Raw genomic sequence first — 57,671 nt, forward strand, 5'->3', positions numbered from 1 at the left:
GGAGCGACACACGAGGTTCGAACTCGTGACCTCAACCTTGGCAAGGTTGCGCTCTACCAACTGAGCTAGTGTCGCATCAACAACGTTTCCGCTGTTTAGGGCTGCGAATTATAAGAGCATTTTTTTGTGATGCAAGTCCTTCCTTCAAAAAAACTTTATTTTTTTACTGAACGACGAAAAAGCAATCAAAAGCGATATAAATTACAACAATTTGGATCGCAACCTTAACAGTTAAATCTTGAAAATAGTACCTCGATAGTACTTAAGTTCTGCGATGGACTCACGAATGTCGTCCAAGGCCAAATGTGTTCCCTGTTTTGTGAACCCATTTAGCACCTCAGGTTGCCAGCGACGTGCTAGTTCTTTAAGAGTACTAACGTCAACATATCGGTAATGGAAGAACTCTTCCAACTCAGGCATATGCTTGTATAAAAAGCGGCGATCCTGCCCAATGCTGTTACCACATATTGGCGAAGCTCCTTTCGGCACCCATTTTTCTAAAAATTCAATGGTTTGTGCGACTGCGTCTTGTTCTGAGATTTGACTGTTTCGAACGCGCTCCACCAAACCGCTTGCCGTATGCGTATTAGTGCACCAGTCGTCCATTTTCACCAGTTCTTCTTCCGGCTGATGAATCGCTAACACTGGACCTTCAGCCAAAATATTTAGTTCGCTATCTGTGACAATAGAAGCAATTTCGATGATTTTGTGCGTTTCAGGATCAAGCCCTGTCATCTCTAAATCAACCCAAATTAGGTTTTGATCGCTAAAGGACATGGTTACGCCGCCTATTTGTTTATCGATAAAAGAGGTACTATACCTCAAAATACGAGAAACACGATACTCATACACGGAGCCAAGAGTACGGCTCAACCATTTGAGTAAATTCACATAAAGTACAGAATTGTGGCAAAGAAGAAAAAGTTAACCAAAGGTCAGGTGCGACGCGTACGTAGCAACCAACAAAAGCGTTTGAAGAAGCAAGAAGATTCCATCCAGTGGGATGAAAACATGCTAGGCGCCAGCAAGCAAGGTCTCGTGATCACTCGTTTTGGTCAGCACGCGGACATTGAAGACCTTGAAACAGGCGAAATTCAACGCTGTAACCTCCGCCGTGGTATTGAGTCTCTAGTATCTGGCGATCGTGTTTTATGGCGCGAAGGATTGGAGTCTATGGCGGGCATCTCTGGTGTTGTTGAAGCGGTAGAACCTCGCTCTTCAGTGCTCACTCGTCCAGATTATTACGATGGTCTAAAACCCGTTGCAGCCAATATTGATCAAATGGTCATTGTCTCTTCGGTATTACCAGAGCTATCGCTAAATATTATTGACCGCTATCTCGTTGCATCAGAAACACTGAATATTGCGCCATTGTTGGTCTTAAATAAGGTCGACCTTCTAGAAGCCGATGACCGTGCAATGTATGAAGAATGGCTCAAAGAATATGAACGTATTGGCTATAAAGTGCTTCTGGTCAGCAAGAAGTCTGGAGAAGGCATTGCTGAACTAGAAACCCTACTGCGTGATCGAATTAATATCTTTGTTGGTCAATCAGGCGTAGGGAAATCCAGCTTAGTCAATGCGTTAATGCCGGAACTAGAGAGCGAAGTGGAAGAAGGCGAAGTCTCTGAGAACTCTGGCTTGGGCCAACACACCACGACGGCTGCACGTTTATACCACATTCCAACGGGTGGCGATTTGATCGACTCACCTGGAGTACGTGAATTTGGTCTTTGGCATTTGGAAGCAGAAGAAGTAACAAAAGCATTCGTTGAATTTCGACCATATTTAGGCGGTTGCAAGTTCCGAGATTGTAAACACAATGATGACCCAGGCTGCCTTCTACGCGAAGCTGTCGAGAACGGGGAAATTAACGAAACTCGCTTTGAAAACTATCATCGCATTTTGGAAAGCATGGTTGAAAACAAAGCAAATCGTCAGTATTCACGTAATAAAAAAGCCGATCTGTAATTGAGTTAAGGCTGTAACTGTGTAAAAAGTCTTCACCTAATACTGACAAGCAAATTAAATTTCAGTAACATCACGCGCCCTAAAGCGCGAATCTAACAGAAGTATCGGAATTAAAGATGGACAAGTTTAAAGTTGGACTGCAGTACTGGATCCCACAACACGGCCTCACTCGCCTAATGGGTAAACTGGCTTCAGCAAAAGCTGGCGGTCTAACAACAGCAGTTATTCGTTGGTTTATCAAACAATACAATGTGAATATGGATGAGGCAAAGCACTCAGATCCTAAGCATTTTAAAACGTTCAACGAGTTTTTCGTTCGTGAGCTAAAAGAAGGCGCACGCCCAATTTCTGAAGGCGAAAACGTCATCACTCATCCAGCCGACGCTTGTGTTAGCCAGTTTGGCCCTATTGAAGCTGGTCAACTTATCCAAGCAAAAGGTCATCACTTCTCAGCACAAGAATTGCTGGGCGGTGACGCGAATTTAGCGGACGAATTTAAAGATGGTTCTTTTGCCACATTGTATCTATCTCCGCGCGATTACCACCGTGTACACATGCCATGTGACGGCACTCTGCGCCAAATGATTTACGTACCAGGTGACCTGTTCTCAGTAAACCCTCTGACAGCAGAAAACGTACCGAACCTATTTGCTCGTAACGAGCGTGTGGTGTGTATCTTCGATACTGAGTTTGGTCCAATGGCACAGGTGCTTGTTGGTGCGACAATTGTTGGTAGCATTGAGCAAGTATGGGCTGGCACTATCACTCCGCCTCGTGGAAACACTGTCTACAAATGGGATTACCCAGCAGAGGGTGACAAGGCCGTGATCTTGAAAAAAGGCGAAGAGATGGGCCGCTTCAAACTGGGTTCTACTGTTATTAACCTGTTTGCCAAAGACGCGATTGAGTTTGACGCAAGCATGGAAAACGGTAAGCCAACCGTTATGGGCACACCTTACGCCTTGAAAAAATAAGTAAAACACCGTTAAAGAGCCCTTTATTAAGGGCTCTTTTTATTGATAAAAAGCAAAACTCCGTTCGAAATTTAGCCTCTATTTCTCAAACTCATACCTGCCTCTAAGACCCTCATTCCACAATCAATTATCCTGCGCTTAGAATGAATATTTAGAGGGGCAGCCAATGCCAAAGATGAGTGTAAACACGTTGGCGAAATTGCTGGTGTGCTTTTTAATTCCGCTCGGTGTTTTGATGATGCCGATTGATGCTATTCCTATTGACGATCTCACTTTAATTCAGCATCGCCTGTTGGCTATTTTTCTTCTTGCTGCCCTACTTTGGGTTCTCGAGCCGGTTCCCGTTTTTGCTACGTCCATTCTTATTATCGCTCTTGAACTGATCATGATATCGGATAAAGGTTTGCATCTATTTCGCAATCCACCAGCGGGGCATGATTTAGGAGAGTTAATTGCTTACACCGATATTTTCTCGGCCTTCTCTTCACCGATCATTATTCTTTTTATGGGTGGTTTTGCTCTTGCGATTGCGGCTTCCAAATACGAGCTCGACAACAACCTCGCCCGAGTTCTATTAAAACCATTCGGCACCCAACCTAAGTTCATCATGCTGGGCTTGATGTTAATTACCGCCGTTTTTTCAATGTTTATGTCCAATACTGCCACGACCGTGATGATGCTAGCCCTGCTTGGCCCCATCGTCGCTTCAGCACCTAAAGGGGATTTAGGCATTAAAGCACTGGTGTTGTGTATTCCAATTGCCGCGAATACAGGCGGCATTGCGACTCCGATAGGCACGCCACCTAATGCGATAGCGCTTCAATATCTCACTGGAGAAAACGCGATAGACTTCCTATCGTGGATGACAATGGGTCTACCCTTTGTGTTGGTACAACTCACTGTAGCTTGGTTCTTGTTGCAAAAGCTGTTTCCGTCTAGCGAACCAGAAATGAAACTAAAGCTAGATGGTACATTCAAAAGGAGCTGGCGTGCGATCGTCGTCTACATCACTTTTGCACTAACCATTGTGCTTTGGATGACAACGAAAGTGCATGGCATGAATACATACGTTGTCGCGATTATCCCACTAGCAGTGTTCACGTTAACGGGCATTATGGGAAAAGAAGAGCTCAAGCTGATTAACTGGGATGTTTTATGGCTGGTTGCCGGTGGTATAGCAATTGGTATTGCCTTAGACAAAACGGGCTTAGCCGAAGCATTAGCGCACGCCATTGATTACAGCCTGCTATCACCATTTGCCGTTGTTTTAGCCCTGTCAGTAGTGTGTTGGTTAATGGCGAACTTTATGTCTAATACCGCAACAGCAAACTTATTGATGCCTATTGCTGCCGCTATTGGTACATCAATGCCAAGCCTTATTGCGGTTGGTGGCCTACAAGGTTTACTGGTTGTCGTCGCCTTCTCCGCATCACTTGGCATGATCTTACCGGTTTCCACACCACCAAACTCTTTGGCTTATTCAACAGGCCTCATCGAGAGCAAAGACATGGCGAAAGTGGGGCTGATTCTTGGTTTGATTGGTCTATTTATCGTGTATGGCGCAGTTCTGGTGCTGTTTTAATCGATAAGCTCCGTGACAGAGCTTGTTGTCATGGAGCTGTTCGCCAACTATTGCCCTTGCAGAGCCGCTTTTACATCCATTAAATTTCGTGCATATTAAGACTCCTCTACTCTACAAGGACGTCGACACATCATGGGTTACGAATGGCTTGCTTTATGCGCCGCTTTTCTGTGGGCAGTTTCTAGCCTAATTTCGGTCATTCCTGCACAACACCTAGGCGCATTTTCTTACAGCCGCTGGCGTATGGGCTGCACAGCCGTGATCTTATCAACAATGGCCTGGATAACTGGCGGCTGGTTAACGGTTTCTTGGGAACATGTAACGCCAATGATGGCCTCAGGACTGATTGGTATTTTTATTGGTGATACCGCTCTATTCGCGTGTTTGAATCGTATGGGGCCAAGACAGGCCGGGTTACTATTCTCTTGCCACGCCGTGTTCTCTGCCATCTTGGGCTACTTCTTATTTAGCGAAGTCATGACCACAATAGAACTACTGGGCGCATCATTGGTATTTAGCGGCGTGGTGATGGCGATATTCTTTGGCCGAAGAGGTCAAGTGAATAACGTCTTGGAAGACATTAAAGGTAACATCTGGGTGGGTATTGGACTTGGCTTAACCGCAGCAATGTGCCAAGCATTGGGCGGCATCATCGCCAAGCCAGTAATGCAAACCAGTATTGACCCAGTTGCGGCTTCTGCTATTCGAATGATCAGTGCCTTTTTCGCCCACAGCATGTTGTTAATTCTAGGGGTCAAAGTCGCTCACTCGACGCAACACATTACTTGGCGCGTATTTGGTATTACTGCACTTAATGGTTTCTTGGCGATGGCCGTCGGCATGACGCTAATCTTATACGCACTGCAAGAAGGAAATGTAGGTATGGTTGCACTGCTATCTTCAACCACGCCAATTATGTTGCTACCACTGCTCTGGATTTACACGAAACGCCGACCAAACCGATTTGCATGGTTGGGCGCAGCCCTAGCTGTGATTGGTGCGGGCATATTGGTTCAGTAACCTTACAGACCAGCCCTTACTGCCAGATACAAAAAAGCCCGAGTTTAAACTCGGGCTTTTGTCATTCGGAGCCGTTAGTTAATCATTTAACTAGTACTTCACCCGTCATTTCTGCTGGGATTTCTAGACCAGCTAGAGAAAGCATGGTTGGTGCAAGGTCAGACAGTTTACCGCCTTCTTTGAATTCAACCGCTTTGTCACCTACATAGATTAGAGGTACTGGTAGGTTAGTGTGAGCAGTGTGGATGCCGCCAGTTTCAGGGTCGATCATCATTTCTGCGTTACCGTGGTCCGCAGTGATCAATAGTTGACCGCCAACTTCTTTGATTGCTTCAACCACTTTACCCACACTTTCATCTAGAGCTTCGATTGCTTTCTCAGCCGCTTCATAAACGCCAGTGTGACCAACCATATCTGCGTTCGGGTAGTTACAGATGATGGTATCGAACTTACCTGACTTGATAGCCGCAACCATCTTATCTGTTAGTTCTGGAGAGCTCATTTCAGGCTGCATGTCGTACGTTGCAACTTTTGGAGAAGCAACCAATTGACGCTCTTCGCCTTCAAATTCGTTCTCAACACCACCGTTGAAGAAGAAAGTCACGTGTGCGTATTTCTCTGTTTCAGAGATACGTAGCTGAGTTTGACCTTGTTTAGATAGCCACTCACCGTAAGTGTTTTCTAGAGACGCAGGTGGGAATGCGATAGCTAGAGGGATATCAGCCGCGTATTGAGTCAGCATCACAAAGTTGATTGCTGGGAATACTGCACGCTCAAAGCCGTCAAACGCAGGAACGAATGCACGAGTGATTTGACGTGCACGGTCAGCACGGTAGTTCATGAAGATAACCGCATCACCATCTTGCATGATTGCGTCTTCTTGACCTTCCGCTTTGATAGCTGTTGCTTTAACGAATTCGTCGTTTTCTTCACGAGCGTAAGCCGCTTCTAGACCTGCAACTGCCGTTTCTGCTGTGAACTCAGCTTTAGCTTGAGTTAGAAGATCGTAAGCAACTTGGACGCGATCCCAGTTGTTGTCACGGTCCATTGCGTAGTAACGACCTACTAGAGAAGCAACGCGGCCTTTACCTAGTTTCGCAAATAGGTCTTGGAAACGTTGTAGTGAGTTTTCAGCACTACGTGGTGGTGTGTCACGGCCGTCTAGGAAGCAGTGTAGGTAGATTTTCTCTGCGCCACGCGCCGCTGCCATTTCAACTGCTGCGTAAATGTGGTCTTCGTGAGAGTGAACACCGCCTGGAGACATCAGGCCCATGATGTGTACTGCTTTTTCAGCTTTCACAGCAGAGTCGATTGCTTCAACTAGCGCAGGCGTTTGTTCGAACTCACCATCAGCAATTGATTTAGTGATACGAGTCAGGTCTTGGTATACAACGCGGCCTGCACCAATGTTAGTGTGACCAACTTCAGAGTTACCCATTTGACCATCAGGAAGGCCAACATCCATGCCTGAAGCAGAGATTAATGTGTGTGGGTTATTCGCAATCAGAGCATCCATTACTGGTGTTTTCGCATTCGCAATTGCGTTACTTGCTGTGTCTTCACGGTAACCGTAACCGTCAAGGATAACTAGAGCCAATGGCTTCTTAGCTGACATAGTGATGACCTCATCAAATTTAAGTAACTTTTGGCGTAGGGCCTCGCTGCCCTATCTAACCTTGAAACAAAACTAGCGTAATTTTACTACACTTTTTAACCAAAACTGTAGGTTAAGATCAAATAATGTTTGCGATTTATTGTTGCTATCTTACAAGTTAAGCGAACAACGAGTCAGTGCCGACAATCGTGTTCCACAAGCATAGTCATTTCTAATACGCTTTGTACACCCCAGTCTAAGTTCGGTTTTCTTACGCTTCTCATTCTTATTTTTGCACTTGAAACAGCGCTAATTTAAAGCAACATCAAACAAGATGGGTTAATACCTATTGTTCTCTTTTCTCAGTAAAACAGAAGTCACTTAAACCGATAAGTCCAATAGGCAAAAACAATCAAGCTACCAGAGCAAAATGTACGGATAGTAAGGGCATAACGGGTTTATAGAGATCTCAATTATTCGTTAGAAAATTTTAACCCTCTCGCCTAAGAGCCGTAACCTCGCTATACTCCTGCTTTATTTTTCCGCCAACAGCGTAAGAGCTCAAGACATGCAAGAGTACATTGAATTTTTCCAACAGAACATGATTCTATCTTTGGTTTGGGTAGGTCTTCTTGTCGCCTTTATCATGAACATCGTGAAGTCAGCGACAGCCGCATACAAAGAAATCAACGTAAACCAACTGACTCATCTTATGAACCGTGAAAACGGCGTTGTAGTGGATATCCGTACCAAAGACGAGTTCAAAAAAGGTCATATCACCGACTCACTTCACATTTTACCGTCAGACATCAAAGCGGGTAACTTGGGTAGCCTTGAAAACCACAAATCAGACCCAATCATTGTGGTATGTAAGACAGGACAGACCGCTCAAGAAAGCGCAAACCTACTAGTAAAAGCAGGCTTCGAAAACGTGAGCCTACTAAAAAATGGTTTGATTGCGTGGAACGAAGCGAACCTGCCGTTAGTTCGCGGTAAGAAGTAGGAACGTGGCAAGAACGAAAGTTCGCGTTTAAACGCGCTTTTACCAAGCCTCGCGGACAAAAAACTGAGCAAATTGAAAGCAGTTGGAGCACTAAGTTGTGACGCTTTGCACGTAATACACGCTTCATCTAGTCAAGGTAGATTGGCTCAGTTAGTCTCAGGACATACCAGTTTTCTGAGCTTAGACGTTTCTAAGCTCAACAAATATTGATTTAAGGATTAAAAAATGGCTGAAGCAGCACCTCAAGACGCACAACAAAACTTCGCAATTCAACGCATCTTCCTAAAAGACGTTTCTTTTGAAGCGCCGAACTCTCCAGTAATTTTCCAGAAAGAGTGGAACCCAGACGTTAAACTAGACCTAGACACTCAAAGCCGTGAGCTTGGTGAAGGCGTTTACGAAGTTGTTCTACGCCTAACCGTTACTGTGAAGAACGAAGAAGAGACTGCGTTCCTATGTGAAGTTCAACAAGGTGGTATCTTCACTGCTGAACAAATGGAAGCTGGTCAACTTGCACATTGCCTAGGCGCATTCTGCCCGAACATCCTATTCCCATACGCTCGTGAAACTATCTCAAGCCTAGTCGTTAAAGGTACGTTCCCTCAACTGAACCTAGCGCCAGTAAACTTTGACGCGCTATTCATGAACTACCTACAACAGCAAGCTCAACAAGGCGAAGCTGAAGCGTAATTCACGTTTTATAAGTGACGAATAGCCACAGTGCTGACGTCACCGAATCAAATAAAATGCACAGAGCGTCTACCATCCGATGCAATGTGCATTTTTTATTTCTGACAAAAGTTCCTAGTTCCTAATCGCCAGAAGGCGTAAAATTTGACGATTAGGAACTAGATTCTACTAGTAGCAAGACAATTAGGCGGTAGCATGACACAAGCAAATACAAACAATGCTTACGGTAAAGACATCGCAATGACTGTGATTGGCGCAGGCTCATACGGCACCTCTTTGGCAATCTCACTCGCTCGTAACGGCGCGAACGTTGTTCTTTGGGGACACGAGCCAGAGCACATGGCTCGCCTAGAAGCAGACCGAGCTAACCATGCCTTCTTACCAGGTGTTGATTTCCCTGAAAGCTTGATCATTGAATCGGATTTAGAAAAAGCCGTTCAAGCAAGCCGAGATTTGTTGGTTGTGGTTCCAAGCCATGTCTTTGGCATCGTGCTAAACAGCTGTAAACCATTCTTGCGCGAAGACTCTCGCATCTGTTGGGCAACCAAAGGGCTTGAACCTGAAACGGGGCGCCTGCTGAAAGACGTCGCTTATGACATTATCGGTGAAAACTACTCACTAGCAGTATTGTCTGGCCCAACGTTTGCGAAAGAGCTCGCAATGGGTATGCCGACTGCAATTTCAGTTGCGTCTCCAGATTCTGAATTTGTTGCGGATCTACAAGAAAAAATCCACTGTAGCAAAACCTTCCGCGTATATGCCAATAGTGACTTTATTGGTATGCAATTGGGCGGTGCTGTGAAAAACGTTATTGCGATTGGTGCAGGTATGTCTGATGGTATCGGTTTTGGCGCCAACGCCCGTACTGCATTAATTACTCGTGGCTTGGCTGAAATGAGTCGCCTTGGTGCTGCGCTGGGTGCACAGCCAGAAACCTTTATGGGCATGGCAGGTTTAGGCGATCTTGTCCTGACATGTACCGATAACCAATCACGTAACCGACGCTTTGGCTTGGCATTAGGCCAAGGTAAAGACGTTGATACGGCTCAAGAAGAAATTGGCCAAGTGGTTGAGGGTTACCGCAATACAAAAGAAGTATGGCTACTTTCTCAACGTATGGGTGTTGAGATGCCGATAGTTGATCAAATTTATCAAGTATTGTATCAAGGAAAAGATGCGCGCTTAGCAGCGCAAGATTTACTTGCTCGTGACAAAAAAGCCGAAGGAAAGTAGCAATCTACCGCCCTTTGCAGCTCATCTGAGAAAAATTGAAGTTGTCGGGTCACGGAAGAACCACTCTGGATATTGAGAATGAAACACTGCGAAAAACAAAAAGTCTGGAACAAAATTGTCTCAGAAGCCCGTGAAATGTCAGAACAAGAGCCTATGCTGGCGAGCTTCTATCATGCCACCATTATCAAGCATGAAAGTTTGTGTGCCGCTCTGAGTTATATTCTGGCTAACAAATTGAACACCGCTTCCATGCCAGCGATGGCTGTGCGTGAAGTGGTTGAAGAAGCCTTTGCGGCTGATCCAACCATCACTGACGGCGCGGCTTGTGATATTTGTGCCACGGTCAATCGCGACCCTGCTGTTTCAATGTACTCAATGCCATTGCTGTACCTAAAAGGCTATCACGCACTGCAAGGCTACCGAGTAGCAAACTGGCTATGGAAGCAAGGTCGTCACGCTCTTGCGACTTACCTACAAAATCAGATTTCGGTAGCATGTCAGGTCGATATCCACCCTGCAGCGCGCATTGGTAGTGGCATCATGCTCGACCATGCAACAGGCATCGTGATTGGTGAAACTGCCGTGGTCGAAAACGACGTGTCTATACTGCAAGATGTCACCCTTGGTGGTACTGGTAAAGAATGCGGTGATCGTCACCCGAAAATTCGCGAGGGTGTGATGATCGGAGCTGGTGCAAAGATTCTTGGCAATATCGAAGTCGGTGAAGGCGCGAAAATCGGATCTTGCTCTGTGGTATTGCAAGCCGTGCCTCCTCACACAACGGTGGCTGGCGTGCCTGCAAAAATCGTCGGACGTCCAAAAACGGACAAACCCTCTCTCGATATGGATCAAGGCTTTAACGGCAAGTCGCAAAGCTTTATCCATGGAGATGGTATTTAATCGTCAACAAACCTTTTTGACAACAACGTGGTAGGTAACTCTCAAGTGCGAAAACAAAATCACCCTGTTCTACGCTCGGCTATTTTATTAACTTGTGCTTTATCTGCCACTTATCCCATTACCTCCTCTGCTGTGAGTCAGCAAGAGCTCAAAGGCGTATCCAGTGAGATAAGCCGTCAGCGCAAATCGCTCTCTTCCCAAGAAAAGCAGCTCAATGAGTTACAGAAATCACTAAAAGATCAAGAGCTTGGTATTTCTAAGCTTGAGCGTGAAATACGACAAACCAAGTCTAACCTCGCACAAGCAGACAAAAACATAGAAAACCTGGAAGAGAAAATTGCCTTGCAAGAAGCACAGCGTCAAGAGCAAGAAGAAGAACTCAAACAGCTGCTGCAAACGTATTACGTAACCGAGCGAGCGAAGGCCAATGGTCACTTGTTAAATCAAGGTGTGGAAGAAGACCGCATGAGCCAATACTTCCAGCATTTAGCTAAAGCACGTGCTGAAGTGATTGATGCGATCACCAAAATAACCCAAGAATTAGCGCACAACAAAAACCAGCTCGAGCTAGAAAAAGAGCAAATCGAGACTCTGCTCAAGCAGCAATCCGAAAAACGTACAGCGCTAGCGAGTACACAATCCAAGCGTAAACAAACCCTGACTAAAATTCAGAGCAGTATCAAGAATGACAAACGCTACTTAGCCGAGCTGCAACGCAACGAAACCCGTTTAAAAGCAGAGATAGCCAAAGCAGCGAAGCGTAATGCGGTGCCAATGGACGGACTCGGCAAACAGCGCGGTAAGTTGCCTTGGCCACTCAAAGGCAGTGTGTTACACAACTTTGGTACGCGACAAACCGGGCAGGTAAACTGGAAGGGCATGGTGCTGTCTGCCAACTATGGTCAACAAGTGAAAGCCGTTTATCCTGGTACTGTCGTATTTGCGGAGTATCTGCGCGGATACGGTTTAGTGGTACTGCTCGACCACGGCAAAGGTGACATGACCCTCTATGGTTACAACCAAGCCTTAACTAAAAAAGAAGGCGACCGAGTCACCGCCGGCGAAGTGATTGCTCTCGCGGGTGATACAGGTGGTCAAGACAGGCCATCGCTGTACTTTGAAATTCGTCGTAATAGTGAAGCGCAGAATCCGAAATCTTGGTTAAAGCGCTGATTATCTGACTTATTGACTTGTCATAAAAAAGGAGCCACTCGGCTCCTTTGTTGTATTCATGTTTTGGAAAATGCTATGCGTAGTAGGTTTCTACCGCATCAATAAAAGCATTCACATCATCTTTGCTTAACGCGTTGATTCCTGCCGCCGCCTCTCGCCCCCCACCTGTCGGGAACTGACCACACACGGCCACGGCACCTTGTTTATTGTTTAACGGGGCACGGAGTGAAACCGTATAAGTACCATCTGCATTTTCAGTAAGTACCGCATGCGCAGAGTCAGGGGTTTGGTTTGCTAGCCAGTTGCCATAAACACCACTGATTCGGCGTGATGCCGCCGTGTTTGGTAACTCAAACAACTTCAGCTTACCGCTCTCATGCATGGCAGGCACTGCGAGAGCCGCCTCCATGTCTTGTTGGTAAGCCGATTGCAATTGGTAGTATGGCGAGGCCGTATCTTCAATAGCTTCAAATGGTGACATGTACTTCAGCAAAGCTCGGTACAGCTCCGCAGGATGAAAGTGTAAATCTTCGACTTTCGAGCCGTAGCCGTTGTAGTTAATTAAAGTACCCAGCTCTTTTAGCTGCTCTTTCTGTTGCTGCGACAAGCCCGCGTTATTCGCTAACTCATTGGCTTTAGCAATCATGTTATCGCCATAAGCCGCCGTAATCGCCCAGTCATGAAAACGCCCATCAAGCAACTTATCGACAATCAACGCCGTGCACATGTTGGCATCGAGATCGATGTGCGCATCCAAATTACCATGCTGAGGAATGTCACCAGCTTTGTGATGGTCGGCGTAAAAGACGTGCGCGCCTTGAGCCAAAGCTTGCTCTAGACCTGCCATGTTCTTTTCCATCGAAATGTCTAACACAGTCAGCTCATCACCCGCTTGCACGTCTACTTTTTCCACCAGTTTGATGTCGCGCTTTACACCGGTTATTAACTGGGCATCGACAGGATCAGCCAAACGTAATTGCAGAAGAGCAATGATGCCATCAGCATCACCATTAAAAATGTCGTAATTCATGGGGCGATAGTTCCTTTATCGAGAATCTTATCCCTGCAAGGGTTTTTAGCGTATGGGACTATTGTGCGTGGCATATTTGACAAGTCAACTCGAGCCACGACTCGAAAATGAGAGTGACTCTCGAAATATTAAGCAGTTTGACGTTTAACTGTGTAGATTGCTAACCGCATCTTCTAATAACAGTAGCTGCTCTAAGCCCTGCTCAGTTGCTAATGGCTTAACGACATTAAGCATCTGCAACATCCCTTGCTTCACCATTTGCTCGGTAATGTTGGTTTTTGAAGCCATCGCGGATTGATACGCCAACCAACTACACGCAATCAAGTGTAATGTACATACCAATGACTTCAACTGTTGTTGATCGACATTCAACAGCTTCATCGTTACGAACTCTTGCATAATAGCAATGAGGTTGGCTTGCAGCTTCTCTTGCACATCGATGTACTGCTCGTGCAGCTGTTCATCTCGTGACAAGATTTCTGGTAGGTTTGCGTAGAAAAAGCGGTATTTCCACATCAAGGTAAAAATAGAGTCTAGGTAGCTCTTCAGCATAGTCAGGCTCTCTTGTGAGCCTTGAATAGGGGTAAATCTTTCTAAAAGTTCTGCTGAATAAAGCGCAAAGATCTCACGAACGATTTCTTGCTTATTGCGGAAGTGGTAATACAGATTACCAGGGCTAATTTCGATGTGATCGGCAATGTGATTGGTGGTGATGTTGCGCTCACCATGTTGGTTGAACAACTCCAGTGCCGCGTAGACGATTTTGTCGCGCGTTTTCATTGTTATCGTATTCCCTCTTCATTAACGAATCGAGTATAGCGACTTCACCAACCTAGGTCGATAGAGGCTCCAAATACGGTAACATAACAGACCAGTTAAGATGCCAGTCGAGTTGGCGACAAGGTCTAACCAAGAGGTTTGTCTGCCGACATAGCCTTGTAGCCACTCAATGACGGCGCTAAATAGCAAAATACCCATCGCCACCGCCCAACGTTGACGCCAACGCCACACGCAAAAGCAACCTAAAAACGCAAAGCCGCTGTACGCCATGGCGTGCTGCATTTTGTCGAGGTACGCGATATTGCCCCAGTCTTGTAGTTCACCTGAACTCAGAGATAAAAAAGCGATCAATATGGCGTAGCTCAAGATGACGAAACGTGCAGCCGTCAAGTTCATTGGATATCCTTATGCGATTGGAAATGGAAAGGCCGTGACTTGATCAATGTGGTCACAGCCTAGCGCCAGCATGATCAAACGATCGATACCCAGCGCAACCCCTGCACAGTCTGGCAATCCTGCTTCCAGTGCAGAAATCAGATGATAATCGATCGGCTGCGGTTTTAAACCCATTTCGATACGCTTTGCGTTATCTTGTTCAAAGCGCGCTAATTGCTCTTTCGGGTTGTCCAGTTCATGGAATCCGTTCGCCAGCTCTATCCCCTTAAAGTACACTTCAAAACGATCCGCGACGCGATGATCTTGAGGATTGATTTTTGCGAGCGCCGCCTGTGACGCCGGGAAGTCGTACACAAAAGCCGGCACATCCTGACCAATTTTGTTTTCTACTCCCACGCTAAATAACAGTTGCAGCAACGTATCGCGATCTTCTTCTGGCTCAGCAATGTCACTCAAACCCAGCTTGCTTGCCGCCGCTTTCAGCTCAGTCATCGAGCCTTCCAGTGGACACACACCCAACACATCAATGAAGGCTTGCTGATACGTCATGCGCTGCGCTGCGCCACACTTCAATACCAGCTGCAACAGGTCATCCATTTCATCCATCAATTTATGATGGTCAAAGTCAACGCGATACCACTCCAACATCGTAAACTCGGGGTTGTGGTATCGACCATTTTCTTCGTTACGAAACGCTTTATTGATTTGATAAATACAACCACTGCCCGCTGCCAAAAGGCGCTTCATATGGAATTCTGGACTGGTCACAAAGAACAGCTTACTGCCATCAGCGTAACCAGGGCCAACAAACTCGGTTTGGAAAGTATGCAAATGAATGTCAGTCACGGTCGCGTGGCTCATCGCTGGCGTGTCCACTTCCATCACCTGTCGCTCTGCAAAGAATTGACGAATGGCGGCGATTAACGTCGCACGTTGACGAAGTTGCTCAATGGAAGCGGTAGGTTGCCAGTTGGTTTGCATAATAAGTCTCTCAAAACTCTAATTTAGCGCGTAAAAACCCCATTCTACATGCTTTTCACGGTTCGACGAGAGGGGAATTTCCCTTCTCTATTTTCCCGCCACATTGTTTAAATTTGAAGCAAGCATTACTCGTGCTGCAGTACAAAAAACATTCGAAATAAAACCTGTTATCAATGACAGCAATGTCGGGCAACACTCATTTAACATTCATGGATATGACGTTTGAGTTTCAAATGTTTCGTGCCGTGATAGCAGTCACATAACCTATAAATTCTATGCCCTTAAGTGCATTACCGAAGCAAAAACCCAATTACATCAATTTTTCTGCCATGTGGCTCATCTACACTAACCCTACTACTTTTGGGGAGTTCTTTTAAAAGAGCGCCTCGCAATCACAATAACAAGCGGATTTCCGCAATCACACACTGGAGGATAACTGTGCAAATTATCACCACAGATATCGCAGTCATCGGCGCAGGCGGCGCTGGTCTTCGTACTGCTATTGCAGCGGCTGAAGCAAACCCTGACTTAGAAGTCGCTCTGATTTCTAAAGTTTATCCAATGCGCTCCCACACGGTCGCTGCAGAGGGTGGCTCAGCAGCAGTTATCAAGGATGAAGATAGCTTAGACAACCACTTCAACGACACTGTTGGCGGTGGTGACTGGCTATGTGAACAGGATGTTGTTGAATACTTTGTAGAGAACGCGACTCGCGAAATGATCCAAATGGAGCAATGGGGTTGCCCATGGAGTCGTAAAGAGAACGGTGAAGTCAACGTACGCCGCTTTGGTGGTATGAAGGTTGAACGTACTTGGTTCGCTGCAGACAAAACTGGCTTCCACATGCTTCATACGCTATTCCAGACATCAATGAAGTACAGCAACATCAAACGTTTTGATGAGTACTTTGTGTTGGATCTGCTTGTTGATGAAGGCGAAGTTCAAGGTCTGATTGCTATTCACATGTCTGAAGGCGAGCTTGTTACTATCAAAGCAAAATCTGTTGTTCTAGCAACAGGTGGCGCGGGCCGTGTTTACCACTGTAACACCAACGGCGGTATCGTAACGGGCGATGGTATGGCAATGGCGTACCGTCACGGCGTTCCTCTACGTGATATGGAATTCGTTCAATACCACCCAACCGGTCTTCCTGGCACAGGTATCCTGATGACGGAAGGTTGTCGTGGTGAAGGCGGTATCATCGTTAACAAGAACGGCTATCGTTACCTACAAGATTACGGCATGGGCCCTGAAACTCCAGTTGGCCAACCGAAGAACAAATACATGGAACTGGGTCCTCGTGACAAAGTTTCTCAAGCTTTCTGGCACGAACAACAGAAAGGCAACACCATCAAACACCCACTGGGTGACGTGGTGCACCTAGACCTTCGCCATCTTGGTGAAGAGTACCTACAAGAACGTCTACCGTTCATCTGTGAGCTAGCAAAAGCTTACGTAAACGTGGACCCTGCAAAAGAGCCAATTCCAATTCGTCCAACCGTTCACTACACCATGGGTGGTATTGAAACGGACGGCGGATGTGAAACTCGCATTAAAGGCCTATTCGCGGTGGGTGAATGTGCGTCTGTTGGTCTTCACGGTGCAAACCGTTTAGGGTCTAACTCACTGGCTGAGTTCGTGGTATTTGGCCGCGTAGCGGGTGAAAACGCAGTGAAACGCGCAGCAGAATTCAAAGGTTGGAACGACGCGGCAATTGACGCGCAAGTCAAAGCCGTTGAAGAGCGCATCGCGAAACTGATGAACCAAGAAGGCGACGAAAACTGGGCAGAAATACGCACAGAAATGGGCCACACCATGGAAGCGGGCTGTGGTATATACCGCCAAGAAGATTTGATGCAAGCGACTATCGACAAAATCACTGAGTTGAAAGAACGCTACAAACGCATCAGCATCAAAGACAAAGGTAAAGTGTTCAACACAGACCTTCTATACGCAATCGAAGTGGGTTATGGCCTAGAAGTCGCAGAAGCGATGGTTCACTCTGCGATTCTACGTAAAGAATCTCGCGGTGCGCACCAACGTCTAGACGACGGTTGTACAGAACGTGATGACGTGAACTTCCTAAAACACTCACTTGCTTTCTACAAGCCAGAGTCAGCACCAAGTATCGATTACAGCAATGTGACCATCACTAAGTCACAACCAAAAGCTCGTCTATACGGTGAAGCAGCAGAAAAAGCCGCGGCTGAAGAGAAGAACGCAGAGGAGCAAGCATAATGTCAGCAAATCGCATTCAAAAAGTAGACATCCTGCGTTACGACCCAGAAAAAGATGCAGAACCATACAAGCAAACATTCGAAGTCCCATTCGATGAAACCATGTCTGTACTTGACGCACTTGGTTACATCAAAGACCACCTAGACAAAGATCTGTCTTACCGTTGGTCTTGCCGTATGGCGATCTGTGGTTCTTGCGGCATCATGGTGAACAACGTACCGAAACTTGCTTGTAAGAGCTTCCTACGTGACTACCCAGACGGTGTGACTATCGAGCCTCTAGCGAACTTCCCAATCGAGAAAGACTTGATTGTTGATATGACGCCATTCATCGAGCGCCTAGAAGCAATCAAACCATACATCATTGGTAACGATCGTAAACCAGAAGACGGTACGAACTTGCAAACGCCAGAACAGATGGCGAAATACAAGCAGTTCGCTGGCTGTATCAACTGTGGTCTGTGCTATGCAGCATGTCCTCAGTTTGGTCTTAACCCAGAGTTCATCGGTCCTGCTGCACTAACGCTAGCCCACCGCTACAACCTAGACAGCCGTGACAACGGTAAAGATGAGCGCATGAAGCTTATCAACGGTGAAAACGGTGCTTGGGGTTGTACGTTTGTTGGTTACTGTTCTGAAGTTTGTCCGAAGAACGTTGACCCAGCAGCGGCAGTAAACCAAGGCAAAGTGGAGTCTTCTATGGACTTCGTGATTGCTATGTTGAAACCTGATGGTTCACCAAAGAAAGTGGAGGCATAAGGATGAGCAATCGTAAACCTTACGTTCGTGAAGTAAAACGCACTTGGTGGAAGAACCATCCTTTCTACCGCTTCTACATGCTACGTGAAGCGACGGTGCTTCCGTTAATCCTATTCACTCTGTTCCTAACTTTCGGTTTAGGTTGCTTGGTGAAAGGTCCTGAAGCATGGCAAGGTTGGTTAGCGTTCATGGCGAACCCAATCGTAGTCGCAATCAACATCGTTGCACTACTCGGTAGCCTATTCCACGCTCAAACTTTCTTCAGCATGATGCCACAAGTAATGCCAATTCGTTTGAAAGGCAAACCCGTGGACAAGAAGATCATCGTATTGACTCAGTGGGCCGCGGTTGCGTTCATCTCACTGATCGTTCTCATCGTGGTGTAAGGAGCTGAGCAATGAAACCGAATTATAGTGTAAACACATCACCAAAACGTTCTGATGAGCCAATCTGGTGGGGTCTGTTTGGCGCAGGTGGTACTTGGTTCGCGATGATCACGCCAATCACTGTTCTTGTGCTAGGTATCTTGGTCCCACTAGGCGTGATTGATGCAGAAGCGATGAGCTACGAGCGTGTCTCTGCATTCGCAACCAGCATCATCGGTGCGCTATTCATCATTGGCACGCTAGCATTGCCAATGTGGCATGCAATGCACCGTGTACACCACGGCATGCACGACCTTAAGTTCCACACTGGTGTGATTGGTAAAATTGCATGCTATGCATTTGCAGGCCTCATCACTGCACTAGCAGTTATCTTTATCTTCATGATTTAAGAGACTAACCAAAAAAAGAAAAAGCTGGCTAAATGCCAGCTTTTTATTGCTTTGGGTTACCTATGATCTTTTTGCTTTTTAAGCTTTTGACCACCCATGATCTTATTGCTGTGCGACCTTCTTTGTCTGGTCCATAAGACCCAGAGCACCAAAGCCAGTAATCACATCTAGGTTTGTTTTCAAGCCCGTTTCGTCACTTCCACCAATGTAATTTTGTGGCATCTGAACTTGGAAGTTTTGCAAATTGTTGTACAGCGAGTTCGCTACGTCTCGATTCAATTCTGCCAAGTAAACTTCACGGTTTGCTCCTAACGCCGCATACTTACCTTTTAGGACTTCAGATTCTGCGCGACCTTTCGCTAATATCGCTTTCGCTTCAAACTCAGCAGAAAGTGCGTTCGCTTTTTGAATCGCTAAGTTAGCCTCTGCGATAGCTAGCTCTTTCTCCTTCTCGACCTCAGCAAGTCGTTTGGTTTTTTCCACTTCAACGATTTCACGCTCTGCAATCTGACGCGCCACTTCCACTTCTTTTTGTTGAGCAATAATTGCGAGTTCTTTACCACGCTGGGCGTCTTGCACCTCACGTGTTCGTTGAATCTCTTTGCGTAACTGCTCGGTCTCTGCCTGTGCTTTCGACGTTTCTTGTTCCTGAATCGCGCGAATACGATCCGCCACTAAACGCTTTTTATCTGCCAATAGCTGATCTAATTGCTTTTCGGGCTGTGGGTCACCAATGGTCACCTGCGTCACTTGAATACCGTATTGTTGTAACGGATTGTCTTGACGAATCGGTTGCCCGGTTTTGTCTACGACTGGCACAGTTTTCCATACCAGTTGATTGGTGCGCTGTAATTGGTTCGGATTAGCTTGATTCGCCCCAACAGGCGCAAGATCCAACTCTTCCACTTCAACCTGACGTCGCTCTGTTAGATAAATCCCCTCTCGTAACTGATCGCCAAGTTTCGATTTGAACTGGTTCAAACCACCTTGGAAAAACTCTTCACCCGTGTATTGGGTTGCGGTAATCACCGTTACGTTACGTGCGTTCTTTACAAGCAGCGCATCGATCAAGTTACTGTTGTTGCGGAACTCTTTATGCATCTTCTTCACCGCTTCAGGGTCATTACTGAGCTTAAAGCGGAATGTTACGGGGATCTGACCAATATAGGTGTCGGCAAATCGAACCTGAATCGCATCAAGACGTTGATAAAAATCTTCGCCCTTGCTGTTACCGAATGACACGGTGATGACTTGGTCATACTTGGTGATTTTGGACAGAAATGGCATGCGAAAATGAATGCCAGGTTCAGTAAACACATCCAACTCACCAGTAATATTATTCTGATGCACGTAGCTGTAACCCGCATCGGTCATCAGCACCGAGCTATTAATCGTTAAGCCTATTGCCAACAGCGGTACGCCAAATACGGCTGCTTTTAATCCTTTATGTAGTAACTGACGTCTTTCTTCCACCTTTAAACCCCTTCCTAAACCTCTGCTTTCCATTTTGTTCTCCTTTTTGGATTGTTACTGAGTTAAATCGATAAAAATCAGATTGCTATGCAACTCAGCGACAAGTACTAATGTATCAAAATGTTACATTAAGGAATAATCGACAGATTCATGGAATAAATAAGATTTTTACGAATAATACAAAATCATCAAAAATTTGCGGAGGATATCGATGTTTTACGCAGAGGGATTAAAAGAGAAGAATCACAGGCAATAAAAAAGGCCGCCGAAGCGACCTTTCTAACAATCATATAAAGTGCTTACTTCACACGACCTACGTATTCAGCAGTACGAGTATCTACGCGAATCACTTCACCAATTGAGATGAACAGAGGAACACGAACAACAGCGCCAGTTGATAGCGTCGCTGGTTTACCGCCAGTACCTTGAGTATCACCTTTCAGGCCTGGGTCTGTGTCTACAACTTCTAGCTCAACGAAGTTTGGTGGAGTAACAGTAATTGGGTTACCGTTCCAAAGAGTGATCATACAAGTGTTGTTTTCTACCAACCACTTAGCGTTTTCACCTACCGCTTTTGCATCCGCTGCGATCTGTTCAAACGTTTCACTGTTCATAAAGTGGTAGAATTCGCCGTCTGAATATAGATAATCTAGGTCGATATCCATTACGTCTGCCACTTCACAAGTGTCACCAGACTTGAATGTTTTCTCTAGCACTTTACCAGAAAGAAGTTTACGAATTTTAACACGGTTGAACGCTTGGCCTTTACCTGGTTTAACGTATTCGTTTTCCAGAATTACACAAGGCTCGTTATCAAGCATTAACTTAAGACCGCCTTTAAATTCATTGGTGCTAACTGTAGCCATTTTTTCCTCTTACATTCTTAGAGCTAAATTCAATGCCGCACATAATAACCCGAAAAGTCGAATCTGTTGAGCAAAACTGGCTCAAACAGTTGGCGAATGGGATCTCTGATCCTGCAAAATTGCTCGAAATACTGGAAATTGATCCTTCACCGTGGCAAGACGGGTTTGCCGCGCGCAAGCTGTTTGCACAGCGTGTACCGCAAAGTTTTGTCGATAGGATGGAGAAAGGCAACCCTAAAGACCCTCTTTTACGTCAGGTTTTACCACTGAGCGACGAATTTGAGGTGCATCCGGGTTACTCCAATGATCCATTGGAAGAGCAGGACAATGAAGTCCCTGGCCTGCTACACAAGTATCGCAACCGCGCCCTGATGATTGTCAAAGGTGGCTGCGCGGTAAATTGCCGTTACTGTTTTCGTCGTCACTTCCCTTATCAAGAGAACAAAAGCGGGAAACAAGCCTGGACCAAGTGCTTAGAGTACATGGCACAACAACCAGAGTTGAACGAAGTCATCTTCTCAGGTGGTGATCCATTAATGGCAAAAGACGATGAGATTCATTGGCTTTTAGAGCACATGGCTCATATTCCTCACATCAAACGTCTGCGTATTCATAGCCGTTTACCTGTGGTGATTCCTGCTCGAGTCACTGATGAACTATGCCAACTGCTGCAGGCATCAAGGTTACAAATCATCCTCGTCACTCACATCAACCATGCTAACGAAATCAATGACGAATTTGCTGAACAGATGTTCAAGCTCAAAAGAGCGGGCGTTACGCTTCTAAACCAAGGCGTTCTGCTGAAAGGCGTGAATGATTCGGTAGAAGCTCAAGTGGCATTAAGTGAGGCCTTATTTGACGCGGGTATCTTGCCTTATTACCTCCACGTTCTTGATAAGGTGCAAGGCGCAGCGCACTACTTTATTTCGGACGAAGAAGCGAAAGCTATTATGCGCGGACTCATCACGCGTGTATCGGGTTATCTGGTGCCAAAACTCACACGAGAAATTGGTGGCAGGCCAAGTAAAACGCCGTTGGATTTGCATTTAGAGTAAGCTCTGACGCTCAATTAAATTTGTCGTCTAGATTGATTATTTTTGTTCGCTTTGCACGGTAAGTCTATGCATACTCCGCACTTTTGGAGGTCAAGATGCATACAGCATTCGAACAAATTTTCGATCTTGGCCCATTCAGTTGGCCTGCCCTACTATGCTGCGCCATTAATGGGCTCATGATCGGTATAGAGCGCCAAACTCGTGGTAAACCGGTTGGCATTCGCACAGCAATATTAATTATTTCAGGCACCTACCTGTTTATGTCGATGGCAGTGTCGTTATCGCCAAATACACTTGATCAAGCACGAGTGCTTGGTCAGATCATTACTGGCGTCGGCTTCTTAGGCGCTGGCGTTATGATGACACTTGATGGAAAAATCCATGGCGTAACATCCGCGGCTGTAATATGGGTGCTAGCAGGTTTAGGTTTGATGATAGGTTTGGGTTATTTAACGCAGTCGGTGGTTATTACTCTCCTGACATTAACCGTGTTGTTAGGTGTGGATAAAGCAGAAAACCACATCAAAGCATTACGCCGCGGTGTTCATCAAAGAATTCAACAACGCAAAACTTCATCACGATTAATTAAATAGTTAACGATCCGAGAAACTCGCTTCATCCCATCTGTAATTAAAAAGCCCTCGACGAACATCGAGGGCTTTCTGTATATAAAGATTCTGACTTTCTCAGGGATTACTTAGCAAAGTTGATGAGTGGGAAACACTTGAAGAAACCGTTATCCGCACAGTTCAAAAGACCAATTTGCACGCCATCGATTTGATCGGTCATGTTGAAGAAACCAAACTGGAAATTAGACTTCTTAGAGATACTCGCTAAGCCCACATCCGCCATGGTGTAGCCTTCAGAATAGTTCACCGCGCTCCAGTTCAAGCCTTTTACGTTGTTCGTAATGTTAACAGCACCCAAGTTAACACCCGTCGTCTGACCTTGGTTCCAGTTAACTAAGCCTAAAGACGCGCCTTTCATTTCTTGATTTACTTTTGCTGCGCCAAAAAACAGACCGAAGTTCACACCTGTCGTACGATCCGTTTCTGACATACCAAGCAGTGAAAAGTCGACACCTTTAACCTCATTTACCTGCCCATGCAGCACAGCTAAACGAACGCCACCAACTGAAGAATTAGAAGGTGCGTTTGTGTTGTCGATAGTAGAGAACATCACAGGTGTACTGTCGGCAAAAGCAACAGGTGATGCGATAGCGGCAGCAACCGCCAATGACGTCATAAGCTTTTTCATTTTCATCTCCATGATGGGAAGCAACAATTTACAACATAGTGTAATGTTAAGATTTTGCTCTGTCCCCGTTCAAAAAGTGTTAGCAATAGGTCAGATTTAACCATCTGACTCAAAAGAAAAAATATTTCTCTTCGATTTTTTGCTTCTGAAATGGCGCTTTTTACGCTCAAAAATTTCATGATAAGCCACACCAGAACGTCATGTTTCTCAGGTGATACGCATAAAAAAGTCGAGGCATCTGCCTCGACTTTTAAAGGTTTGGTCGGTTATCTTTCCGCTATAAGGTTTCCCTAGAGCGATGAGATAAGCTGGCTTACATCATGCCGCCCATACCGCCCATGCCACCCATGCCGCCCATGTCAGGCATCGCTGGCGCGTCTTTTTGCGGTAGGTCAGTAACCATCGCTTCAGTTGTGATCATCAGACCTGCAACCGATGCTGCGAATTGTAGTGCAGAACGAGTAACTTTAGTTGGATCTAGGATACCCATTTCTAGCATGTCGCCGTATTCGCCTGTTGCCGCGTTGTAGCCGTAGCTACCTTCACCCGCTTTCACGTTGTTCGCAACAACTGAGTCTTCCTCACCAGCGTTCTTCGTGATTTGACGGATTGGCGCTTCCATTGCACGTAGTGCAACGCGGATACCAACGTTTTGTTCTTCGTTGTCACCCGTTAGGTGAGCAATCTTAGATGCCGCACGGATAAGTGCAACACCACCACCAGCAACAACACCTTCTTCAACCGCTGCGCGAGTTGCGGCTAGCGCATCTTCTACACGGTCTTTCTTCTCTTTCATTTCAACTTCGGTCGCTGCACCGACTTTGATTACTGCAACACCGCCAGCTAGTTTAGCAACGCGCTCTTGTAGTTTCTCTTTGTCGTAGTCTGAAGTTGCGTCTTCGATTTGTTGACGAATCTGAGCAACACGGCCAGAGATCATCTCTTCTTCACCGATACCATCGATGATAGTCGTGTTTTCTTTCGTGATAGAAACACGCTTCGCTTGACCTAGATCTTCTAGTGCAACTTTTTCTAGCTCTAGACCGATCTCTTCAGAAATCACAGTACCGCCAGTTAGGATAGCGATGTCTTGTAGCATTGCTTTACGACGGTCACCGAAGCCAGGTGCTTTCACAGCTGCAACTTTTACGATGCCACGCATGTTGTTCACAACCAATGTTGCTAGCGCTTCGCCTTCTACATCTTCTGCAATGATAAGCAGTGGACGAGATGCTTTCGCGACAGCTTCTAGCGTTGGAAGAAGCTCACGAATGTTTGAGATCTTCTTGTCTACTAGAAGAATGAATGGGTTTTCTAGATCAACACTGCCTGATTCTTGGTTGTTGATGAAGTAAGGAGACAGGTAACCGCGGTCGAACTGCATACCTTCTACTACGTCTAACTCGTCTTGTAGCGCCTGACCTTCTTCAACCGTGATAACGCCATCACGACCCACACGCTCCATTGCTTCTGCAATGATATTACCTACGCTTGCGTCTGAGTTTGCAGAGATAGTACCAACCTGCGCGATCGCTTTTGTGTCGTTACATTCAACAGAAAGCTCTTTTAGTTGCTCAACTGCCGCGGCAACAGCTTTGTCGATACCACGCTTAAGATCCATTGGGTTCATGCCCGCAGCGACTGCTTTTAGACCTTCGTTAACGATAGATTGCGCTAGTACCGTTGCTGTTGTTGTACCGTCACCCGCTGCGTCGTTTGCTTTAGACGCAACTTCTTTAACCATTTGTGCGCCCATGTTCTGGAATTTATCTTCCAGCTCGATTTCACGCGCTACTGATACACCATCTTTCGTGATAGTCGGTGCACCAAAAGATTTGTCTAGAACGACATTACGTCCTTTAGGACCCAGTGTTACTTTTACTGCGTCAGCCAGAACGTTTACACCTTCCAGCATTTTAACTCGTGCGTCATTACCAAATTTAACGTCTTTAGCAGCCATCTTTGATTTCCTTTCTAAAATTCTTTGTGTGTAATTTCGTAATTGAATCTGAGCAAAAAATTACTCAATGATTGCTATTATTCAACGATCGCCATGATGTCGTTTTCAGACATGACAAGCACTTCTTTACCGTCGATTTTTTCAGTTTTTGTACCGTAACCTTCAGCGAAGATAACGGTATCACCGACTTTAACGTCTAGTGGCAGTACGGTGCCGTTTTCTAGGATGCGGCCTTTACCCACAGCTAGAACAACACCGCGAGTCGATTTTTCTGCAGCAGAACCAGTCAGAACGATGCCACCAGCAGACTTAGATTCAACTTCTTTACGTTCAACGATAACTCGGTCATGTAATGGACGAATGTTCATCGGTCGTCTCTCCTGAAAATTTCCATGTTTATTTGATAATTGTCCTTAGGGACTGTAGCCCCAGACACGTGATCCCTATATAAGGGGTCGAAGCAGCGATCCCAAGGGGGTGGCACAAAATTTTTGTGACTTAGTTAAAATAACGAACAACTAGGCAACGGTTTGCGTTAGAAATGCTCACTCGCTCGGCATCTCGCTTTCTTGTATCCTTGCATTTTGCTCACCAGATAGTTGTCACACATGCAGGAAAATAACAAGCTGGAACCCCAAGCGACCGATAAGCATGGTTTGTTGACCGCACCCATTCCTGAAACGCTGCGGAAAATGACCGTACCCATGACCATGGGCATGATCGCAATTTTGATGTTTAACTTGGTGGACACGTTTTTTATCTCGTTGCTTGGCACTCAAGCGCTAGCAGCTATCAGCTATACCTTCCCTGTCACCTTTGCGGTTAACTGCATTACGATGGGGATTGGGATGGGACTATCGACCAATATTGGTCGCTTGCTTGGGCAAGGTCATGCACCACAAGCTGCTCGGTTCACCACCCACGGTTTGTTGTTAGCCGTGTTACTTGTGGCTATCGCGTCTTCTATTGGCTTTACCACCATTGCGCCATTGTTTCGTTTTCTTGGTGCGTCTGATGATCTCATCCCTCTTATTGAGCAATATATGCAGGTCTGGTATCTCACCATTCCTCTGCTAGTGATCCCAATGGCGGGCAACAGTGCTATCCGAGCTACTGGCGACACAAAAACACCAGCAAAAGTCATGATGTTGGCTGGTTTGATTAATGGCATGCTCGATCCATTGTTGATTTTCGGTTATGGCCCTTTTCCGGAACTTGGCATTCAAGGCGCAGCCATAGCAAGTGCCTTTAGCTGGTTAGGTGCTTTGTGTGGCTCATTCTATGTGCTAATTAAACGGGAAAAATTGCTTGCTCAACCCCAATGGGCTTTGCTGAAACAAGACTGGCAACAGACACTAAAAATTGGTACCCCTGCAGCGCTATCAAACGCGATGAATCCGTTGTCCGGTGCCATTCTGATGATGCTGTTATCCAACCACGGTACAGCGGCGGTTGCTGCTTACGGCGCAGCGCAGCGTATTGAGTCTATATTGATTTTAGTATTGATGTCGCTGACCTCTGCCCTCACACCGTTTATGGCACAAAATTTAGGAGCCAAACAACCGCAACGAGCCTTTTCCGGTTTATTTATTAGCATGCGTTTTGCAGTGGTATTCCAAGGGTTTATCTTCTTGATGATGGTGCCACTGAGCATTCCTCTGGCTGCGCTGTTTTCTCAGGAAGATGCGGTGAAAAACCTGCTTTGGCATTATTTACTGGTGGTGCCATTTAGTTATGGCTTCCAAGGCATCGTAATGATGTTAGTCAGTGGTTTGAATGCGATGCACAAGCCATTGCGTGCATTCCAGTGGAGCTTTATGCGGCTGTTCATTTTTACCTTGCCATCGGCGTGGATCGGGAGCCAAATCTACAGCATTGAAGGCTTGTTTATCGGTATCGCGGTTGGAAATACGTTGGGTGGGCTACTGGGCTACTTGTTTGCGCTGCGCGAGCGCAAGTTAACGCTCATAGAGCAGAGCAGCGTGTCTTAGCACTCGTCTATCGCTAGTTTCTTTTTTGTTGATTCTCAAATACAAAAAAACCGCGGAAAGCCGCGGTTTTGTTTATCTATTTCAAGCTTGCTTAGAACAACTCTTCAGCAACTTTGTATAGATCGTTGCGTATTGGACGCTTCATGTTTTCGATTGCGTCGATGATATCGTGGTGAACAAGTTGCTCTTTCACGATACCTACACAACGACCACCATGACCTTCGATCAATAGGTGAACAGCGTAGTTACCCATACGAGATGCTAGTACGCGGTCAAATGCAGTTGGACGACCACCACGTTGGATGTGACCAAGTACTGTTGCACGAGTTTCACGACCTGTCGCGGCTTCGATGTCACGTGCTAGTTCATTAGCATCCATCATTAGCTCAGTAAGCGCGATGATCGCGTGTTTCTTACCTTTAGCGATGCCGTCTTGGATGTTGCTGATCAGCTTGTCTTTGTCTAGACCAGTTTCCGGAGTGATGATGTATTCACAACCGCCCGCAATTGCAGACATCAGAGTCAAATCACCACAGTGACGGCCCATGATTTCTACAATTGAAATGCGTTGGTGAGATGAAGAAGTATCACGTAAACGGTCGATTGCATCGATAACGGTGTTTAGTGCACTTAGGTAGCCCACAGTGTAATCCGTACCTGCGATATCGTTGTCGATTGTGCCCGGAAGACCGATACATGGGTAACCCATTTCAGTCAGTTTCTTCGCACCCATGTACGAACCATCACCACCGATTACCACTAGTGCATCGATACCATGTTTTTTCAGGTTCTCAATCGCTTTTTCACGAACTTCCACTTGTTTAAATTCAGGGAAACGTGCAGAACCTAGGAACGTACCACCTTTGTTGATCACATCTGAAACGCTAGAACGATCTAGCTTCTCGATGCGGCCTTCGTATAGGCCTAGGTAGCCGTCGTACACACCGAATACTTCCAGTCCTTCGGATAGTGCTGTACGTACTACGCCGCGTATCGCAGCGTTCATACCAGGTGCGTCACCGCCACTTGTTAAAACACCGATCTTCTTAATCATGCTCACCCTCGATCTTTGGCAATCAATTATTTAATTTTCTTTTAGGCCCCTTGTTACCAAGCAACCTGCATAATCCAGAACTGTGCGTTATGTTACATTTCCTCTACAGGATTACCAATGAAAACGCACTTTTTTATGTAACTTTTCTACTTATGTAAGAGTATTACAGTTTCTCTATGAAACTTTGTTGATTCATATCAGGATCACGAATCTTAATAGGTATTGATGGAAAGATAGTCAATAAGTACCTGTTTGTCGTCGGGCACTGATGGATTTTTCAAGCCTACCAATGTTGCGCTTTTTGCTCTTTCTCTGGTCCGAAAACGACAGACAATGGATCTTGATGGATCAATACGTCCGCATCAGGAAAAAGAGCCAATAAATTATCTTCCACTTTATCAGCGATGTAATGCGCCTCAATTAATCGTAAGTTATCGTCTAGCTCTAAATGCAACTGTATAAAGCGCGTCGGTCCGGACATTCGCGTGCGTAACTGATGCACACCCAATACCCCTTTTACGCTCAAACAAGCTTGGTTAATTTGCTCAAGTTCTTCATCGGGCAACTTTCTATCAAGTAAGGTTTGAATCGCTTCGCTGACCATTTTGAAAGCGCTATAAAGAATGAAGACACCAATACCAATCGCAAACACAGCATCCGCTTGAGTCACTCCAAAATAACTGAGCCCCAGAGCCACCATGATCGCAGCATTCATATACAAGTCAGTCTGATAATGCAGAGAATCCGCCGCTATTGCTTGGCTCCCCGTCACGCGAACCACATGTTTTTGGAACATCACCAAGCCAAGTGTGACCACAATCGCAAACAGCGATACATACACACCTAACTCCGGTGCGTGTAAAGCATGTGGGCGGAAAAATCGGTCAATCCCGTTAAGAATCAAAAATACTGCCGAGCCCGAAATAAACATTGCTTGGGCTAGGGCCGCTAAGGACTCAGCTTTACCATGTCCAAACGTATGTTCGCGGTCTGCCGGTTGTAAGGCGTAACGAACCACCACAAGATTCACAACCGAAGCCGCGATATCTAACATGGAGTCAATCAATGACGCCAATAAGCTCACTGAGCCGGTTACCCACCACGTGATGACTTTTACTATCAGAAGAAGCGTCGCCACAATGGTTGCAGTCCAAGCGGCGGTCGTAACTAAACGTGCGTATTGCTGTTTCATAATCAAAGAGTTAACTAAAACCATACGTTGAGTATATTGAATGACCATGAAATAACCAGATCAAAAAGAGGCAACCAATGGCTGCCTCTTTATATAACATCAATTCATGACTTAATTATTGCGCGACTTTTCCATGCGCTTGTGCATTCTGTCGCCACACTCTTGCATACGTTCATTTTGTAGCTCAACAAATTTCGCTTTCTGCTCAGGTGTTAATACGCTAAGCATTTGGTGCTTTCTTTCTAGCATTTGCACGCGACGTTCCGTTTGGCGCTCAACCATCTCTTTTGCTAACTCGGTAGCTTGAGCTTCATCAAAATTATCCGCCAGCAAAAGCGATTGCACTTTTGCGTGATGCGCTTGACGCTCAGCCATACGTGCTTCTTTGCCATCAGCGAATTTTGCTTTCATTTCTGCTTTGTTTGCTTCACGCATTTCTTTTAGCTGATCTTTTTGTGCATCAGTCAGGTCTAGTTGACGCATGACACCTCGGTCCATACCCATGCCGCATTCGTCACGAGGACCTTTATGATGGTTTTTACCACCGTAAGCGAATGCGCTTGCGGCGCCAAGAGTAAGAGGTAGAACAACAGCAGCTAACACAAGTTTTTTTGCAGACTTCATAATACGATTCCTTACACAGGTGAGTGGTTCTTCTGAGCTGTTCTCACAGCGCTTGAGTATAGAATACGACCCGCTAGGTAAAGCGACGTATAGGGAGCGTAAAGAATCGTAAAGAGTGATTTTTCTCCTCTTCGTTGCGCATCATTCCAATGTAATATTAGGCTATCGGTAACTTACTATAGGTGCCCCCATGGCAAACATTCTTTTAATCGATGACGATATCGAGCTAACCAGCTTATTAAAAGAAGTACTCAGTTTCGAAGGCTTTGACGTCAGCGAAGCAAATGACGGTGAAGCCGGCTTAGCCGCGATCAATGATAAGATTGATTTGATTTTGTTGGATGTCATGATGCCAAAACTCAATGGCATGGAAACGCTGAAACGCTTACGTGAAAATTGGGAAACTCCCGTCTTGATGCTGACCGCTAAAGGAGAAGAAATTGATCGCGTGATCGGCTTGGAACTGGGCGCGGATGATTATTTACCAAAACCTTTTAGTGACCGAGAGCTGTTAGCGCGTATCCGCGCGATTTTACGCCGCACTAGCAGCACACAAAAAAATACCAAAAACAGCGATTGCATTGAGTATCAAGAAATCCGCCTCTATCCCGGTAAGCAAGAAGCGTATTGTGAGCAACAGCTACTCGATCTCACGGCAACCGAGTTTGCGCTACTCACCCACTTCGTACAAAACCCAGGACAAGTGCTGACCAAAGAGACACTGAGCTTAGATGTGCTTGGTAAACGACTCGCTGCTTTTGATCGCGCTATCGATATGCATGTCTCGAACTTACGTAAAAAATTACCAGATCAAAGCAATGGCAAGCCGCGAATCAAAACCCTGCGTGGTCGTGGCTACATGCTGCTTGAGGAGGATTAATGCGCCTATCACGCATCAAACTGCCAAACATCAATAGCCTGTATGGACGCATCTTTGCCATTTTTTGGTTCACCATGTTATTAGTATTGATAGCCGTGCTATCACTGCCACATTTGGACCCACGCAAAGCTCGCGATATTCCAGAAGAACACTACAAACGTATGGTAGAAACGCGTGACTCAATCCAACAAAAATACAGCCAGCAAACAGATTTAGGCCGCATACTTTTTCGTATCGAGGGCAACCGCCACGGCAAGCACGACCCTCGCCCACGAGTGTTTTTTTCTGACTACAGCGGTAATGTTCTTACGACAGAAAAACGCAGCAATTTTCAATTGCGTGCAATGCAAAACTTTGTCACCAGTATCGAAGATTACAATAATCCAAAGCAGAAGCTGTATGGTCGATACATGATTGCGGGCCCAATTCCTATCACTTTGGCAGGTTCCGATATCTTGATGTACGTGGGCTTCAAGTGGAATGAGCCACCACCTCTACTCCTGCGTCTGTTTGATCACCCATTCCAGCTCTTGCTTGCGGTCATGCTGGTTAGTACACCATTGCTGTTATGGCTTGCTTGGGCATTGAGTCAGCCTGCACGTCGTCTTGAAGCCGCTGCTCAACGTGTAGCGAAAGGTGAATTTGTCACAGACCCAAATTTAGAAAAAGGCACAGCGGAGTTTCGTCAAGCAGGTAGCAGCTTCAACCAGATGGTCGAAGCGGTTAATCAAATGATTTCAGGACAACAACGTTTGCTATCCGATATTTCTCACGAGCTGCGCTCACCTTTAACTCGTCTGCGCATGGCAAGTGCATTAGCGACGCGTAAACAAGGCGAAAGCCCAGAACTGACTCGTATCGATACCGAAGCGCAGCGCTTGGAACAGATGATCAGCGAACTATTAGAGCTTTCTCGCATGCAGGCGAACAGTCATATGACTCGCGAAACACAGCCACTAGAAAGTTTATGGGAAGAAATCATTAAAGATGCGCAGTTTGAAGCAGAGCAAATGGGCAAACAGCTACACTATTCAGAATTACCTAAGCGCAATATTTCCGGTAACCCTAAACTGCTGATGAGTGCGGTGGAAAATATCGTTCGTAACGCCATTTACTACGGAAAAGATGAGGTACAAATCGACATCAAAGCCGATGACGATACGCTTCGTATCACGGTTGACGATAATGGAGAAGGTGTACCAGAAGAGGAACTGGCCGCGATTTTTCGCCCGTTCTATCGCGTTTCCACGGCACGCGATCGCCACTCTGGCGGCACAGGTCTCGGCCTAACCATTACCGAAAGTGCCATTCGCCAGCACAGTGGCACGATCGCAGCCAGCCGAAGTCCTTTAGGCGGATTGCGTATGAGTATCACCTTACCGATCAATTGTTAGTCTCAATTTGATGAACTAACAATAATTCGCACCATATTTCTAGAGTGAGTGATTCACAGCCCCACCCTCACTTTAGAAATTGGTGAGGCTTCTTAGAATACCCTTACAAAGATCAAAGTTGATAATAATTATCGTTAGCATTAAAGTAAATTTTCCAATTAAGGAGGATTTACTATGTCACATACATTTCCCGCTCTGCCTTACCCGTACGATTCACTAGAGCCGTACATCGACGCGAAAACCATGGAAGTGCATTACAGCAAACACCACAAGACGTACTTTGATAAGTTTGTAAATGCCGTTGAAGGGAGCGAGCTCGAAACTCAGTCATTAGACGAGATCTTTGACAATATCTCTAAGCTCAGTCCAGCAGTACGTAATAATGGGGGCGGCTATTACAACCACATCATTTATTGGAATTGCATGTCACCAAACGGTGGCGGAGAGCCTCAAGGCGCGCTTGCTCAAGCAATTAACGATAAATTTGGTAGCTTTGCGCAATTTAAAGAGGCGTTTGCCCAAGCTGCCATCAATACCTTTGGGTCTGGCTTTGCATGGCTGATCGTAAAAGATGGTGAGATTCACATTACGTCCACCAGTAATCAAGACAACCCTCTGATGGACGTAGTGGATGTGCGCGGTGAACCAATCCTCGCATTAGACGTGTGGGAGCACGCGTATTACATCAGCTACCAAAACCGTCGCCCAGAATATATTGATGCGTGGTGGAACGTCGTCAACTGGCGAGCAGTTGAAGAAAACTATGCTCACGCTCTCTTATAAAGAGCATCACTACTTACGGTATTAACATCCGCGCTAATGCCTGCTTTCATACCCAGGTCAATCTTGCTGAATCTCGCATATCTCGGTGACTTGGGTATATACTGCCCCTCTCTTTGACCAACTCTATTTCAATACCATGTTTGATATCGCTTTATACGAACCAGAAATCGCGCCGAACACCGGCAACATCATTCGACTATGCGCCAACTGCGGTGCAAACCTTCACTTAATTGAACCTCTGGGTTTCGATCTTGAAGAGAAAAAAGTCCGCCGTGCTGGTTTGGATTACCATGATTTAGCTCGCGTAACACGCCATAAAAACTATCAAGCGTTCTTAGAGTATTTAGAGAAAGAGAAGCAAGGTAACTATCGATTGTTTGCCTGCACCACCAAAACCACAGGTCACCACGTTGATGCACAATACCAAGCGGGTGATGTTTTGATGTTTGGTCCAGAAACTCGTGGCTTGCCTGCTGAAATCATCGATAGCTTGCCAATGGAGCAGCGTATTCGCATTCCAATGATGCCAGATGCGCGCAGCCTAAACCTTTCGAATGCCGTTGCGATCATTGCTTTTGAAGCATGGCGTCAAATGGGCTTTGAAGGCGCATTGTAAGCAGCACGAATTCCAAATACAGAAAAGGGCGCTTGGTGCGCCCTTTTGTTTTCTTTACTGTCTAACTCAATCAGTTGAGCTTGTTGCGATCATCATCGTCTTTACGCTCGTATTCCCCTTCGAAGGTCTTGCCATTATCTGACTGGGAATCAAATGGGTCACGACGGAACGGGTCTTGCTCAAATGGCCCCTGGTTAGAGAAACCACCTTGGAAGCCACCACCATGCATGGTTTTCACCACCATTTTGCTCATCAAGTATTTAGCTATCGCGGCGCGTGGCGCAGGAAGCAACACCAACATACCAAGGGCATCGGTCATAAAGCCCGGGGTTAACAGTAGCACGCCAGCCACCGCTAGCATTACGCCTTCAAAAATTTGCTGGGCTGGAATTTCACCTTGTTCAAGACGCCCCTGTACTGACATCAGTGTTTGTATACCTTGGCTACGAACCAACGACGCACCAACAAATGCAGTGATTAAGACTAGTGCAATGGTCGGCCATAAACCTAAAAAGCCGCCCACCTGAATAAATAAGCCGATTTCAATGATCGGAACAAAAATAAACGCTAATAATAAGATAGGAAACACACGCCCTCCTTTGTTTAATTCAGTGTAATGGTAAAAGCAGACTAAGCTCAAACGAATCGTTGTAAAAAAGCGTGTTCATACTGGTCTCCTTCTCTTTTAGGCAAAGTAGCAGGAGCACGTTTCATTCAATTGCATACCGATTTTTTCGTGCTTTTAAAGTGCTAATTTCGAACTCTAAAAATTCATGTTTGTCGAGGAAAATCGAGTACCTATAAAGGGTTATTAATAACCCGTTCATACTTTGCAAATTATTGACTCATGAAAAATGAAAAAGGTGATCTAGTTACTATTTTTATGCGCTAGGTGCAGTATCATGTGCCACATAAGTCAGGACGGATTTTCCAGCCAAAAATTCTGATGAATGGATTCTAGATTGCAGAAATGGCTAATAAATAACTTTATTATCAGAATTATCATCTAAGGATCCTGCTATGGCTACCCTATCTGATGCTCCAAAAACAGCAAACCCAGCCACTCGTATTGAAGAAGATCTATTAGGTCAACGTCATGTCCCTGCAGATGCGTACTACGGTATTCATACGCTACGTGCGATCGAGAACTTCAACATCTCTAATATGACCATCTCTGACGTACCAGAATTTGTACGCGGCATGGTAATGACCAAAAAAGCAGCAGCGTTAGCAAACAAAGAACTTGGCGCTATTCCAAAAGACGTTGCAAACTACATCATCGAAGCGTGTGATTTGATCCTAGAAACTGGCAAGTGTATGGATCAGTTCCCATCAGACGTATTCCAAGGCGGTGCAGGCACTTCAGTTAACATGAACACGAACGAAGTGATCGCAAACGTCGCGCTTGAGTTGATGGGTAAAGAGAAAGGCCAATACGAATTTGTTAACCCAAATGACCATGTAAACAAGAGCCAATCAACCAACTGTGCGTACCCAACAGGTTTCCGTATTGCAGTATACAACAGCGTACACAAGCTAATGGAAGCAATTGAGTACCTAAAAGGCGCATTCGAACTTAAAGCCGTTGAGTTTAAAGATGTACTGAAAATGGGCCGTACTCAGCTTCAAGACGCAGTACCAATGACAGTAGGTCAAGAGTTCCATGCGTGGGCGGTAACACTAAACGAAGAGATTCGTGCTCTAGATTACACATCTAAACTCCTCCTAGAAATCAACCTAGGCGCAACCGCAATCGGTACTGGTCTAAATACACCAACTGGCTACCAAGCGCTTGCAGTAAAACACCTAGCGGAAGTAACAGGCCTTGACGTTGTTGCAGCAGAAGACCTTATCGAAGCAACGTCTGACTGTGGTGCATACGTAATGACTCACGGCGCGCTAAAACGCCTAGCAGTGAAACTATCGAAGATCTGTAACGACCTTCGTCTACTTTCTTCTGGTCCTCGTGCGGGTCTAAATGAATTGAACCTACCTGAAATGCAAGCAGGCTCTTCAATCATGCCAGCTAAAGTAAACCCAGTTATCCCAGAAGTAGTAAACCAAGTTTGCTTCAAAGTTCTCGGTAACGACAACACGGTTTCTTTCGCAGCAGAAGGCGGTCAGCTACAGCTAAACGTTATGGAACCTGTGATCGCACAAAGTGTGTTTGAGTCTATCTCTCTACTACACAACGCGTGTGTGAACCTACGTGATAAATGTATCGACGGCATCACTGTGAACAAAGAAGTTTGCGAAAACTACGTTTACAACTCTATCGGTATCGTCACTTACCTAAACCCATACATCGGCCACCACGAAGGTGACATCGTAGGTAAGATTTGTGCAGAAACTGGTAAGAGTGTTCGTGAAGTCGTGCTAGAGCGCGGTCTGCTTACAGCAGAGGAGCTTGATGAAATCTTGTCAGTAGAAAACTTCATGCATCCTACTTACAAAGCAAAACGTTACGAGTAATAACGAATCCGAAGGGGGCCACTCAGGCCCCTTTTTTAGGCTCTCATACGGTTAACCACATTTTTTATATGCTTTTATTGCCGCTAAACCACTAGGTTCTCATTCTCTGAGCATTTACTCCTGTTCCTGAGTGTTCAAAAAATCAGAATCAAATAAAAAACTAAAGAGGTATCAATATGGTCATGGTCGAACTCTTCGTGGTTCTGCTCTTCATCTATTTGGGGGCAAGAATCGGTGGTATCGGCATTGGTTTTGCCGGTGGTGCTGGGGTCATTGCGTTGTCTTTGATCTTGGGCGTACCAACAAGCCAAGCTTACATTCCCGTTGACGTAATTTTGATCATCATGTCTGTAATCACCGCTATCGCAGCAATGCAAGTCGCTGGTGGTTTAGACTGGATGGTGCAAGTTGCTGAAAACTTTTTGCGCAAGCATCCTGAGCGCATCACCTTTTATGCGCCTATCGTAACTTACCTAATGACATTAATGGCGGGTACTGGCCACACGGCATTCTCTACTTTGCCAGTGATTGCAGAAGTAGCGAAAGGCCAAGGCGTGCGCCCTTCTCGTCCACTGTCTATCGCGGTCGTAGCATCGCAAATCGCTATCACCGCATCACCAATCTCAGCGGCTGTTGTAGCGTTCGCGGCAATGCTGCATCCATTTGGCGTTGACTACCTAACACTACTAGCAATCTGTATCCCAACGACGTTCATCGCGTGCATGATCGGTGCGTTCGTGGCGAACTTCATGGGCTGTGAGCTAAAAGACGATGCTGAATACCAAGAGCGTCTAGAAAAAGGCTTAATCAAGCTAAATACAGAAGCAAAACGCGAAATCCTACCAACAGCGAAGAAAGCGACATTCATCTTCCTAGGCGCAATCGCATTCGTAGTATGTTACGCAGCAGCAATTTCTGGCTCTGTGGGTCTTATCGAGAACCCTGCTCTAGGTCGTAACGAAGCTATCATGACGGTAATGCTCGCAGCTGCGGCAGCTATCGTAATGAGCTGTAAAATCGATGCTGGCAAAATCCCAGCAGCAGCAACATTCCGCTCTGGTATGACAGCGTGTGTGTGTGTTCTTGGTGTGGCATGGCTAGGTTCTACGTTCGTTAACGCGCACGTTGACGGCATCAAAGAAGTTGCGGGTGCGCTACTAGCAGACTACCCATGGATGCTAGCACTTGTTCTATTCTTCGCTTCAATGCTGCTTTACTCTCAAGGTGCAACCACGGTTGCGCTAATGCCAGCAGCACTTGCTATCGGTGTGGCACCACTTACCGCAGTTGCATCTTTCGCAGCAGTAAGTGCGCTATTCGTGCTGCCAACTTACCCAACGCTACTTGCCGCGGTTGAGATGGACGACACGGGTTCAACTCGTATCGGTAAGTACGTATTCAACCACCCATTCTTTGTACCTGGTGTGGTAACCATCGCTTCTGCGGTAGCACTTGGCTTCGCATTCGGTGGTCTACTGATCTAGTAGAAACAGAGTCTTACTCGGGGAGCTTCGGCTCCCTTTTTTATTGCCTGCTGTCTTGATTTATGCTCAATAAATCTTCATTTTCATGAAACTTATTGACTCGCCTCCGGGTCTGATTGAGTTACACTAACGGCAATTATCTAAGATGAATTGACTCTTTTATGCGCGCATTACTTTCCGTTTTACTCTTAGGGCTCATTACCTTTTCCACTCCGTCTTTAGCTTTATTTGGCAAAGACCAGTTTAACAGTAGCCAGAACAACAGTTTTAGTACCAGCAGCGACAGTTTTGTTCCTGTTGATCAGGCGTTTCCATTTAACTTCTACCAGCAAGATGACAAATTGATGCTCGATTGGCAGGTACGTGACGGGTACTACCTATATCAAGAGCGCTTGTCTGTAGCTGGTGAGAAAGTATCGCTAAGCGAACTGCAAATGGAAGACGGCACACCGCATAAAGATGAATTCTTTGGTGACGTGCATATCTATACTCAACCTCTCTTCGTTAATGTACCAATGCATGATTGGCAAGACGGTGCTCGCGTAGTCGTGCAATACCAAGGTTGTGCGAAAGCAGGCTTCTGTTACCCGCCAGAAACTCGCGTGATTCCTATCAGCGCGTTTACTTCGTCGAACTCAGATTCAACAACGGCGACAACTGCATCAAAAGCAGAACAGGCACCAATAGCAACGCCACCAGCGGCGCAATCATCTACGTCTGGTGACACATCATCAGCGCCAGTAACACAGCAAGATAGCCTTGCTGCCAACCTTGCTGATAACTGGTGGACACCACTTCTGTTCTTGGCGCTTGGTGTGGGCTTGGCGTTTACACCTTGTGTGCTGCCGATGTACCCAATTCTGACCAGCATAGTGCTTGGCAGTGGCAAGCTAAGCCAACGCCGCGCGCTAGGCTTGTCATTCGTCTACGTGCAAGGCATGGCGCTGACTTACACCCTACTCGGCCTTGTGGTGGCATCTGCAGGTATGCAGTTCCAAGCGGCAATGCAACACCCTTATGTGCTGATTGGTTTGAGCGTACTGTTCATCGCACTCGCTTTGTCTATGTTTGGTCTGTACTCATTACAGCTACCAAGCAACGTTCAAACGTGGTTAAACAACCTCAGCAACAAACAGCAAGGCGGCAGCAGTGCAGGCGTATTCGCCATGGGGGCGATTTCTGGACTGGTGTGCTCACCATGTACCACGGCACCTCTGTCTGGTGCGCTACTTTACGTGGCACAAAGCGGCGATTTGCTGACGGGTGGTATCGCGTTATACGCGCTGGCGATGGGCATGGGTATTCCGCTTATTCTTGTTGCAGTCTTCGGCAACAAACTGCTACCAAAAGCAGGTGGTTGGATGGACAGTGTGAAAACACTCTTCGGCTTTATTCTGCTTGCCGCGCCTATCTTCTTACTAGAGCGCATCATGCCAGAAATGTGGTCAACGATTCTGTGGTCAGCACTGGGTATTGCTGCTTTTGGTTGGCTATACCACATCAAAAACAGTCTAGAGTTTGGTGGCTGGAAACAAAGTGCCGTGGGCATAATCGCCGTCTTAGGTTTGCTAGCCTCAGCACAACCTATCTTAAATTACTGGTTTGGCAACAGCACAACACAAACTCAGCAGGCCACTGTTAGCTTTACTCACATTGCTAACGTGGCGGAGCTTGAAGAACAACTGGCACTTGCGAAAGCGGCAGGTAAACCCGTCATGCTCGATTTCTACGCCGATTGGTGTGTAGCATGTAAAGAGTTTGAAAAGTACACCTTCCATGACCCAAGCGTCGAAGCCAAACTGCAAGACTTCGTTCTTCTGCAAGCGGACGTGACCAAAAACCAAGTGCAAGACATCGAACTACTGAAGCACATGAGTGTGCTTGGTTTACCAACAATTGAGTTTTGGGATGCCAGTGGTGAACACGTTTCAAACGCTCGTTTGACGGGCTTTATGCAAGCCGAGCCTTTCTTAGAGCATATCAAGCAGTTCTGATAACCAGATATTCAAACGCCAGTGATGTCCACTGGCGTTTTTTATTGCTCAGATTTGAATAAGAACATTGCGTTTATATGCAATTTTCCTAATAAAAGTCGATTTGGTTCAGACTTTTAGCGAATAAATATTGTCCACTCTCTCAAAGCTGGACAATAATAAATTTAACGAAATAGTCAAAAGTGTTTAACGTCATGGATTCGACCTACACCATCATTATTGCAGATGATCACCCACTCTTCCGGAATGCCTTGTTTCAATCTATCCACATGGCTATTAGTGGTGCAAATTTGCTGGAAGCGGACTCACTCGACGCACTTCTGGCTTTGTTGGAGCGAGAGGAAGAGCCAGATTTAGTGCTATTGGATCTCAAAATGCCAGGAGCAAATGGTATGTCTGGCTTGATTCATTTGCGAGCAGAGCATCCAGATTTACCTATCGTCGTCGTTTCAGCGAGTGAAGAGCCGGCGATCGTGACGCAGGTGAAAAGCCATGGTGCATTTGGTTTTATTCCCAAGTCCAGCGACATGCGCGAATTAGTGAACGCGCTCAATCAAGTGCTGAATGGCGACCCATACTTCCCTGAAGGGTTGATCACCAATAACGCGGCATGTAATGACTTAGCGGAAAAGATTGCTGCGCTAACACCGCAGCAATATAAAGTGTTGGGAATGTTGTCCGATGGCTTGCTGAACAAGCAAATCGCTTACGAATTGAATGTTTCAGAAGCCACCATAAAAGCGCACATGACAGCGATTTTCCGTAAGCTCGGTGTAAAGAACCGCACGCAAGCCGTGATTATGCTGACGGAAATGAGCGACTAGATTGACGTCTTATCGTCAGACTTACTTTTTTCGTTTGGCAATCGGATACCGACTTTAGTGACCTGCTGATCAACAACATCAGCGACGATCCAATGCAAACCTTGCCACTCGAAATGGTCTCCCAATACTGGCGTGCTACCTAATTGCTCTTCGACAAGGTTTCTCAAACTTTTATCCAGCGGTTCATCCCCCAGATTCAAACCATACATCACGGCAATATCGGCAAGCTTCACTTCAATATCGAGGAAGAAGTCACCGAAGAATCGCGCTAGCGACGCTTTCTCTGGGGCTTCACTAAACAGTAAGCTCAGTGCATCTAAATCCTTTTCTTGTGCTAATACACACAAGGTATCATCTTCCTCAAGACGCGTACTGCCGGATGGGTGCAATAGCTCTTTACTGCGAAATACAGCGGCGATACGCGTTCCTTCCGGCATCGAAAGACTACGTAATGGCTCACCAATGCACCATTTATCTGCTTTAAGTCTATAGATAAACAGCTCCCACTCACTGGTCGGGTAAATCTCTACACCCGTACGCGAAATTGGCTCAGGCTTAGAAGGTAGCTCGACCTTTGCAAGAGACATCGCCTTAGTCAACGTGCCCCCTTGTACTATCAAAGACACCATTACTACAAAGAATGCCAAATTGAAGTACAGTTGAGCATCTGGCAACCCTGCCATCATTGGAAACACCGCGAGGATGATAGGTACAGCGCCACGCAATCCTACCCAAGAGACAAACCACTTTTCACGTGGCGTGAAACTCTTGAATGGCAGTAAACCAATCCAAACTGAGATTGGTCGGGCAAACAAAATCATCCCGAAGGCAAGCGCAAGACCTGGCAACGCAATAGAGAGTAAATTAGATGGTGTAACCAACAAGCCAAGCACCAAGAACATACCAATTTGAGCTAGCCACGTCATACCATCTAAAACATGAAGAATAGAGTGGCGGCTGCGTGTTGGACGGTTACCTAATAAAAGACCAACGAGGTAAATCGACAAAATACCACTGCCACCCAAAGTGTTAGATAAAGCAAAAATAAGCAAGCCACCACTGACCGTTAAAATAGAATACAGCCCATCTGGTAATTGATTGCGATTGATAACTTTCCATAAGATCCAGCCACCAGCGAAGCCAAGTAACGCGCCGATACCAAACTGCTTAAGAAAACTGAACGCCAAAAAGCCCGCACTTAAGTCAGCGCCAGGGTTCGCTAAAATAGCAATCAGAGTTACGGTCAGAAACACCGCCATTGGGTCATTGGTGCCGGATTCAATTTCCAGCGTTGAACCAACACGTTCGTTCAGGCTACGACCTTTGAGTAGAGAGAAGACCGCGGCAGCATCGGTGGAACCAACAATCGCACCAACCAATATGCCTTGCAATAAATCTAAGTCGAATAACCACGTTGCCATCAGCCCGGTCAAAATGGTGGTGATCGCAACGCCAAATGTCGCCAAAGAGACCGAGGGCCATAACGCAACCCTAAAGCTGGCGACCCGCGTTCTCATCCCACCATCAAGCAAAATGATGGCTAATGCGAGGTTACTAACCAAATAAGCGATCGAAAAGTTATCGAATAAGATGCCGCCTAAGCCGTCTTCCCCCGCCAGCATTCCAACGGCTAAAAATACCAAAAGAATTGGGATTCCCAACTTAGAAGACACTGGGCTTAAAAGAACGCTAAGTGCGATTAACAACGCACCTATTAGAAAAAAACTGTTAATGGTGTCTGCGTCCATTCTCACCCTCCCTTAATGAAAAACGATAATAATTGTGATGAGCAAGGCTACTTCGTTAATGAGGTAATGCCCTAATCTGCCTCCCCTTTACACCGTCTCAAAATGCGAGGTTGTACGAGAATGACTCAGTTATATTACTTTATTGTGCGTTAAAACGGTGATTTGATGCGAAAACTTTATGTAAATAAATTACTTGAGAGCTTTCTTATCTACGCCTTCTCTCTTTAAGAGCCACAAGATCACCACCAATATTTACACAGCATCTCCAAGTTCAATGAAGAAAAGATTAATGGCCCGTCTTAATCATGCTTGTTTATCCAATCAACCTTTAGACCTTTGGCTAACTTAACAGTTTATTAACATAACATTTTACCCCTTTGTTCGCTGCAAAAGCCCATAGCATGGGGATTCTTCATTTTTAACACCCCGACTAAAGTTGAAAAGAGTTATTGCCAACACCTTGCTAATGTACATATTGAAACATTTCATTAACAACAATACCAATCGTAAGGAGACGGCAATGGCATTTGAAAGTGAAGAAAGAGCCAAAGCCTATTGGGACAAAAACGTGAAGCTCATGATCGGCCTAATGGTCATCTGGTTCGTCGTGTCTTTCGGCTGCGGCATTTTATTTGTCGACGTACTAAATCAATTTCAACTAGGCGGCTACAAACTCGGTTTCTGGTTTGCTCAACAAGGCTCCATCTATGCCTTCCTAGGAATTATTTTCTATTACGCATGGAAGATGCGCCAAATTGACCGTGAATTCGGCGTGGACGAATAAGGAGTCACTCAGATGGATTTGAAAACTATTACCTACCTGGTCGTTGGCGCCACGTTCATCCTGTACATCGGGATTGCTATTTGGGCTCGCGCCGGATCAACCAAAGAGTTTTATGTTGCTGGTGGCGGTGTAAACCCGATTGCAAACGGTATGGCAACCGCAGCCGATTGGATGTCCGCAGCGTCGTTTATCTCAATGGCAGGCTTAATTGCCTTCATGGGCTATGGCGGCTCAGTATTTCTAATGGGTTGGACTGGTGGCTACGTTCTGCTTGCGCTGTTGCTAGCGCCTTACCTACGCAAATTTGGTAAGTTTACGGTGCCAGAGTTTGTTGGTGAACGCTTTTACTCCAACACAGCACGTATCGTAGCGGTTGTTTGTCTTATCATCGCATCAGTGACTTATGTTATCGGTCAGATGAAAGGCGTGGGCGTTGCGTTTGGTCGCTTCTTAGAAGTGGATTACTCCACCGGCCTATTAATTGGTATGTGTATCGTTTTCATGTACGCGGTTCTTGGCGGCATGAAAGGCATCACTTACACGCAGATTGCTCAATATTGCGTACTCATTCTTGCTTACACTATCCCTGCAATCTTTATCTCTCTGCAACTCACTGGTAACCCAATCCCACAAATTGGTCTGGGGAGTACCATGGCTGGTACCGATGTCTATCTACTCGATCGGCTTGACCAAGTTGTGACCGAACTCGGATTCAGTGAATACACGACCCAAGTACGTGGCGACACACTTAATATGTTTGTCTACACCATGTCACTGATGATTGGTACTGCCGGTCTACCACACGTAATTATCCGTTTCTTTACCGTGCCGAAGGTTCGCGACGCACGTACATCAGCAGGCTGGGCTCTGATCTTCATCGCAATCCTTTACACTACTGCACCAGCGGTATCAGCGATGGCTCGCCTCAACCTAATGAATACGGTAAATCCAGCTCCGGGTCAGCACCTAGCGTATGACGAGCGTCCTGCGTGGTTCAAAAACTGGGAAACAACTGGACTACTCGGTTTTGACGATAAAAATGGCGATGGCAATATCCAATACACTTCAGATGCGTCCACCAACGAACTGCGCGTTGATAACGACATCATGGTATTGGCTAACCCAGAGATCGCTAAACTACCAAACTGGGTGATCGCACTTGTGGCAGCAGGTGGTCTTGCAGCTGCACTATCTACCGCAGCAGGTTTACTACTCGCCATTTCTTCAGCTATTTCCCATGACTTAATCAAAGGGGTTATCAATCCGAACATATCCGAGAAAAAAGAGCTACTTGCTAGTCGAATATCAATGGCAGTAGCGATAGCAGCCGCAGGCTATCTCGGTTTAAATCCGCCTGGATTTGCCGCAGGTACGGTAGCACTCGCCTTTGGTCTTGCCGCTTCATCCATCTTCCCTGCATTGATGATGGGCATCTTCAGCAAGAGCATCAATAAAGAAGGCGCAATCGCCGGTATGATTGCAGGTATCAGTATTACGCTGTTCTACGTATTCCAACACAAAGGCATCCTTTTCGTTGCTGATTGGAAATATCTAGAAAGCTGGGGAACAAACTGGTTCCTGGGTATTGAGCCAAACGCGTTTGGTGCTATTGGCGCACTATTTAACTTCATCGTCGCATTCGCTGTCTCCAAAGTAACAGCAGAAACGCCACAAGAAGTAAAAGACCTAGTCGAACACGTTCGCGTGCCAATAGGTGCTGGTAGTGCAGTGGATCACTAAAAACTAATCAAAACCACAAAAGCCCCGCTTGGAACCAGCCGTCCGGGGCTTTTTTATTCTCACTTTTCAGTTACCATATTCGCAGTATGTCGTTGCAAGGAAGCCAAGATGTTCAAAAACAAGCACTTTATTCTCGCTCTACTGATTGCGCCAGTTCTCTCTTTGATCGCTTACTTCGGTACCGATATGGCCCTCAGCGAGAAACCCCACGCGGCGCAAGAAGGGGAAACTTACAAACTCGCGAGTAAGTCTAATTGTCGTTACACCAGTGGTCTGTGTGATATGGAAAATGGCGATTTTAAAGTGAAATTTCGCTCTGAAAAACTCACTAAAAATAACTTAGAATTGTCACTCAACGCCGCTTACCCACTCGAAGGGGTTAAAGTTTCTATTGTGAGTGACAAAGAGAAAAACGCTCAACCGATTGATATGAAGCCCGCCGATCAAGCAGGCCAAAGCTGGTACATCACCTTACCAAAGCCTGCATCTGCAGAAAGCTGGTTAAGAGTCGTCATTCAATCAGGCGGCACACTGTATTATGGTGAAACACAAACCGCATTTGTGAAGTACGAAACCTTATTTACTGAATAACGGCGACAAGCTAATTCACCGGTATTCAAACGACAGTGACTTAGTTTCACTCAGCATAAATGAATTCCTACTCAGCCGACGCCTTTGCGTCGGCTTTTGTTTCCGTAAGTCTTTCTTCAACAACCTCTTACTCTAAAAAGGGTTGCCAATCCACAACTTAATTGATAATAATTATCATTACATTTAATGAGAGGTGGTTATGGACAACAAACGGGACATCTTTAACGCATTTTTTAAAGCCCAAGATAGATTCCTTCTCGCCGCACCACATGGCTTTGAGCCAGACGTGATTCATGACTATATTCATTGGGGAATGGTGTTGTCTTCTTGTTATGAACACGATGCCGATGAAGAAAATCTATTGTTGTGTGAGCTGTTTTTACGTCAGGTTTATTTCCATTTACTAGACGCAATTCAAGACTCAACTCGCAGTCGTATCTTCCGTCGTGTCTGTCTCGATTCTATCCATACGCCATTATTTTGCCTCAAACGCTATTACTACCAGTTTGAACAAGGCGACGTGAAATTTCTCGCACTACAACAACAATTACGCCTGATTCAAATCTCACTCGATTAACCAAAAGGATCCCTACCATGAGCACCGAATTCCGCATAGAAACTGACAGTATGGGCGAAGTAACGGTCCCTGCAGATGCTCTCTACCAAGCCCAGACTCAACGCGCCGTCGATAACTTCTCATTCAGTCAACATAAAATGCCATCTGGTTTTATCAAAGCGTTAGCACACATCAAGCAGACTGCGGCACTCACCAACGCACAGCTAGGGCTGCTTGAGGGAGATATTGCCAACGCGATTGCTGACGCAGCTCAAGCAATTATCGAAGGCAATCATATTGAGCAATTCCCAATTGACGTATTTCAAACCGGATCAGGTACTAGCTCAAATATGAATGCGAATGAGGTAATTGCAACACTGGCCTCCCAGCATCTAGGCGGCACTGTCAGCCCTAATGATCACGTCAATATGGGACAAAGCAGCAACGATGTGGTACCAACGGCCATTCAAGTTAGCGCAGCATTAGCCATTGAAAAACAGCTCTTCCCGGCCCTGTCACACCTAAGCCAAACACTAGAGTCTAAGCAACAAGCATTGAAAGATGTTGTAAAAACCGGTCGCACCCACTTAATGGACGCGATGCCAATTACCTTTGCTCAAGAACTTGGCGGTTGGCAGTTCCAAATCGAGCATGCAAAACAAGCGATTGAACAAACACTTCCTGCTGTAAAAGCCTTAGCCCAAGGTGGTACGGCGGTTGGAACGGGGATCAATGCCGATCCACGCTTTGCAGACTTATTCGCTAGCAACCTAACCCAGTCAACTCGTATTCAGTTCATGGCCAGTGATAACTTCTTTTTCAATTTAAGCAGTCAAGATGCGATCGTCGCTCTGTCGGGACAGCTCAAAACAGCAGCAGTTGCGATCATGAAGATCGCAAATGATCTTCGTTGGATGAATTCAGGTCCATTGGCTGGTTTAGGTGAGATTGAATTACAAGGCTTGCAACCGGGTTCTTCCATCATGCCTGGCAAAGTAAATCCTGTGATCCCAGAAGCCGCAGCTATGGCATCAGCGCAAGTCATTGGTAATGACACCACCATTACCGTCGCAGGCCAAGCGGGCAACTTCCAGCTTAACGTCATGCTGCCAGTTATTGCTCATAACGTATTGGAGAGCATCGAGTTACTCTCTAACAGCGCAACCGCTTTAGCTGACAAAGCCATTGCGACGTTTGAAGTTCGCCAAGATAACTTGGATGTAGCACTCGCCAAAAACCCTATTTTGGTCACGGCTCTCAACCCGGTCATTGGTTACCTAAAAGCGGCAGAAGTCGCGAAAAAAGCCTACAAACAGGGACGCGCGATTATTGATGTCGCGGAAGAAGAAACTGATTTGGATAGAGCCACACTAGAGCGATTGCTTAATCCAGCCAAACTGACTCAAGGCGGCGTCGCAGAATAAGCGGCAAACTCAGCCTATCAACTAAGATTACAAACATCGAGACCTCCATTCGGAGGTCTCTTTTTATAGCGATTTTTCAAACACTCCAATCCTAAGCGACTCGATTGAGCACCGAACGCAGCTTAAGCGGCTTAACTGGCTTAGCAATAAAGCTGAACCCATTTGCTTTGATGCCATCAAGCATATCATCGGTACGATCTGCACTGATGATGACGCCTTCAAAGCTGTGGCCTAATCTTAGGCGGCATTGCTGTAGCACTTCTAAACCAGTACGACCATCATCAAGTCGGTAATCGGAGAAAATTACATCCGGAATCCAACCATCCTCAAGCGCTTGTAGACTTTCAACTAAATCAATCGCAACTCGTGTATCGCAGCCCCATCGGGAAAGTAAGTTTTCCATGCCGACTAGAATGTCAGGCTCATTATCGACACATAGGATTCTCAGATGACCAAGTTCAGATTGCTTACTCATTGCCACGTGAACTGGATGAGGCTGAACATGATCAGCTTTATCTAGGGTGATGGAAAAAACACTGCCTTTTCCAACCCAAGAGCGCATCGAAATTTCATGCCCAAGTACCTGAGCAATTCCTTTCGAAATCGCCAAACCAAGTCCGAGGCCTTGGTCGGAACGAACTTGAGTTCCGCGATTAAACTCTTCAAAAATCTCTTGCTGCTTCTCTTCTTCAATCCCCACTCCATTATCCCATACATCAATACGCACTCGCCCTTTCACGCGGCGAACACCGAGTGCGACTTTGCCATTCGGGTTATAACGAAACGCATTGGTCAGGAAGTTTTGCACCACACGGCGCAGCAGTTTGGGATCCGACTTAACCATGAGTGAGGACGGAATCATGGTGAACTCTATACCTTGCTGTTTGGCTAACGCACTAAACTCAGCATTCAAATTCGATAACACATCATTTAACGCAAAGCCATGCACGTTGACTTCCAACTTGCCCGATTCCAAACGCGAGATATCCAGCAAATCTCCAATTAAGTCTTCGGCAGCCTCTAAAGCACTTTCAATGTGTGCTGACAGCTTTTTGGCTTCGCTGTCTTTGGCGACTTCCGATAGTGAAGATGCGAATAGACGCGCCGCGTTGAGCGGTTGCATCAAGTCATGGCTTACTGCCGCCAAGAACCGTGATTTGGACTTCGATTCCAAATCAGAGCGCTGCGTCGCTTCCACCAGCTGCTTGTTGAGTTGTTCTAATTCTCGAGTCCGCAGACGTACCCTTTCTTCCAATGTCTCGTTGGCGTCTTTCAGTGCTTGCTCTGCATCACGGAATACGGTGATGTCGGTAAAGCTCATCACAAAGCCACCACCTGGCATTGGGTTACCTTGCACCTCTATCACGCGACCATCGGGACGAACCCGAGAAGAGGTGTGCCGAGTCCCTTGCTCAAGGTGATAAACACGGCGACGAACGTGGTCATCAGGGTCACCAGGGCCACACAACCCCTGCTCTGCATTGTGCCGAATCACATCCGCAATCGGTCGACCTACTTGAATCAGGCCTGGCGGAAATTCAAAGAGTTCTAAATAGCGTTGGTTCCACGCTACCAAGCGTAGTTGCTTATCGACGACCGCAATACCTTGTCCAATATGCTCAATCGCGCCTTGGAGTAAACCCCGACTAAAATCGTACAGTTCAGAGGCTTCATCGACGATAGTCGCCACCTCTTCAAGCTGCATGTTTCTTCCTTGCAGAGCAGAAGTAAGTACTAACTTAGCAGAAGATGCTCCAAATACCCCTGCTAGCACACGCTCCGTATGCCGAATCAGAGAAGATGGCGCTTGTTGATTCGGCATCAACTCTTCTCGTTGCTGGCTCCAGTAGGCTTGAAACGCCGCTTTAACTCGCGTTCGTCCTACAAATCTAGACGCTAGCATTTCCAGTTCTGCAACCGTAACGCGGCTCTGGTACAGACTCATATTTTCGCTTTCAGGCAGCGGTGTACCAACGAATGATGCCGATTGTAAGCGCTCACTTAGGCTTGGTCGGGTAGCCATAGAAACCACAACAAAACACACTGCATTAGCGACCACACTGAGGATCATCCCCCAATCTGAAATCGCGATATCAAAACTAGCCAATACCTCTGGTGGCGTAATCAACCAGATCAGGAAGTTATTACTGGCGTCTCCGGCAAGCATGTCTGTTTGGCTCATTAACGTAATCAACCAGGTAGCAAAACCCACCGCGAGGCCAACATACACACCTTTCTTATTCCCTTGACGCCAATACATACCGCCAACCAGCGCAGGAGCGAATTGCGTGATAGCCGCGAACGAGAGAAAGCCGATAGCAGACAGTGAATGAATAGTGTCCAACGCTTGATAGAAACACCACGCGCCAATCAACAAAACTAATATCAAACCACGGCGGATCCGCAGTAATAATTCAGAAAAATGGTGATGGTTACGCTGCGTCAGTCGCATGCGACGCAATAGCAATGGCATAACCAAGTCATTCGAGACCATGATCGCTAAGGCAATCGTCGATACGATAACCATGCCACTTGCCGCTGAAGTACCGCCTAGAAACGCAAGTAAGGCGATTTCACTCGCCCCTACCGACATCGGCACACTGATGACATAAGTATCAGGCGAAGCGCCACTCAAGAGACCTTGCCCTACCCACGCAATAGGTAAAACAAAAATCCCCATTAAGATCAGATAAATGGGGAACAACCAACGAGCCACGTGCAAATCTTGAGCACGTTCATTTTCCACAACCATCGTATGGAATTGTCGCGGAAGGCAAACGATCGCCAGCATCGTGAGTACAGTATGAATCAATATAGTCGGGATATTTGGTGACTGATACGTCTGTGCGGCAACATCAATTAAGCTCAAATTCTCGGTGTTCATCGCCAACCAAACAATGAAAACACCAACCACTAAAAAAGCCAGCAGTTTGATAATGGATTCGAAGGCAATTGCCATCATCATCCCACGATGGTGTTCCGTGTTATCAATGTGGCGGGTACCGAATAGCATCGTAAAAATCGCCAATGCGACCACAACAAACCACGACACGCTATCGTTTTGATAACCAAAATCAGTAGCCAGCTCCGGAGCAATGATTTCAAGCCCCATAGTGATACCACGCAGCTGTAAAGCGATGTACGGCAAAATTCCCGCAACCGCTATGAGCGTAACAACCACGGCCAAACCTTGGGATTTACCGTAGCGTGCTCCGATAAAGTCAGCAATCGACGTGATGTGTTCCCGTTTAGCAATCAAAATAAGCCGAGCTAAAACGCGCCATCCGATGGTAAACACTAAAATGGGAGCAATATAGATAGGCAAGAAAGACCAAGGATTACTGCTGGCCTGCCCGACCGTGCCGTAGAAGGTCCACGATGTACAGTACACCGCAATGGAAAGGCTATAAATCCAAGGCCGCCAGCGCGCTAGCCACCTTTTCTGAATGTCGCCGTACCACGCGATGATAAATAAAGCTCCCAAATACGCTAAAGAAACGGGAACCACCAGCCATCCTTGCATCCGATATCCTTTCTTGCCTTTCTTGCTACTTTTAAAGCAAGAGAATAAAAAAACCTCTCCATGAGGGAGAGGTTTCATTTAACACTGCTTTGATAACGGAGACAAAGCTTAGTTTTTAACCTTTGTTACATAAGTCTAATTCTGTGTTTCAAGTGGCTTGTCTGATACATCAACCACCTGATGTGGGTCTTGCGAATCAAGCTTGATGAACAGAGCCAATAACCCCATCGCGGCCATGCCCCAGAACACAAGCGATCCCCAGTGCTCATAACCCCAGCCACTCAATACGGTCATTAACGCGATAAATGCGCCCAACGGAATCGCGTTATACAACGCTTGCAACGCTACGATCTTATTTTCTTCGGAGTTTTGGATATATTGGATCGCGGCAATGTGTGCGGTAGCGAAAGTCACACCATGCAATAGTTGAACAACCACCAAAGCAATAATTGATGTTGTCGACGCCGTAATACCCCAACGCATCATTACACCAACGGCAGCAGCAATAAACAGCGCGCGTATTGACCAACCTACGAATAAGCGCTTACTCAATGCAAACACTGCCACTTCTGCGGCCACTCCTAAGCTCCACAAGTAGCCAATGACATCTTCCGAGTGACCAGCGGCCTTCCAGTGAATCGCACTAAAGCCGTAGTAAGCCGCATGACTGCCCTGAATTAGTGACACCAACACTAAGAATTTTAGTATCGGCTTGTCGGTCAAAAGAGCGGTCAGCTTTGGACGTTCTGCGCTTTGCCCACCGTGCGTTACAGGCATTGGGTTAGTCGGTCGCATAGCAAACAGCAACGAGATAAACACGCCGAACATCGCAGTGTACAAGATCATATCGGAGCCAAATTCAGCCACCAGGTAGCCCACTGCCGTCGAGCCTGCGATAAAGGCGATCGAACCCCATAGCCGCGTGCGGCCATAATCGAGCATTTTCAGGCGAGCGTAGTAATTTGCCATCGCGTCCGACAACGGAATAATCGGTCCACAACAAAGATTGAACAACACTGTCGCTAGTGCCATTAACCAAAAGCTACCACCCGTAAAAAAGTGAAATCCAACAAAAAGGAGGGCAGCGAAACTCAACCAACGTAAAGCAGGCATAAGATGTTCGACTTTGTGTACTCGTGGGGTGATCACGATATTGGCAACACAACGTGTCGCAAGGCCTAACCCGACCAGCAAACCGATATCTGTCGAAGATACGCCCTGATCCTTAAACCAAAGTGACCAAAATGGCAGATACACGCCATACGCAAAGAAGAATCCGAGAAAGTACTGGGAAATCCAGCCATACGGAGAAGGTTTCAACATTACTAATATCCTAAAACGGGAACACCAACGTTCGAGCCGGGAATTATGGATCGCCATGCGTATTATAAAAAGGGAAGAATAAGAAACTTATCGTTTCCTCGATGGAATACTAACTTTGCGACATTTGGCATCTTCAAGCGAAAACATCGTAATTTAGACCAAAGTCGTCTGGCTTCCGGTAAGAAATTTGTCAGACTTAGAGAGTGTTCCTTCCATCATTATTGGGTGTTCTCATGCCTGACAAATTTAACATGCAATCTCCACCGTTCGATCGCTTAACTGAAGCACAACAAACGCGACTGCGATCGTCTCTGGACGTCGCCTACTATCGAGCTCGAGATGTTATTTTATCCTGCGGACAGAAGAACCCCCACTTACATATTCTGATCAAAGGCGCGGTAGAAGAGCGCTCCAACGATCAACAGGAAGTGTTCGCACATTATGCCAACGACGATATGTTCGATGTACGCTCGTTACTTGAAGACAAGGTACGTCATCACTACATCGCGCTTGAGGACACGCTCTCTTACCTACTGCCGAAAGAAATTTTCCTTGCCCTTTACAACGAAAATGGCCAGTTTGCAGCCTATTTCGATAACAATTTATCGAAACGGCAAGAGCTCATCGAAGCGGCCCATCAACAGCAAAACTTAGCGGAGTTTATTCTCACTAAAGTTGACCGCAGCATTTATCACCCACCGATGATCCTTGAACCAAATACACCAATTAACGAGGTAACACGTTCCTTAAAAGAAAATGGGATTGACGCTGCATTGGTTCAACTCCATGGCGATGATCCACGATTGGAAAAATGGCCATCAGCCCACCCGTACGCAATAGTGACTCGTACTAATATGCTGCATTCTGTGATGTTGGATGGTTGCGCGCTCGACACACCAGTGGGTGAGATCGCGAGCTTTCCTGTTTATCACGTTGATGATGGTGACTTTCTATTCAACGCCATGATCACAATGACCAGAAACAGAATGAAACGCCTCATGGTATGTGAAGGCAACAGAGCCGTCGGCATGCTGGATATGACCCAAATTCTTAGCGCGTTCTCAACCCACTCTCACGTGTTAACGCTCAGTATTGCTCGAGCAAGCAGCGTGGAAGAGCTCGCTTTGGCCTCAAACCGCCAACGTCAATTGGTCGAGAGCTTATTGAAAAACGGCATCCGCACTCGCTTCATCATGGAGCTGATCTCAGCCGTAAACGAGCAAATTATCGAGAAAGCGTTCGAGTTAGTAATACCACCAGCCTTGCACGACCATTGTTGCTTGATCGTACTCGGCTCTGAAGGCCGAGGAGAGCAAATTCTCAAAACCGATCAAGACAATGCCCTGATTATTCAAGATGGTCTGGAATGGCCTCATTGCGAACAAGTGATGCAATCCTTCACACACACCCTACAACAGCTCGGTTATCCACTTTGCCCTGGTAAAGTGATGGTTAACAACCCGAAATGGGTCAAAACACAGCAAGAATGGATAAGCACCCTAAACCACTGGATAGCTAAAGCCGAACCACAACAAATCATGGACTTAGCCATTTTCAGTGACGCCCATGCTGTTGCTGGGAATTGCGAGCTGCTGGCTCCAATTGCGGCGCATCTTCGTGACACAATGAAAGATCGCATGTTGATATTGTCTGACTTTACTCGCCCTGCCTTGCAGTTTTCGGTGCCCCTAACTCTATTTGGCAACGTAAAAAGTGCTAAAGACGGATTGGACATTAAACGCGGCGGTATTTTCCCAATTGTACACGGCATTCGCACCTTGTCTTTGGAATATGCCATTGAGGAGAAGAACACGTTTGAGCGCATTGAAGCTCTGAGAAATAAGCGCATCTTAGAATCTGAAACGGCAGATAATCTCAACGAAGCACTGAAATTGTTCTTTAAACTTCGTCTTAATCAGCAACTCAAAAAGCAAGAAGCGTTGAATAACATTGATATTAAACAACTGGATAGAACTGAGCGTGATTTGCTTCGCCACAGCTTACATGTGGTGAAGAAATTTAAGCAATTTTTAGGCTTCCATTATCAAATTCGTGATTAACCCTGATTTTCATAAATCACAGAGGCGTAAGCAATGAACTGGTTACAACGCAAATACTGGTACTACAAATTGAAAGGCTCGCCTTATCAGTCGCTGTTTTGCACGCCAGATAAAACAGAATACGTCTCTCTTGACTGCGAAACCACCAGCCTTGACCCAAATCGTGCCGAGCTGGTGACTATTGCAGCCACCAAGATCATCGACAACCGTATTATCACCAGTCAACCATTTGAAGTCCGCTTACGCGCGCCACAATCGCTCGACTCTGGCTCGGTCAAGATCCATCGAATTCGCCACCAAGACTTAGTCGATGGCATCAGTGAAAAAGAGGCGCTGCTCGAGCTGCTCGACTTTATCAGCAACCGACCACTTGTGGGCTATCACATTCGTTACGATAAAAAGATCTTAGACCTTGCTTGTCTGCGGCAACTTGGCTTCCCACTTCCTAACCCACTCATCGAGGTCAGTCAGATTTATCACGATAAGTTGGAACGACATTTGCCGAATGCCTATTTCGACTTAAGTCTGGATGCCATTTGTAAACACCTCGAACTTCCTATCCAAGACAAACACGACGCCTTGCAAGACGCGATTTCTGCCGCTTTGGTCTTTGTCCGCTTAACGAAAGGCGATTTACCCAACCTAACCGCGCCGTATACATAAAAATCAGTTGACCTAGCTCCCAGAAATACTTTTGTTTCAGCGATTTCCCGGCGCTTCCATCACTCTCATCCTAAAGTCTAATTGTGGAATTACGCGCGGTGACTGACAGTTATAAGCACAACGTCGTCATTACCACGACCAAGTTATTTAGAACCAAAAAACAGCCCTACAAAAATATATTCAAAATCTTATCTAGATTGGTGTAAGGCCGAGAAATAAGGCACAAGGAGAGAAGCCATGAGCGAAGCCCACGTTTATCCGGTAAAAGAAAATATTAAAACTCATACACACGCGGATAATGATACTTACTTAGCCATGTATCAGCAGTCGGTAACCGATCCAGAGGGCTTCTGGAACGAACACGGCAAAATCGTTGATTGGATCAAACCTTTCACCAAAGTAAAAAGCACTTCTTTCGACACTGGCCATGTTGATATTCGCTGGTTTGAAGATGGCACACTGAACGTCTCGGCTAACTGTATTGACCGTCATCTTGCAGAACACGGGGATGACGTCGCCATCATTTGGGAAGGCGATGATCCAGCCGACGACAAAACACTCACTTTCAACGAACTACACAAAGAAGTGTGTAAATTCTCCAACGCATTGAAAGAGCAAGGCGTACGCAAGGGCGACGTGGTGTGTCTATACATGCCAATGGTGCCAGAAGCTGCAGTGGCTATGCTCGCTTGTACCCGTATTGGTGCGGTTCACACCGTAGTATTTGGCGGTTTCTCACCAGAAGCGCTATCCGGCCGTATCATCGACTCTGACGCTAAAGTCGTGATCACCGCAGACGAAGGCGTACGTGGCGGACGCGCTGTTCCACTGAAAAAGAACGTGGATGAAGCACTAACCAACCCAGACGTAAAAACCATCAATAAAGTCGTCGTGCTTAAACGTACAGGTGGTGATGTTGAATGGCATGAACACCGTGATGTTTGGTGGCACGAAGCAACAGCCAACGTTTCTGACGTTTGCCCACCAGAAGAGATGAAAGCCGAAGACCCGCTGTTCATCCTCTACACATCTGGCTCGACAGGTAAACCTAAAGGCGTACTACATACTACTGGCGGTTACCTCGTCTACGCGGCAATGACCTTTAAATATGTCTTCGATTATCAACCAGGTGAAACCTTCTGGTGTACCGCGGATGTGGGCTGGATTACAGGCCATACTTACCTAATTTATGGTCCACTAGCGAACGGGGCCAAAACCATTCTGTTTGAAGGTGTTCCAAACTACCCAAGCACGGCTCGTATGAGTGAAGTGGTTGATAAGCACCAAGTGAACATTCTCTACACTGCGCCAACCGCTATTCGTGCACTAATGGCAAAAGGTAACGAAGCGGTAGCAGGGACATCTCGTTCAAGCTTACGTGTGATGGGTTCAGTAGGTGAGCCTATCAACCCTGAAGCGTGGGAGTGGTACTACAAAACGATTGGTAACGAGAGCTCGCCTATCGTTGATACTTGGTGGCAAACAGAGACCGGCGGTATCTTAATTGCACCACTACCAGGTGCAACAGATTTAAAACCAGGCTCAGCAACTCGACCATTCTTCGGAGTCCAACCTGCACTGGTTGATAACATGGGCAACATCATTGAAGAAACCGCAGCAGAAGGTAACTTGGTGATCCTTGATTCATGGCCAGGTCAGATGCGCACTGTTTATGGCGACCACGAGCGCTTTGAACAGACCTACTTCTCAACCTTCAAGGGAATGTACTTTACTAGTGATGGAGCTCGTCGTGACGAAGACGGTTACTACTGGATCACGGGCCGTGTTGATGACGTACTAAACGTGTCGGGTCACCGCATGGGTACCGCTGAAATAGAATCGGCTCTTGTCGCACATCATAAAATTGCTGAGGCCGCTATTGTGGGCATTCCGCATGATATCAAAGGCCAAGCTATCTACGCTTACATTACCTTGAACGATGGTGAATTCCCGTCAGCAGAGCTACACAAAGAAGTGAAAGATTGGGTGCGTAAAGAGATTGGTCCAATTGCAACACCAGATGTACTGCACTGGACGGATTCCTTACCGAAGACTCGTTCTGGTAAGATCATGCGTCGAATCCTGCGTAAAATTGCAACGGGTGATACCAGCAACCTCGGAGACACATCAACGCTTGCCGATCCGAGCGTTGTAGATAAACTTATCGCAGAGAAAGCAGAATTGGCATAAATTCAACCAACTGTTTTAAAAGCACTTTAAAAACCGCCATCACTCATGGCGG

At 46.2% G+C, this 57,671-nt stretch carries 50 protein-coding genes and 1 tRNA gene; 32 read left to right on the forward strand and 19 right to left on the reverse strand.

Annotated features, from left to right (window positions below):
- Nucleotides 1-2 precede the first annotated feature (2 nt).
- Together R7190_RS22190 and orn are read right to left on the reverse strand one after the other, a co-directional pair.
- Nucleotides 3-75: transfer RNA gene (locus R7190_RS22190), tRNA-Gly, on the reverse strand.
- Nucleotides 76-231: 156 nt separating this feature from the next.
- Nucleotides 232-777, reverse strand: a complete 546-nt coding sequence (orn, locus tag R7190_RS22195; RefSeq protein WP_005381461.1) for an oligoribonuclease — start codon at nt 775-777, stop codon at nt 232-234.
- Nucleotides 778-906: 129 nt separating this feature from the next.
- Here orn and rsgA point away from each other — a divergent pair, with 129 nt between their 5' ends.
- From rsgA to R7190_RS22215, 4 genes are all read left to right on the forward strand, one after another.
- Nucleotides 907-1,971 carry a small ribosomal subunit biogenesis GTPase RsgA gene (gene rsgA, locus R7190_RS22200; RefSeq protein WP_005386419.1) on the forward strand — a complete coding sequence of 355 codons (1,065 nt, stop codon included), beginning with the start codon at nt 907-909 and terminating at the stop codon, nt 1,969-1,971.
- Nucleotides 1,972-2,087: 116 nt separating this feature from the next.
- Nucleotides 2,088-2,945: an archaetidylserine decarboxylase gene (gene asd / locus R7190_RS22205; RefSeq protein ID WP_186584609.1), complete on the forward strand. Its 858-nt coding sequence runs from the start codon at nt 2,088-2,090 to the stop codon at nt 2,943-2,945.
- Nucleotides 2,946-3,111: 166 nt separating this feature from the next.
- Entirely contained in the window at nt 3,112-4,527 is a 1,416-nt protein-coding gene (locus tag R7190_RS22210) for an SLC13 family permease (RefSeq protein ID WP_017635572.1), read from the forward strand.
- A gap of 132 nt (nt 4,528-4,659) precedes the next feature.
- Nucleotides 4,660-5,547: a DMT family transporter gene (locus tag R7190_RS22215; RefSeq protein ID WP_186584608.1), complete on the forward strand. Its 888-nt coding sequence runs from the start codon at nt 4,660-4,662 to the stop codon at nt 5,545-5,547.
- Between the two features lie 82 nt (nt 5,548-5,629).
- On the opposite strand, the gene gpmM is transcribed toward R7190_RS22215, so the two are convergent.
- Nucleotides 5,630-7,162 carry a 2,3-bisphosphoglycerate-independent phosphoglycerate mutase gene (gene gpmM / locus R7190_RS22220; RefSeq protein ID WP_005381471.1) on the reverse strand — a complete coding sequence of 511 codons (1,533 nt, stop codon included), beginning with the start codon at nt 7,160-7,162 and terminating at the stop codon, nt 5,630-5,632.
- A 547-nt stretch (nt 7,163-7,709) separates the two neighbouring features.
- On the opposite strand from gpmM, the gene R7190_RS22225 reads away from it, so the two are divergent.
- The 5 genes from R7190_RS22225 to R7190_RS22245 all read left to right on the forward strand — a co-directional run bounded on the left by R7190_RS22225 (nt 7,710) and on the right by R7190_RS22245 (nt 12,140).
- Complete coding sequence (locus R7190_RS22225; RefSeq protein ID WP_005386415.1) at nt 7,710-8,144, forward strand: rhodanese-like domain-containing protein; 435 nt, start codon at nt 7,710-7,712, stop codon at nt 8,142-8,144.
- A 225-nt stretch (nt 8,145-8,369) separates the two neighbouring features.
- On the forward strand, nt 8,370-8,834 hold the full coding sequence (secB, locus tag R7190_RS22230; protein WP_005386410.1) for a protein-export chaperone SecB: 465 nt from the start codon (nt 8,370-8,372) through the stop codon (nt 8,832-8,834).
- A gap of 195 nt (nt 8,835-9,029) precedes the next feature.
- Nucleotides 9,030-10,067 carry an NAD(P)H-dependent glycerol-3-phosphate dehydrogenase gene (gene gpsA, locus R7190_RS22235; RefSeq protein ID WP_005381474.1) on the forward strand — a complete coding sequence of 346 codons (1,038 nt, stop codon included), beginning with the start codon at nt 9,030-9,032 and terminating at the stop codon, nt 10,065-10,067.
- 78 nt (nt 10,068-10,145) lie between these two features.
- Entirely contained in the window at nt 10,146-10,967 is an 822-nt protein-coding gene (cysE, locus tag R7190_RS22240; RefSeq protein ID WP_005381475.1) for a serine O-acetyltransferase, read from the forward strand.
- 27 nt (nt 10,968-10,994) lie between these two features.
- Nucleotides 10,995-12,140, forward strand: coding sequence for a murein hydrolase activator EnvC family protein (locus R7190_RS22245; RefSeq protein ID WP_065274934.1), 1,146 nt, complete (start codon nt 10,995-10,997; stop codon nt 12,138-12,140).
- A gap of 73 nt (nt 12,141-12,213) precedes the next feature.
- On the opposite strand, the gene R7190_RS22250 is transcribed toward R7190_RS22245, so the two are convergent.
- The 4 genes from R7190_RS22250 to epmA form a co-directional block, all read right to left on the reverse strand.
- The gene (locus R7190_RS22250) at nt 12,214-13,170 is read right to left on the reverse strand and encodes an acetyltransferase (protein ID WP_065274935.1); all 957 of its coding nucleotides are present in this window, start codon (nt 13,168-13,170) and stop codon (nt 12,214-12,216) included.
- 144 nt (nt 13,171-13,314) lie between these two features.
- Entirely contained in the window at nt 13,315-13,950 is a 636-nt protein-coding gene (locus R7190_RS22255) for a TetR/AcrR family transcriptional regulator (RefSeq protein WP_005381480.1), read from the reverse strand.
- Between the two features lie 21 nt (nt 13,951-13,971).
- Nucleotides 13,972-14,346, reverse strand: coding sequence for a VanZ family protein (locus R7190_RS22260; protein ID WP_005456934.1), 375 nt, complete (start codon nt 14,344-14,346; stop codon nt 13,972-13,974).
- A gap of 9 nt (nt 14,347-14,355) precedes the next feature.
- On the reverse strand, nt 14,356-15,327 hold the full coding sequence (gene epmA / locus R7190_RS22265) for an elongation factor P--(R)-beta-lysine ligase (protein ID WP_065274936.1): 972 nt from the start codon (nt 15,325-15,327) through the stop codon (nt 14,356-14,358).
- A 438-nt stretch (nt 15,328-15,765) separates the two neighbouring features.
- Here epmA and frdA point away from each other — a divergent pair, with 438 nt between their 5' ends.
- From frdA to frdD, 4 genes are read left to right on the forward strand one after another with little or no spacing between them, the layout of a single operon-like run.
- Entirely contained in the window at nt 15,766-17,565 is a 1,800-nt protein-coding gene (gene frdA, locus R7190_RS22270) for a fumarate reductase (quinol) flavoprotein subunit (protein WP_186584606.1), read from the forward strand.
- Nucleotides 17,565-18,323, forward strand: a complete 759-nt coding sequence (locus R7190_RS22275; protein ID WP_005381489.1) for a succinate dehydrogenase/fumarate reductase iron-sulfur subunit — start codon at nt 17,565-17,567, stop codon at nt 18,321-18,323. Before frdA ends, R7190_RS22275 begins: the two co-directional genes overlap by 1 nt.
- Nucleotides 18,324-18,325: 2 nt before the next feature.
- The gene (frdC, locus tag R7190_RS22280) at nt 18,326-18,709 is read left to right on the forward strand and encodes a fumarate reductase subunit FrdC (protein WP_005381491.1); all 384 of its coding nucleotides are present in this window, start codon (nt 18,326-18,328) and stop codon (nt 18,707-18,709) included.
- Between the two features lie 11 nt (nt 18,710-18,720).
- Complete coding sequence (frdD, locus tag R7190_RS22285) at nt 18,721-19,098, forward strand: fumarate reductase subunit FrdD (protein ID WP_005381493.1); 378 nt, start codon at nt 18,721-18,723, stop codon at nt 19,096-19,098.
- A 102-nt stretch (nt 19,099-19,200) separates the two neighbouring features.
- Here frdD and R7190_RS22290 read toward each other — a convergent pair whose 3' ends face one another.
- Both R7190_RS22290 and efp read right to left on the reverse strand, forming a co-directional pair.
- On the reverse strand, nt 19,201-20,604 hold the full coding sequence (locus R7190_RS22290; RefSeq protein WP_005386397.1) for an SPFH domain-containing protein: 1,404 nt from the start codon (nt 20,602-20,604) through the stop codon (nt 19,201-19,203).
- 266 nt (nt 20,605-20,870) lie between these two features.
- The gene (efp, locus tag R7190_RS22295; protein WP_005381500.1) at nt 20,871-21,437 is read right to left on the reverse strand and encodes an elongation factor P; all 567 of its coding nucleotides are present in this window, start codon (nt 21,435-21,437) and stop codon (nt 20,871-20,873) included.
- A gap of 32 nt (nt 21,438-21,469) precedes the next feature.
- On the opposite strand from efp, the gene epmB reads away from it, so the two are divergent.
- Together epmB and R7190_RS22305 are read left to right on the forward strand one after the other, a co-directional pair.
- Nucleotides 21,470-22,492: an EF-P beta-lysylation protein EpmB gene (gene epmB, locus R7190_RS22300; protein WP_186584604.1), complete on the forward strand. Its 1,023-nt coding sequence runs from the start codon at nt 21,470-21,472 to the stop codon at nt 22,490-22,492.
- 95 nt (nt 22,493-22,587) lie between these two features.
- Nucleotides 22,588-23,085 (forward strand): MgtC/SapB family protein, encoded by a 498-nt coding sequence (locus R7190_RS22305; RefSeq protein WP_005381504.1) that lies wholly within the window; start codon nt 22,588-22,590, stop codon nt 23,083-23,085.
- A gap of 100 nt (nt 23,086-23,185) precedes the next feature.
- On the opposite strand, the gene R7190_RS22310 is transcribed toward R7190_RS22305, so the two are convergent.
- The 3 genes from R7190_RS22310 to R7190_RS22320 form a co-directional block, all read right to left on the reverse strand.
- Nucleotides 23,186-23,749 (reverse strand): VC2662 family protein, encoded by a 564-nt coding sequence (locus tag R7190_RS22310; protein WP_005381507.1) that lies wholly within the window; start codon nt 23,747-23,749, stop codon nt 23,186-23,188.
- Nucleotides 23,750-24,062: 313 nt separating this feature from the next.
- Entirely contained in the window at nt 24,063-25,709 is a 1,647-nt protein-coding gene (gene groL / locus R7190_RS22315; protein ID WP_005381509.1) for a chaperonin GroEL, read from the reverse strand.
- A 77-nt stretch (nt 25,710-25,786) separates the two neighbouring features.
- The gene (locus R7190_RS22320; protein WP_005381516.1) at nt 25,787-26,077 is read right to left on the reverse strand and encodes a co-chaperone GroES; all 291 of its coding nucleotides are present in this window, start codon (nt 26,075-26,077) and stop codon (nt 25,787-25,789) included.
- Nucleotides 26,078-26,317: 240 nt separating this feature from the next.
- Between R7190_RS22320 and R7190_RS22325 the strand changes: the two genes are divergently transcribed.
- On the forward strand, nt 26,318-27,700 hold the full coding sequence (locus R7190_RS22325) for an MATE family efflux transporter (protein ID WP_017821828.1): 1,383 nt from the start codon (nt 26,318-26,320) through the stop codon (nt 27,698-27,700).
- A 91-nt stretch (nt 27,701-27,791) separates the two neighbouring features.
- Here R7190_RS22325 and pfkA read toward each other — a convergent pair whose 3' ends face one another.
- The 3 genes from pfkA to R7190_RS22340 form a co-directional block, all read right to left on the reverse strand.
- Nucleotides 27,792-28,754, reverse strand: a complete 963-nt coding sequence (gene pfkA, locus R7190_RS22330) for a 6-phosphofructokinase (RefSeq protein WP_182016935.1) — start codon at nt 28,752-28,754, stop codon at nt 27,792-27,794.
- Between the two features lie 283 nt (nt 28,755-29,037).
- Nucleotides 29,038-29,946, reverse strand: a complete 909-nt coding sequence (gene fieF, locus R7190_RS22335; RefSeq protein WP_031781038.1) for a CDF family cation-efflux transporter FieF — start codon at nt 29,944-29,946, stop codon at nt 29,038-29,040.
- A 111-nt stretch (nt 29,947-30,057) separates the two neighbouring features.
- Nucleotides 30,058-30,570 carry a CpxP family protein gene (locus tag R7190_RS22340; RefSeq protein ID WP_047104268.1) on the reverse strand — a complete coding sequence of 171 codons (513 nt, stop codon included), beginning with the start codon at nt 30,568-30,570 and terminating at the stop codon, nt 30,058-30,060.
- A 190-nt stretch (nt 30,571-30,760) separates the two neighbouring features.
- On the opposite strand from R7190_RS22340, the gene R7190_RS22345 reads away from it, so the two are divergent.
- From R7190_RS22345 to trmL, 4 genes are all read left to right on the forward strand, one after another.
- Nucleotides 30,761-31,450, forward strand: a complete 690-nt coding sequence (locus R7190_RS22345; RefSeq protein WP_005382384.1) for a response regulator — start codon at nt 30,761-30,763, stop codon at nt 31,448-31,450.
- Nucleotides 31,450-32,844, forward strand: coding sequence for an envelope stress sensor histidine kinase CpxA (gene cpxA / locus R7190_RS22350; RefSeq protein ID WP_005382383.1), 1,395 nt, complete (start codon nt 31,450-31,452; stop codon nt 32,842-32,844). Before R7190_RS22345 ends, cpxA begins: the two co-directional genes overlap by 1 nt.
- Before the next feature lie 174 nt (nt 32,845-33,018).
- On the forward strand, nt 33,019-33,627 hold the full coding sequence (locus R7190_RS22355) for a superoxide dismutase (RefSeq protein ID WP_005382382.1): 609 nt from the start codon (nt 33,019-33,021) through the stop codon (nt 33,625-33,627).
- A gap of 136 nt (nt 33,628-33,763) precedes the next feature.
- On the forward strand, nt 33,764-34,243 hold the full coding sequence (gene trmL, locus R7190_RS22360; protein WP_005382381.1) for a tRNA (uridine(34)/cytosine(34)/5-carboxymethylaminomethyluridine(34)-2'-O)-methyltransferase TrmL: 480 nt from the start codon (nt 33,764-33,766) through the stop codon (nt 34,241-34,243).
- 70 nt (nt 34,244-34,313) lie between these two features.
- Here the strand turns inward: trmL and R7190_RS22365 are convergent, their stop codons facing one another.
- A complete protein-coding gene (locus tag R7190_RS22365) occupies nt 34,314-34,832 on the reverse strand; it encodes an FxsA family protein (RefSeq protein ID WP_005386383.1) in 519 nt (172 codons plus the stop codon).
- Between the two features lie 431 nt (nt 34,833-35,263).
- On the opposite strand from R7190_RS22365, the gene aspA reads away from it, so the two are divergent.
- The 4 genes from aspA (at nt 35,264) to R7190_RS22385 (ending at nt 41,017) form a co-directional block, all read left to right on the forward strand.
- On the forward strand, nt 35,264-36,715 hold the full coding sequence (aspA, locus tag R7190_RS22370) for an aspartate ammonia-lyase (RefSeq protein ID WP_005382379.1): 1,452 nt from the start codon (nt 35,264-35,266) through the stop codon (nt 36,713-36,715).
- Nucleotides 36,716-36,891: 176 nt separating this feature from the next.
- The gene (locus tag R7190_RS22375) at nt 36,892-38,199 is read left to right on the forward strand and encodes an anaerobic C4-dicarboxylate transporter (protein WP_005382378.1); all 1,308 of its coding nucleotides are present in this window, start codon (nt 36,892-36,894) and stop codon (nt 38,197-38,199) included.
- 161 nt (nt 38,200-38,360) lie between these two features.
- A complete protein-coding gene (locus R7190_RS22380) occupies nt 38,361-40,193 on the forward strand; it encodes a protein-disulfide reductase DsbD (protein ID WP_053307397.1) in 1,833 nt (610 codons plus the stop codon).
- A 194-nt stretch (nt 40,194-40,387) separates the two neighbouring features.
- Nucleotides 40,388-41,017 carry a response regulator gene (locus tag R7190_RS22385; RefSeq protein WP_005382375.1) on the forward strand — a complete coding sequence of 210 codons (630 nt, stop codon included), beginning with the start codon at nt 40,388-40,390 and terminating at the stop codon, nt 41,015-41,017.
- On the opposite strand, the gene R7190_RS22390 is transcribed toward R7190_RS22385, so the two are convergent.
- Nucleotides 41,014-42,765: a potassium/proton antiporter gene (locus R7190_RS22390; protein WP_005382374.1), complete on the reverse strand. Its 1,752-nt coding sequence runs from the start codon at nt 42,763-42,765 to the stop codon at nt 41,014-41,016. The two genes, R7190_RS22385 and R7190_RS22390, sit on opposite strands and share 4 nt — an antisense overlap.
- A 520-nt stretch (nt 42,766-43,285) precedes the next feature.
- Here R7190_RS22390 and R7190_RS22395 point away from each other — a divergent pair.
- The 5 genes from R7190_RS22395 to R7190_RS22415 all read left to right on the forward strand — a co-directional run bounded on the left by R7190_RS22395 (nt 43,286) and on the right by R7190_RS22415 (nt 47,860).
- The gene (locus R7190_RS22395; protein ID WP_005382373.1) at nt 43,286-43,549 is read left to right on the forward strand and encodes a DUF4212 domain-containing protein; all 264 of its coding nucleotides are present in this window, start codon (nt 43,286-43,288) and stop codon (nt 43,547-43,549) included.
- Nucleotides 43,550-43,561: 12 nt separating this feature from the next.
- On the forward strand, nt 43,562-45,289 hold the full coding sequence (locus tag R7190_RS22400) for a sodium:solute symporter family protein (protein ID WP_054577281.1): 1,728 nt from the start codon (nt 43,562-43,564) through the stop codon (nt 45,287-45,289).
- A 108-nt stretch (nt 45,290-45,397) separates the two neighbouring features.
- Nucleotides 45,398-45,880 carry a hypothetical protein gene (locus tag R7190_RS22405; RefSeq protein ID WP_005382371.1) on the forward strand — a complete coding sequence of 161 codons (483 nt, stop codon included), beginning with the start codon at nt 45,398-45,400 and terminating at the stop codon, nt 45,878-45,880.
- Nucleotides 45,881-46,079: 199 nt separating this feature from the next.
- Nucleotides 46,080-46,457, forward strand: a complete 378-nt coding sequence (locus tag R7190_RS22410) for a hypothetical protein (protein ID WP_005382370.1) — start codon at nt 46,080-46,082, stop codon at nt 46,455-46,457.
- A gap of 17 nt (nt 46,458-46,474) precedes the next feature.
- Entirely contained in the window at nt 46,475-47,860 is a 1,386-nt protein-coding gene (locus R7190_RS22415) for a class II fumarate hydratase (RefSeq protein WP_054577282.1), read from the forward strand.
- 91 nt (nt 47,861-47,951) lie between these two features.
- Here R7190_RS22415 and R7190_RS22420 read toward each other — a convergent pair whose 3' ends face one another.
- Together R7190_RS22420 and R7190_RS22425 are read right to left on the reverse strand one after the other, a co-directional pair.
- The gene (locus R7190_RS22420; RefSeq protein ID WP_054577283.1) at nt 47,952-51,383 is read right to left on the reverse strand and encodes a PAS-domain containing protein; all 3,432 of its coding nucleotides are present in this window, start codon (nt 51,381-51,383) and stop codon (nt 47,952-47,954) included.
- Nucleotides 51,384-51,518: 135 nt separating this feature from the next.
- Nucleotides 51,519-52,706 carry a 3-phenylpropionate MFS transporter gene (locus R7190_RS22425; protein WP_042523701.1) on the reverse strand — a complete coding sequence of 396 codons (1,188 nt, stop codon included), beginning with the start codon at nt 52,704-52,706 and terminating at the stop codon, nt 51,519-51,521.
- 233 nt (nt 52,707-52,939) lie between these two features.
- On the opposite strand from R7190_RS22425, the gene R7190_RS22430 reads away from it, so the two are divergent.
- From R7190_RS22430 to acs, 3 genes are all read left to right on the forward strand, one after another.
- A complete protein-coding gene (locus R7190_RS22430; RefSeq protein WP_025768817.1) occupies nt 52,940-54,766 on the forward strand; it encodes a DUF294 nucleotidyltransferase-like domain-containing protein in 1,827 nt (608 codons plus the stop codon).
- A gap of 33 nt (nt 54,767-54,799) precedes the next feature.
- Nucleotides 54,800-55,429, forward strand: coding sequence for a 3'-5' exonuclease (locus R7190_RS22435; protein ID WP_186584602.1), 630 nt, complete (start codon nt 54,800-54,802; stop codon nt 55,427-55,429).
- 237 nt (nt 55,430-55,666) lie between these two features.
- Entirely contained in the window at nt 55,667-57,619 is a 1,953-nt protein-coding gene (gene acs, locus R7190_RS22440) for an acetate--CoA ligase (protein ID WP_005386359.1), read from the forward strand.
- Nucleotides 57,620-57,671: the final 52 nt, after the last annotated feature.

It is taken from the genome of Vibrio sp. 1078-1 (genome assembly GCF_033340475.1).

Coding starts and splice junctions, on each gene's coding strand:
- R7190_RS22260 (WP_005456934.1), bottom strand. CDS start 14,346: ATGAACTTGACGGCTGCACGTTTCGTCATCTTGAGCTACGCCATATTG.
- groL (WP_005381509.1), bottom strand. CDS start 25,709: ATGGCTGCTAAAGACGTTAAATTTGGTAATGACGCACGAGTTAAAATG.
- R7190_RS22420 (WP_054577283.1), bottom strand. CDS start 51,383: ATGCAAGGATGGCTGGTGGTTCCCGTTTCTTTAGCGTATTTGGGAGCT.
- R7190_RS22415 (WP_054577282.1), top strand. CDS start 46,475: ATGAGCACCGAATTCCGCATAGAAACTGACAGTATGGGCGAAGTAACG.
- gpsA (WP_005381474.1), top strand. CDS start 9,030: ATGACACAAGCAAATACAAACAATGCTTACGGTAAAGACATCGCAATG.
- fieF (WP_031781038.1), bottom strand. CDS start 29,946: ATGAAACAGCAATACGCACGTTTAGTTACGACCGCCGCTTGGACTGCA.
- epmA (WP_065274936.1), bottom strand. CDS start 15,327: ATGCAAACCAACTGGCAACCTACCGCTTCCATTGAGCAACTTCGTCAA.
- pfkA (WP_182016935.1), bottom strand. CDS start 28,754: ATGATTAAGAAGATCGGTGTTTTAACAAGTGGCGGTGACGCACCTGGT.
- R7190_RS22395 (WP_005382373.1), top strand. CDS start 43,286: ATGGCATTTGAAAGTGAAGAAAGAGCCAAAGCCTATTGGGACAAAAAC.
- R7190_RS22340 (WP_047104268.1), bottom strand. CDS start 30,570: ATGAAGTCTGCAAAAAAACTTGTGTTAGCTGCTGTTGTTCTACCTCTT.
- R7190_RS22410 (WP_005382370.1), top strand. CDS start 46,080: ATGGACAACAAACGGGACATCTTTAACGCATTTTTTAAAGCCCAAGAT.
- R7190_RS22380 (WP_053307397.1), top strand. CDS start 38,361: ATGCGCGCATTACTTTCCGTTTTACTCTTAGGGCTCATTACCTTTTCC.
- trmL (WP_005382381.1), top strand. CDS start 33,764: ATGTTTGATATCGCTTTATACGAACCAGAAATCGCGCCGAACACCGGC.
- secB (WP_005386410.1), top strand. CDS start 8,370: ATGGCTGAAGCAGCACCTCAAGACGCACAACAAAACTTCGCAATTCAA.
- R7190_RS22250 (WP_065274935.1), bottom strand. CDS start 13,170: ATGAATTACGACATTTTTAATGGTGATGCTGATGGCATCATTGCTCTT.
- R7190_RS22310 (WP_005381507.1), bottom strand. CDS start 23,749: ATGAAAAAGCTTATGACGTCATTGGCGGTTGCTGCCGCTATCGCATCA.
- efp (WP_005381500.1), bottom strand. CDS start 21,437: ATGGCTACAGTTAGCACCAATGAATTTAAAGGCGGTCTTAAGTTAATG.
- R7190_RS22325 (WP_017821828.1), top strand. CDS start 26,318: ATGCAGGAAAATAACAAGCTGGAACCCCAAGCGACCGATAAGCATGGT.
- R7190_RS22275 (WP_005381489.1), top strand. CDS start 17,565: ATGTCAGCAAATCGCATTCAAAAAGTAGACATCCTGCGTTACGACCCA.
- cpxA (WP_005382383.1), top strand. CDS start 31,450: ATGCGCCTATCACGCATCAAACTGCCAAACATCAATAGCCTGTATGGA.
- orn (WP_005381461.1), bottom strand. CDS start 777: ATGTCCTTTAGCGATCAAAACCTAATTTGGGTTGATTTAGAGATGACA.
- asd (WP_186584609.1), top strand. CDS start 2,088: ATGGACAAGTTTAAAGTTGGACTGCAGTACTGGATCCCACAACACGGC.
- epmB (WP_186584604.1), top strand. CDS start 21,470: ATGCCGCACATAATAACCCGAAAAGTCGAATCTGTTGAGCAAAACTGG.
- R7190_RS22320 (WP_005381516.1), bottom strand. CDS start 26,077: ATGAACATTCGTCCATTACATGACCGAGTTATCGTTGAACGTAAAGAA.
- R7190_RS22255 (WP_005381480.1), bottom strand. CDS start 13,950: ATGAAAACGCGCGACAAAATCGTCTACGCGGCACTGGAGTTGTTCAAC.
- frdC (WP_005381491.1), top strand. CDS start 18,326: ATGAGCAATCGTAAACCTTACGTTCGTGAAGTAAAACGCACTTGGTGG.
- R7190_RS22385 (WP_005382375.1), top strand. CDS start 40,388: ATGGATTCGACCTACACCATCATTATTGCAGATGATCACCCACTCTTC.
- cysE (WP_005381475.1), top strand. CDS start 10,146: ATGAAACACTGCGAAAAACAAAAAGTCTGGAACAAAATTGTCTCAGAA.
- R7190_RS22225 (WP_005386415.1), top strand. CDS start 7,710: ATGCAAGAGTACATTGAATTTTTCCAACAGAACATGATTCTATCTTTG.
- R7190_RS22355 (WP_005382382.1), top strand. CDS start 33,019: ATGTCACATACATTTCCCGCTCTGCCTTACCCGTACGATTCACTAGAG.
- acs (WP_005386359.1), top strand. CDS start 55,667: ATGAGCGAAGCCCACGTTTATCCGGTAAAAGAAAATATTAAAACTCAT.
- R7190_RS22305 (WP_005381504.1), top strand. CDS start 22,588: ATGCATACAGCATTCGAACAAATTTTCGATCTTGGCCCATTCAGTTGG.
- R7190_RS22400 (WP_054577281.1), top strand. CDS start 43,562: ATGGATTTGAAAACTATTACCTACCTGGTCGTTGGCGCCACGTTCATC.
- R7190_RS22390 (WP_005382374.1), bottom strand. CDS start 42,765: ATGGACGCAGACACCATTAACAGTTTTTTTCTAATAGGTGCGTTGTTA.
- R7190_RS22215 (WP_186584608.1), top strand. CDS start 4,660: ATGGGTTACGAATGGCTTGCTTTATGCGCCGCTTTTCTGTGGGCAGTT.
- gpmM (WP_005381471.1), bottom strand. CDS start 7,162: ATGTCAGCTAAGAAGCCATTGGCTCTAGTTATCCTTGACGGTTACGGT.
- R7190_RS22375 (WP_005382378.1), top strand. CDS start 36,892: ATGGTCATGGTCGAACTCTTCGTGGTTCTGCTCTTCATCTATTTGGGG.
- R7190_RS22405 (WP_005382371.1), top strand. CDS start 45,398: ATGTTCAAAAACAAGCACTTTATTCTCGCTCTACTGATTGCGCCAGTT.
- frdD (WP_005381493.1), top strand. CDS start 18,721: ATGAAACCGAATTATAGTGTAAACACATCACCAAAACGTTCTGATGAG.
- R7190_RS22425 (WP_042523701.1), bottom strand. CDS start 52,706: ATGTTGAAACCTTCTCCGTATGGCTGGATTTCCCAGTACTTTCTCGGA.
- R7190_RS22430 (WP_025768817.1), top strand. CDS start 52,940: ATGCCTGACAAATTTAACATGCAATCTCCACCGTTCGATCGCTTAACT.
- aspA (WP_005382379.1), top strand. CDS start 35,264: ATGGCTACCCTATCTGATGCTCCAAAAACAGCAAACCCAGCCACTCGT.
- R7190_RS22345 (WP_005382384.1), top strand. CDS start 30,761: ATGGCAAACATTCTTTTAATCGATGACGATATCGAGCTAACCAGCTTA.
- R7190_RS22290 (WP_005386397.1), bottom strand. CDS start 20,604: ATGGAAAGCAGAGGTTTAGGAAGGGGTTTAAAGGTGGAAGAAAGACGT.
- R7190_RS22435 (WP_186584602.1), top strand. CDS start 54,800: ATGAACTGGTTACAACGCAAATACTGGTACTACAAATTGAAAGGCTCG.
- R7190_RS22210 (WP_017635572.1), top strand. CDS start 3,112: ATGCCAAAGATGAGTGTAAACACGTTGGCGAAATTGCTGGTGTGCTTT.